Raw genomic sequence first — 57,671 nt, forward strand, 5'->3', positions numbered from 1 at the left:
CAAGCCTGAGATTGTGCCACTGATTGTATTGGCTCAGGTCAATCTTTCTATGAAACACGGTCATTCAGCATTAGCCGCTTATGCTTATGTTTTTTATGGCGTAATTGTGTGTGCGAGTGGCGACATACATACAGGGTATCATGCAAGTCAGCTAGCTTTAAACTTGTTGGATAAGTTTGATGCCAACTTTCTTAAATGTAAAATTTACAATTTATTTAATGGTTTAATTAGACCCTGGAAAGAGCATCTCAAAAACACATTAGAATCGTTGCAAGAGGCTACGCAAAGCGGATTGGAAACAGGAGATATAGAATATGCTGGTTATAGTGCTACTACTTATTGCTTTACCCCGTTTTTAATTGGCGAGCAATTAGACATTGTAGACCAACAACAAAAGCAATATCTTGATTTAGCACTTAAACTAAAACAAGACTATTCTATTTATTACATTAAAATGGTTCACCAACTAACTTTAAATCTTCAAAATGCAGCCAATAGTAAATGTCTATTAGTGGGCGATAGTTTTGATGAAACACAAATGCTGCCTGTTTTTATTGAAACTAAGAATAAAATGTTGCTGTTTATTGCATATCTTGCCAAGACGATTTTATTTTATATGTTTAAAGCATCTAATAGTGCCGTTGCCACCGCCATTTTAGGAGCAGAACACGCAGCAAGTGTGATGGGTATGGTAGTTTCTGCTGTTCACAATTTTTATTATTCGCTGGCTCTTCTTTCTGACTATGCCAAAGTTTCAGTGTCTGAACAACAACAATATCTGGTTATTGTAGAGGAAAATCAGCAAATAATGCGGCGGTGGGCTGATTCTGCTCCATCAAATTTCAAACATAAATATGAGCTTGTGGAGGCAGAAAAAGCTCGTGTTTCAGGACAAATTTTAGAAGCAATGGAAGATTATGACCGAGCTATAACGGGAGCTAAAGAACAAGGATATATTCAGGAAGAAGCACTAGCTTCTGAGTTGGCAGCAGAGTTTTATTTCTCCCTGGGAAGAGACAAATTTGCTCAAATCTATCTGACACAGGCTTACTATGGATATGTTCATTGGGGAGCAAAAGCTAAAGCTAAAGATTTGGAGTCAAGATATCCTGCGGTTTTTTCCGAGATGCTGAAGCGCGAACCCATCGCTATCGATATCGGTAGGAAAACGACCTTATCTACAACTGAAGGAAATTCTGCTATCTTGGATTTGTCCACGGTGAACAAAGCCTCTCTGGTCTTGGCTGAAGAAATAGTTCTTGATAAGTTGCTAGATAAGTTACTTACAATTGTGATGGAAAATGCTGGAGCTACAACAGGCTGCTTGATATTAGAAAAAGATGGAAAGTTATTGATAAAAGCTACAGGTGTTGTGGATAGAGATACGGTTGTGTTTTCTTCAGAATCACCAGTTGAAAACAGCGATAATCTGCCAATTACCATAATTAATTATGTGGGCATAGCTAAAGAAAATGTGGTTTTAAATGATGCAGCATTGTCACGAAGATTCATAAACGATCCTTACATCATAAAAAACCAACCGAAGTCAATATTATCTATGCCTATTCTTAATCAAGGCAAGCTCATTGCAATTATATATTTAGAGAATAATATCACAACTGCTGCCTTTACAACGCAGAGGGTAGAAGTATTAAAAATACTTTCTTCACAGATAGCTATTTCCCTTAAAAATGCGATGCTCTATGGGAAATTGGAAACCGCAACTCAAAACTTGAAAACAGCCAACGAGCAATTAGACGATTACAACCAAACCCTTGAACAGAAAGTCGAAGCCAGAACGCTGGAGTTACAAGAAAAAAATACGCTTTTGAGAGAACAATCAATTCAGATTGAACTTGCTCTCAAGGAATTGCAAACGACACAGACTCAGCTAATTCAAACTGAAAAAATGTCAAGTTTGGGTAAAATGGTTGCTGGTATAGCTCACGAAATTAATAACCCAATTAACTTTATCTATGGCAATCTTACCCACGCTAGTGAATATTTCCATGAATTGCTACGGTTGCTGAATCTTTACCAACAGGAATTGCCTCAGGCAACTTATGAGATTCAGACACTTGCAGAAAATATCGATATCGAATTCTTAATTTCTGATTTTCCTAGATTGATTGATTCAATGCAGGTAGGGGCAGAACGCATCCGCCAGATTGTCTTGTCGTTGCGGAATTTCTCGCGATTGGATGAGTCGGTAATGAAACCAGTAGATATCCATGAAGGGCTCGATAGCACTCTGTTACTGTTGCAAAATCAGCTAAAAGCTACATCTGAAAATATAGGTATTGAAATTGTTAAAAACTATGGAAATCTACCTAGGGTAGAATGTTACGCCGGTTTCCTGAACCAAGTATTTATGAATATACTCAGCAATGCGATCTATGCTATAGAAAAGTCATCAATCATTGCTCCATCCGCAAAACCAAAGACAAAAGGACTGATTAACATTCGCACCAGTCTCATAAACGGGAATAAAGTAGAAATCCGAATTATTGACAATGGATTGGGGATGACAGAGGAAATAAGTCGAAGAGTTTTTGAGCCTTTCTTTACCACCAAACCTGTGGGTTCTGGTACTGGTTTGGGGTTGGCGATTAGCTACCAAATTGTAGTGGAAAAACATCAAGGAAATCTGACTTGTATTTCAGCACCAGGACAGGGGGCGGAATTTGTGATTGAGATTCCTTTGAAGCAGATAAAGTCAGCGAAATGAATATAAATAAGTGGCTACGATTGCCCCCAGCCAACAAACAACCATCAACAACTAACACACATCCCATAACCTACTATGGATTTATCTAAAAAATCAGAAATATCTTCCGAACAAAATATGCCTGTATCGACTGATCGAGAATTGAATGCAAAAGAATTTAGTTGCTTTCTGATAGGAGAAACGAGCTTATTAATTCAATGTGGTGAAATTATTTTAAAGAGAAAGCATCAGATAGTGGGGATCGTATCACCAGATAGAGCGATAAGCCAATGGGCCAAGCAAAACGGCATACCTTATCTTGATCCCCAAGAAGATTGGAGAGCTTTTTTAAGTCAATATTCCTTCGATTACTTGTTTAGCATTGCTAACGCTTTAAGATTGCCTCCAGAAATTTTAGCTCTCCCCCGCCAACTGGCTATTAATTATCATGATTCTCCCTTACCAAAATATGCTGGTATCAATGCTACATCTTGGGCTTTAATGAATCGAGAGAAAACCTATGCTGTCACATGGCACCAGATGAGCGATCGATTTGATGAAGGAGATATTTTAAAGCAGTTTTCTGTCGATATTGCTGATAAAGATACTGTCTTTACCTTAGATACAAAGTGTTATGAAGCTGCCGTTGATTCATTTATGGAATTAGTAAACGAGCTATCTGAACAGACAGTTAAACCCATTAAACAAAACTTAGAAGAGCGCACCTACTTTTCGCGTTCCAAGACACCAATAGCAGGTTATATATTGTCTTGGAACCGTTGCGCTTTGGATATAGATGCCTTCGTTAGAGCTTTGGATTTTGGCCCTTATCGCAATCCACTTGGCACCCCTAAGTTTGCCATCGAGAGTGACTTATTTATAGTATCTAAGCTTGAAGTTCTTGATTCGCTCTCAGAATTTCCTCCCGGAACGATCGCAGCCATTGAGCCTAGTTTTATTAAAGTTTGTACAGCCAGTTATGATGTAGCGCTGCATCAGGTACTAACCATCGAGGCTCAAAACTTATCAATTGCTGAGTTGGTAGCCAAATTTGGATTACATGAAGGGTATCAGTTTAAAGACATTGCTCCAGAACTGGCAAAGGATATTGAGACGTTCGATCGCTTAATTAGCAAACACGAAACTTTTTGGGTAGATAGGCTAACGACATTACAGCCGATTACGGTTCCTTACGCCAAGTCCACTTCTTTGCAGAAACCAACGTCTTATGTGGAGGTGAACGTTCCTTTACCGCCTAATGCGATCGCTTTTGTCCAAGAATATCATCCAGAATGGAACCTGGGCGACTTTGTGTTGGCTGCAATTGTCGCGTATTTGGCTCGTATTGGTGGAACCGATTGTTTCGATATAGGTTTTAGAAGTATTAACCTGTCGCATCAGTTAAACGGAATCGAAAATTTCTTTGCCTCCTATATACCTTGCCGGATAGACATCAACTTAGAGCAGAATTTTGAGCAAGTTTTCGCCACCGTGCGGCAGCAAGTGGAATTAACTAAACGACGCCAGACTTATACTCGCGATATTGCAGTCAGGTATCCAGACCTGAAAAAAGCACTCTCTGGGCAGAGCCCACAACTGTTTCCAGCGATCGTAGAGCAGGTTGAAAATTTGGAGATTTGTGAGAAACCGCCGAGTAGTCCTTTAAGACTGGCGATTCCAGAAGATGGGAAACAATGCGGTTGGAGCTATGACCCAGAGATATTCGATCGGAGCAGCATTGAAACGATGTTGCACCAATTCGAGACTTTTGTACAAAGTATTGTCACTAATTTAGAGGGAATTGCAGCCAATCTTCAGCAGCCGATTTCAAAATTGTCCCTGCTAACAGAAACAGAGCGACATCAGCTATTAGTTGAATGGAATAATACTGGGGCTGAGTATCCGTTGGATCAGTGCATCCACCAGTTATTTGAGGCCCAGGTTGAGCGGACACCCGATGCTGTAGCAGTGGTGTTTGAAGGACAACAACTCACTTATAGGGAACTGAACGCAAGGGCAAATCAACTCGCTCATCATCTGCGATCGGTAGGCGTGGGGCCAGAAGTTTTGGTGGGGATTTGTGTAGAGCGCTCTTTGGAAATGGTAGTGGGATTACTGGGCAGCCTGAAAGCTGGCGGGGCTTATGTACCGCTAGATTCAACCTATCCATCGGAAAGGCTGGGGTATATGCTAGAACACGCCCAGGCAAAAGTGCTGCTAACTCAGGCGCGGTTAGTCAATTCCCTTCCCCAAAATCAAGCGCAAGTCTTCTACCTAGACGCAGATTGGGGAGCGATTTCTACGTTAAGCGACTGCAATCCTACCTGCAATTGCAAACCCGAGAATCTAGCCTATATAATCTACACTTCTGGTTCCACTGGCAAACCCAAGGGAGTAGCGATCGAGCATCGCGGTGTCGCCAACACCCTCCTCGACCTCAATCACCGCTTCGGAGTGGGAGTGAGCGATCGCATATTAGCCATCTCTTCCCTAAGTTTTGACCTCTCGGTTTATGACATTTTCGGACTGCTAGCGGCTGGAGGAACCATCATCATCCCCAAACCCTCCCTCACGCCCGATCCGGCTCATTGGCAAACTCTAGTAGCGCGGGAGCAAATAACGCTCTGGAACTCAGCACCAGCCTTGATGCAGCTATTCGCAGACTATGCGATCGCGAAGGGGGATGCTCTGCCATCTTCTCTGCGCTCAGTCATGATGAGCGGGGATTGGATACCAATGAACTTACCGGCACAAATCAAAACTTTATTCCCGATCGCAAAAGTAATTAGCCTGGGAGGTGCCACAGAAGCTTCCATCTGGTCTATCTTATACCCCATCGAAACCATTGACCCGAACTGGAAAAGCATCCCTTACGGTCAGCCCATGACCAACCAGCATTTCTACGTCCTGGACCAAGCACTCAATCCGTGTCCGGTGGGGATATCCGGACATCTCTACATCGGAGGAATGGGCCTGGCTAGAGGTTATTGGCGGGATGAAGAAAAGACCCGCGCCAGTTTCATCGCTCATCCTCTGACTGGGGAGCGTCTTTACCGTACAGGCGACCTGGGACGCTATATGCCCGATCGCAACATCGAGTTTCTCGGTCGCATCGACAACCAAGTAAAAATCCGAGGTTTCCGCATCGAATTGGGAGAAATTGAAACGGTACTCAGCCAGCATCCCGATGTCAGAGAGACTCTAGTCATTGCCACAGATGTGGTTGCAGGCAACAAACAATTAATAGCTTATATCGTCCCCCAACCACAAGCAGCAGCAAGAAGCAGTGACCTCCGCAGTTTCCTCAAACAAAAACTTGCCGACTACATGATACCGGGAGCATTCGTGGTGTTGGATGCGCTACCATTAACACCCAACGGTAAAGTAGACCGTCGCGCCTTACTCGCAACGGAGTTGCATCTCGAACTGGAAGAGACTTTTGTCGCCCCACGCACTCCTATTGAGGAAATGTTAGCCAGCATTTGGAGTAACATCCTCTCAATTGATTTTGTGGGCATTCGCGACAATTTCTTTGAACTGGGCGGAAATTCCTTATTAGCCACTCAAGTGATTTCGAGGATGCGCGACACCTTGGCTGTTGAATTACCGCTACGCAGTTTATTTGAAGCACCCACGATTGCCGAATTAGCCGAGCGGGTTGAGAATTCGCTCAAGAACAAACAATCCATACAAACTCTGCCTCTTGTACCAATTCCCCGGTCAGAGTCCATCCCATTATCCTTCGCTCAAGCTAGGTTGTGGTTCCTCGATCGCTTAGAGCCAAACAGTCCCTTTTACAATATCCCGCTTGCTTTGCGTCTGAGCGGTCAGCTTAATATAGCAGCTTTAGAGAATAGCATCAACGAAATTATCAGGCGGCATGAAGCGTTACGTACTAACTTTGCGACCGTAGAAAGTCAACCCGTTCAAGTCATCGCCTCAACTCTCAATTGTCAACTACAAGTGGTGAACTTGTTGCACCTAGAAAGTCACCAAGAAATCGAGGCGCAACGCTTGGCAAATGAAGAAGCAAATCGACCTTTTAACTTGGACCGAGAGCCTTTGCTTCGAGGGATGGTGCTACAGCTAGGTGAAACAGAGTACGTCTTGCTACTCACTATGCACCACATTATTTCTGATGGTTGGTCGCTGGGCTTATTCGTCCGGGAGTTAGCAGAAATTTACAAAGCCTTCTCCACTGGACAAGCTCTGCTTTTACCAGAATTACCTGTACAGTACGCCGATTTTAGTGTTTGGCAGCGACGGTGGTTAACTGGAGAGGTACTAGAAACCCAGCTTGACTACTGGAAGCAACAACTCAAAGATATTCCCACTGTATTAGAATTACCCGCAGACCGACCGCGAAAAGGTGTTCAATCCTTCCGAGGGGCGCATCAATCCTTTGCCATTTCCCAAGAATTGAGTGACGCACTTGTTGCTTATAGCAAGCGCACAGAAGTCACTCTGTTTATAACGCTTTTAACAGCATTTCAAACCTTGCTTTATCGTTATACAGGACAAGATGACATTGCAGTGGGTACGCCTTTTGCTAATCGGAACCGACAAGAAATAGAGGGATTAATTGGTTTTTTTGTCAATACATTAGTCCTGCGAACCGACCTCGGTGGCAACCCCAGTTTTGAGCAGTTACTCAATCGAGTCCGGGAAGTGGCGTTGCAGGCTTACGCCCATCAAGACGTGCCCTTCGATCAGCTAGTAGAGGCATTGCAACCAAAGCGAGACGTGAGCTATACGCCTTTGTTTCAGGTGGTGTTTGCCCTTGACGACGCTAGTGTGCCTTCTGTGGAACTGCCGGAATTAACGGTAAGCTCGTATTCGGTGGAAATCGGCACAGCCAAGTTTGATTTGACCCTATCAATGGAGAACAGTGCTGATGGATTGGTAGGAGTATGGGAATACAATACTGACTTATTTGACGAGACAACGATCGCTCGGATGGCCAGACATTTCCAAACTTTACTGGAAGCGATCGCAACCAATCCCAAGCAGCCGATTTCAGAATTGCCCTTACTAACCGAAACGGAACGACACCAACTATTAGTCGAATGGAATCATACTTGGACTGAGTATCCCCAGAATAAGTGCATCCACCAGTTGTTGGAGGAACAGGTTGAGAGAGATCCCGATGCTATTGCATTAGTCTTTGAACACAAGCAACTGACCTATAAAGAACTGAACCAACGAGCTAATCAGCTAGCACACCACCTGCGAAATCTGGGTGTGGGTGCAGAGGTAATGGTGGGCATCTGCGTCGAGCGTTCCTTGGAGATGGTGGTGGGAATTTTGGGCATTCTCAAAGCTGGTGGGGCTTATGTACCGCTAGACCCAGCGTATCCCCCCGAACGTTTAACTTTCATGCTAGAAGATACTTCTGTGTCTGTGCTGCTGACTCAAGCGGAGTTAGTCGAGTCTCTTCCCAAACACCAAGCGCGAGTCGTCTGTCTGGATAGAGACTGGGAAGCGATCAAGCTACAGAGCGAGGAAAATCCCTTAAATCAAGGTAAGTCTGACAACTTAGCCTATGTAATGTACACATCAGGCTCCACTGGAAGACCCAAAGGGGTTAGCGTTATCCATCAGGGTGTGGTGCGATTAGTCAAAGACACCAACTATGCCAACTTAAGTGCAGAAGAAGTCTTCCTACAGTTGGCTCCTATCTCGTTTGATGCCTCGACTTTGGAGATTTGGGGCAGCCTGCTCAATGGAGCACGGTTGGTAATCATGCCCCCTCATACACCATCTTTGCAGGAGTTAGGACAGGCTATTCGGGGATACCAGATCACGACGCTGTGGCTCACCGCTGGATTGTTTCACATCATGGTGGACGAACAGTTAGAGGACTTAAAACAGGTACGTCAACTACTAGCGGGGGGCGATGTATTATCTGTACCTCACGTACAAAAGGTGCTGCAAGAACTAAAAGGATGCCAGTTGATTAATGGTTATGGCCCGACGGAGAACACCACCTTCACCTGCTGCTACCGGATAACAGAGGTAAATCTGATAGAAAATTCTATTCCTATTGGTGGGCCCATTGCCAACACGCAGGTCTATATTCTAGATGCCCAAAAACAACCTGTCCCGATCGGCATTCCGGGAGAATTGTATATTGGTGGTGCTGGTTTAGCACGGGGCTACCTCAACCGACCCGACCTAACAGCCGATCGCTTTATCCTCAACCCCTTTAGCCATGAACAAGGCGCTCGCCTCTACAAAACCGGCGACTTAGCCCGCTACCTACCCAACGGCAATATCGAATTCCTCGGTCGCATCGACCAGCAGGTTAAAATTCGCGGCTTCCGCATCGAACTCGGCGAGATCGAAGCGGTATTGAGCCAACACCCGGATGTGCGAGAGTCTGTGGTTATCAAGCGGGAGGATGCGTCCGGCAACCAGCGCCTAGTAGCTTATATTGTTTCCAACCTCAGACCAGAACGTACTCCCTTCAACAGTGAATGTCTGGCAGAATTTGACGGGAATCCGGCGGTGAAACTTCGCACGGAAGACATCTCCATCGGTGGCGTCGGCATACTGGGCGTACCAGATACTTGTCAACCCGGTCAAACAGTCCGCCTGCGCTTGCGTATGCCCGGTTCCGGTGAAGAGCGGTGGTTGGAGGGAACTGTAGCTTGGTGTCGGAGAAACCAAGCTGGGATTGAATTGGCTCTGGGTGCGATCGAACAAGATCTTTTTCAAAAGAGCATAGAGTATCTTCTGGAAACTCAGGGTTTCTGGAAAGTTTTGCAACGCACAGCAGTCGGCAGTTTACGCAATGTTCTCAAGCAGAAGCTGCCCAACTATATGATGCCCTCCAACTTTGTGTTTTTGAATGCTTTGCCGCTGACACCCAACGGCAAAATAGACCGCAAAGCGCTGCCAGAGGGAGATACTTTTAACCTACAGTTGGATTGTGTCGCACCCCAGACTGAGAACGAAGATGCGATCGCTACAGATTGGGAACAAGTATTACACCCAGAAAAAGTTGGTGTCGATGATAATTTATTGGACATCGAACTGGGCGATATCGAGGCGATATTGAGCCAACACCCGGATGTACGAGAGTCTGTAGTTATGAAGCGGGAAGATGCGTCCGGCAATCAGCGCCTCGTAGCCTATATCGTTTCCAACCTCACACCAGAACGTACTGCCTTCAAGAGCGAGTGTCTGGCAGAATTTGACGGTCATCCAGCGGTGGAACTTCGCACAGAAGACATTTCCATCGGTGGCGTCGGCTTAGTGGATGTGCCAGATACTTGTGAGGCCGGTCAAACCGTCCGCCTGCGCTTGCGTATGCCCGGTTTCGGTGAAGAGCGGTGGTTGGCGGGAAAGGTGGCTTGGTGTCGGGGAAACCAAGCAGGGGTTGAGTTGGCTCTGGGTGCGATCGAACAAGATCTTTTTCAACAGAGCATAGCGTATCTTCTGGAAACTCAGGGTTTCTGGAAAGTTTTGCAACGCACAGCGGTGAGGAGTTTACGCAATGTTCTCAAGCAGAAGCTGCCCAACTATATGATGCCCTCCAGCTTTGTGTTCTTGAATGCCTTGCCGCTGATACCTAATGGCAAAGTAGACCCTCTGGCGCTACCAGTTCCAGATGCTCTTAACATAGAATTAGAAACAACTTATGTTGCACCGCAGACCGATATCGAGCAAGCGATCGCTACCGTTTGGCAACAGGTATTACACCTAGAGAAAGTCGGTGTCGATGATAATTTCTTCGATCTAGGCGGTCATTCATTACTGATGGCTCAGGCTCATAGTAAACTGAAAGAAGCGATCGACAGAGATGTTTCAATGATGGAGATGTTTAAATATCCAACCATCAGTTCTTTGGCAAAATATTTAAGTGAGGAACCCGAGGAAAAATCCTCGGTTGGGCAAAGCCGCGATCGCATCAATAAACAAAAAGACGCAATCAATCGCCAAAAGCAAAAACAGCGCTTGCAAGGAAAGAATAAAAATGGATAACTCTGAAACTTCCGAGTCTATAGAAGGTATCGCTATCATCGGCATGGCAGGTCGCTTTCCTGGCGCTAAAAATGTTGATGAGTTCTGGCAAAACCTACGGGACGGTGTGGAATCTATTTCTTTCTTCTCCGAACAAGAACTAGAATCTTTAGGCATTGACCAATCAGTGGTGCGTGACCCCCGCTATGTAAAAGCAAGAGGGGTACTAGAAGATATTGAGTTGTTTGATGCTTCATTCTTTGGGTTTAATCCTAGAGAAGCTGAAATTACAGATCCACAACACCGCTTTTTCTTGGAGTCGGCTTGGCAGGCTCTAGAAAGTTCTGGCTATAACTCGGAAACTTACGAAGGTTCGATTGGGGTTTACGCAGGCGCTGGGAGTTTCAATACTTATTTTTTGAATAACCTTTATCCTAATCATCAGCTTAGAGAATCAGTTGGAGATTTCCAACTTGCGCTCGCTAATGAGAAAGATTTCTTGTCAACTCGCGTTTCTTACAAATTAAACTTGAAGGGGCCGAGTGTTACTGTTCAAACAGCCTGTTCTACTTCATTGGTTGCGATTAGCATGGCTTGCCAAAGTTTGCTGAATTACCAATGCGATATGGCTTTGGCTGGTGGGGTTTCTATAGGCGTTACCCAAAAGGCAGGATATTTTTATAAAGAGGGAATGATTCTTTCGCCAGACGGACACTGTAGAGCCTTTGATGCTAAGGCACAGGGAACTGTTAGCGGTAGCGGTGTGGGAATTGTTGTTTTGAAAAGATTAGAGGAGGCGATCGCAAACGGAGATTATATTCATGCGGTGATTAAAGGTTCTGCGCTCAATAATGATGGTTCTTTCAAAATTGGCTACACAGCTCCCAGTATAGATGGTCAGGCGCAGGCGATCGCAGATGCTCTGGCGATCGCAGAAATTCCCCCAGAAACCGTTACCTATATAGAAGCTCACGGAACCGGAACACCTCTGGGCGATCCGATCGAAATCGCTGCGCTGACGCAAGCTTTCTCTCTTGAAACTAAGAAAAAAGGCTTTTGTGCGATCGGTTCGGCAAAAACCAATATCGGACATTTGGATACTGCTGCTGGTGTCACTGGCTTAATCAAAACTGTCCAAGCTCTCAAACACCAATTAATACCACCTAGCTTGCATTTTGAACAAGCCAATCCCAAGATAGATTTTGCCAACAGTCCCTTTTACGTTAATACTAAACTTTCCGAATGGAAAGCAGGTCAAACGCCGCGCCGTGCTGGAGTCAGTTCCTTTGGCATCGGTGGAACTAATGCTCATGTGGTGCTAGAAGAAGCGCCTAGTGTAGAAAAATCGGGAAAATCACGACGATCACAACTGTTGGTTTTATCTGCAAAAACTAGCTCTGCACTTGATTGTGCAACGGTAAATTTGAGCAAATATTTAAAGCAGCATCCCGAGAAAAATCTTGCTGATGTTGCTTATACGCTTCAAGTTGGTAGAAGAGCTTTCAGCCATCGACAGATAGTAGTTGTTAATGACATACAAGAAAGTGTTATTACCCTCGACACTCTCGATGCAAAACGAGTTTTTACTAGCTTCCAAGAATCTAAAGATCGACCTGTCGTATTTATGTTTTCAGGACAGGGTTCGCAGTACATCAATATGAGCTTGGAACTCTACCAAGTTGAAAAAACATTTGGGGAACATATCGATATCTGTTCGGAAATTCTTAAACCTCACTTGGGAATTGATCTGCGCCACGTACTTTATCCAAATGAAGCACAAGCACAAGCAGCTACAAACCAATTAAAACAGACTGCGATTACACAGCCAGCACTGTTTGCGATCGAGTATGCTTTAGCTAAATTATGGATGTCTTGGGGAGTGAATCCCAAAGCGATGATTGGTCATAGCATTGGTGAATATGTAGCAGCTTGTTTGGCAGGTGTTTTCTCCTTGGAAGAGGGCTTATCCTTGGTAGCGGCGCGAGGTAAATTAATGCAACAATTGCCGAGTGGTTCCATGCTTGCAGTTCCACTTCCAGAACAGCAAGTTCAACCCTTTTTGGGCAATAAACTCGATTTAGCTGTGATTAACGGAGCATCTATGAGCGTGGTTTCAGGTGCTACTGATGCCATAGATGAATTGGAAGAAAAACTACTTGAAAAAAGTGTAGAGTGTCGCCGATTGCACACTTCTCATGCCTTCCATTCACAGATGATGGAGCCAATTTTAGAACCCTTCACCGAACAGGTTAAAAAAGTTAAGCTGAACTCGCCTAAAATTCCCTACATCTCCAATGTCACAGGTAATTGGATTACAGCAACAGAGGCGACAAATCCCAGTTATTATGCTCAACATCTGCGGCAAACAGTACGCTTTGCAGACGGCTTACAACAGCTATTAAAAGACCAAAATCAAATATTGCTCGAAGTGGGGCCAGGACGGACTTTGAACACGCTAGCAAAACAGCATCCTAATAAGGGGGCTGAGCAGATTGTACTTTCTTCATTGCGCCATCCACAAGACCCAAATTCAGATGTAGCTTTCTTACTTACTACATTGGGTAAACTCTGGTTAGGAGGAGTACAAATAGATTGGCCTAAATTTTATGCTGATGAGCAGCGTTATCGTCTCCCATTGCCAACATATCCGTTTGAGCGCCAACGTTACTGGATTGAAGCACCAGGAATCGAGCAAACGATTAAAATTGCTTCTTTAGCAGATGAAATTTCCCCAAAATTAGATTCATCATCACTCTATTCTAGACCAAATTTACACAATACCTATGTTGATCCTAGAGATGAGATTGAGCAAACTATTGCTAGTATCTGGGAAGAATTTCTCGGTATTAAGCAAATAGGAATTAATGATGACTTTTTTGATTTAGGCGGAGACTCATTATTAGCCGTTCAACTAATAACTAAATTAAACGAAGCACTGCAAAAATCCTTGTCTCCCCATAGCCTATTGCAATCATCTACTATTGCAGCTTTGGCTGCATTAATTAAAGACAATTCCGAATTATCTGATAATCCTGACCAGCAACTCCAGACAGCTTCTGAATCTTTGTTAGTAGAAATTCAGCGTGGCAGTTTTAAGCAACCTTTGTTCTTAGTTCATCCGGTAGGTGGTCACGTTTACATTTATCGCGACTTAGCGCGTTATATAGGTTCCGAGCAACCTATTTTTGGAATACAAGCGCACGTCTCACATGGGGAAACAGAGTCTTTTACTAAAGTTGAGGAAATGGCTGCTCGCTATATTGAAGCAGTGCGAGTTCAACAACCAGAAGGCCCCTATTTTTTGGGTGGTTCTTCCTTTGGAGGAACTGTTGCTTTTGAGATGGCACAGCAACTCAATGCCCAAGGTGAAAAGATAGCGCTGCTAACTTTAATAGATACTCCTGGGCCCGGTCAAATGCCTGTTTTAGAAACGGAAGATGATACAGCAATTTTGGTATATTTGCTAGGTGTTGGGTTCAATCTGTCTCTTTCTATGGATGTCCTTCAAAAACTTGAGCCAGATGAGCAGCTTGTCTACTTTTTAGAGCAAGTAAAGATTGCTAATAGGGTAGTTCCTCCCGATTTTGGTTTACCTGAGATTCGCCAGTTTCTCCATCTGTTTAAAGTACACGCCCAAGCGATGCTAAATTACATCCCTCAAACTTATCCGGGTCGAATAATATTTTTCCGTGCTACAGAGCAAAATGAAGTTAATGCCAAAAATCCAGAATTGCCTTGGATTGAGGTTGCTACTGGAGGAGTAGAGGTTCGAGAAGTGCCGGGAAATCATATTACTATGAATTATCCCCCTAATGTTCAGGTTATGGCTGAACAACTCAGATCCTATCTTGATTAGGTACGCAGTTGGGCTTTAGCCCTCTTAGAGCACTAAGCCCAACTACGTACCTTTTAAAGAGGGCACTAAGCCCAGCTACGTACCTTTTAAAGAGGGCTGAAGCCCAACTACGTACCTTTTAAAGAGGGCACTAAGGCTAATTACGTACCTTTATGTATGAATATCGAAAATTGACACTAGAAGAACGGGTGCAACTTGTCAATCAAAGGTTGGCTAAGGGATATCCTGCTCATTCTCCACCTCATCCAGTGCAAGATTCTGAATTTTACCATCTTACAGTTAGTTGTTTTGAGCATAAATCTCGCATTAATACTCAGGAACGCCGTCAGCAACTTTTAGATATAATTTTTGATAGTTTTATTTCAAATGGTATAGAAATTAATGCTTGGGTAGTTTTACCAAACCATTATCATCTCTTAGTGCCTCATATTAATATGTCACAATTAAGTGTACTCTTTCGTTCCATTCACGGGCCGTTAGCTCGACAATGGAATCTTGAAGATAATCTTACAGGTAAAGTGTGGCATTCGTTTAGTGATCGCGCTATTCGTTCGGAAAGACATTATTATACAACCATTAATTATATCCATTACAATCCTGTCAAACATGGCTGGGCAAAATCTCCTTATGATTGGTCAGCGAGTAGCTTACATTCGTATTTAAAGTATCATGGAAGAGAGTGGCTAAGAAGTGCATGGGTAGAATATCCGATAAGAGATTATGGAAAAGGATGGGATGATTAAGGTACGTATTTACGCTTGGGCGTATTAAGAGGTAAGTAGTTGGGCTTCAGCCCTCTTAAAAAATAAGTAGTTGTGGTTCAGCCCTAAGAGGGCTAAAGCCCAACTACGTACCTAAAACTTATGCAGCGTAACAATTAGAAACTTTCACTCAAAGGACAACTCATGGCTTTATATTCAGATAATACCCAACGAAACAGCGAAAATTCATCGTCATTGCTACTAGAATTGATGTATGGGTTTAAAATATCCCAGGCTCTTTTTGTAGCGGCAAAACTAGAAATTGCAGATATTCTAGATGATGGTTCTAAGACTGCTGAGGAACTTGCGAAAGCTGCTGGTGTAAATTCTCATGGTATTTATCACCTGATGCGTATGCTAGTAAGCGTTGGTGTGTTTTCTCTGGAAGATAACGACAAGTTTTGCTTAAACTCTCTGGGAAAACATCTCCTGACTGGTACTTCTGATTCTTTACGAGGTACGGTTTTGGCAATGGGTGATGAACTATATCAGGGATGGGGCAATTTACTCTACGGTATAAAGACTGGACAAACTCCATTTGAATATACTTTTAAGACAAATTTTTATAGCTATTTCACGCAGAATACTGAGGCGGCAGTAAATTTTAATGAGTGGATGAAGGAGACGACAAGGGAGTGGCTGCTTCCGGTTCTTGAAGCTTATGATTTTTCAGACGTTAAGACACTTGTGGATGTGGGAGGCGGAATTGGAACTCTAACTGCTGTGATTCTGAAGGCGAATCCCAAGATGCAAGCGATTTTGTTCGATCGCGAAGATGTTGTTGTGGATGCGGATCAGGTTTTGGAAGAAGCTGGAGTTGCAGATAGGTGTCAAATAGTTGGAGGCAGCTTTTTCGAGGCGGTTCCCCCTAGTGGCGATCTTTACTTACTCTCTCGTGTCCTCCTCAATTGGGACGATGATCGGGCTATTACAATTCTTAAAAATTGCTCTCAAGCTATGACAGCTAAAGATCGGCTGGTGATTGTGGATTTTATGTTGCCTGAAGGCAAAATGTCGCCCTTTATTGGCATGGGTAGCCTAACTTTGTTCATTCTGGGGGGTACTTTCATGCGGACAAAAGATGAATTTTATAATTTACTTTCCTCCGCAGGGTTTAAAGTGACTAATATGATAGAAACGAAAGGGCCAGTAAGTGTGATAGAGTCGAAACCTGCTTGACCTTACTAATCTAAAAACACGGGAATTATTCTGGTGTAGGATTACTATGGCTCAATTAATCTCAATTTAATTATAGCAATTATGAAAAGTTTTGCAACAATCACAAACGTAGGTTGGGCTGCACTTCGTTCCATCCGACATCAGGACTCTAGCAATATTTTTCAGAATTGCTATTATCAAGACTTGAAGAAATTTCAAGTCCAAACAAAGCGCAAACCTGCTATGTGTTAGGCAAATACGTCATCATTATGTTGCAGCCAAGCGGAAAAACGATCGGACTTTGACTGTGCCATCGCATTGCTAGCGATTTCAATCGTCCGCTTTATGGTCGATATCCATCTATCCTACCGCTTCACCAGATTGTGTTCCCACTTCCAAACACAGCTAGAAATCAAATTCGTACAGATATGAGCCGTAATTGGCACTAACAAATTTCCAGTCGCTAAAACGCTGTAACCCAACAGCAATCCGACAGCCGTTGCCCAAACAGCATAAGGCCACTGATCCATGCCTCCCAAGTGCAGAATGCCGAAACAAAAACTCGATAAAACTAAACTGGTAACATTCAATCCCAAAGCAGACAGCATCACGCCTCGAAATAGCAATTCTTCGCTAAGTCCCGGCAGCAGTCCCAGCCAAATCAAATCCGGCCAAAACAAAGGTTTAAGCACTACTTCCAAGTAAACGTCTGCACTCCGGCGATAACCGGGCCAAAGGTGATAAACGATCGCACTACCGCCTGTAATGGCCAGCCCGAGCGCACATCCGTTGAGCAAGTCGATTCCTATCAATTTGACTGGCAAAAGCGATACCGATCCAAATAGCAACCACAATTTAGCTACGGCCAGCAACATAATTGCTGTCACGCCCATTGCTACTAAAATTTGGGTGCGCGTCAAGGGTTCAATTTCAGGATTTCCGGGAAGTTTTTCTGCCACTTAATCACTTTTAGATTTGATGTTTGAGATTTTAGATTTGTTTTGTTGAGTCAGACAAACAACGCAGGGAGGAGATGTCTGCACCCAAGGAAGCTGGACTGATGCCGGCTCGCAAAGCGACCAAAACTCCGATCGCCTCTAAATATGAGTTTACCTGCAAAGCTTTGATTCCGAGTTTTTCTGGAGTCGCCTGCATCTGGGTTTTGTTGTCGCCCACAGCGATGATTTGTACGGACGATCGCCCACTCAAACTCAGAATAGCACTGCCGCCGCAGGCTGTGGCGGGTATCACCACCGCATCGACTCGATCGGCGGTAATTGATAATTGATTGTGCTGCTGGCTTTCTGGCGCTACCAATTGGGGAGCTTTGCTGAGGCCGGCAAGCACGCAAGGTAGGAAAGTATAGCCGATTTCCTCAGCAGCCGATCGCGGGGACAGGTGCGGATCGAGGGGAAGCGCAGACAGCGCGGGGGCGTGGGCGCAGGGGATTTTAAACGTCCTGACGATGAGGTGGCTGATGACAGCTTCCGCGCCGGCGAGGGGGTCAACTCCTTTGCCGCGGCGGTAGTTTTCGAGGGCGAGGCTGCCTTCATCGTCGGGAAATCTTGCCACAACTGCGATCGCCTCTACTCTTGCTTGTTTGATCAATTTTTCCGCAGCGCGCAATAAACTGTCGGGATTGCCGATCGTCCCCCAAGATGCCCCTGATTCAGAAATACGCAATTCTACTTGCAGAGGGCGATCGGTTAAAACACAATCAGTTATATTCAAACCCAATGTAGCTCTCGCGGCATCAGCCGCTTGCAAGTGGCGCAACTGCAAGTCTGGTTCGATCGCGGAATCGAGGATTAAGCCGATGCGATTTTGATGTACCGGTTGCAGTCCCCAGCCTCCGGCAGCAAATTTGTCAAGTGCGTAACCTTCAACGTAGAGAGCGTTAGGTATCGGCCAATAAAGTTGAGCACCGTTGAGGACGTTGGGGTGAGTGATCAGGGTGTCTGAAATTTGGGCGATCGCCCTAGCCACCGGCAGCGCATCTCCTGCAAACCCACCAATCGAGGCTCCTACGCCTGTGGGGACTATCAAAACCACTGTCAAAGGGCGGGGGTTCACGGTGTTGCGGGGGATGCTTCCACGAGCACGTAGCCTTCTACCACAGCCTTTTGCCGATCGACATCCACGTCTGTGACGGCCCACCGCAGGGGTTCGCCGTGCTTTTGCAGTTCAATTTCAATAGCCGAGTGCAGTTGCTCGGCGGTATCGTGGAGGTCAACTTCTGCGGAAATGAAATGGGTGGTCATAGGGCGATCCATAGTGGTTTTACCGCTAACGGTACTTAGGTCAATTTTAGCTTAGTCCTAGGATTTACCGAATTGGCGATCGTACACAATGTCTTCTTTTTCTGTTTCTATCTTCAAGTTCGATCGGGGATAAGCAACGCACAGCAACACATAACCTTCTGCCTGAAGATCGGGACTAACGCCCATACCATCAGCTTGATCGACCTTCCCTTCAATAATTTTACCAGCGCAAGTAGTACAAACCCCCGCATTGCAAGAACTCGGCAACTCAATGCCGGCGTCGTTAGCGACGCGGAGAATTTGTTTATCTTCGGGTACTTCTACGGTATAGGTAGAGCCTTGGTGGATCAATTCAACAGTGTAAGTCTTAGACATATTTCAATTATTGGTTTTAATTCCCCAATTGGAATTTACGCTAGATTTGGAAACAAAGCAATCAGTATTTTACCGCTGTTTGTGCTTTTGTGCAAATTTCCAACTGCTGTTTTTATTGATAATTTTTTTTGTTAATTGGCTGGGGCGAGCGATCGGCATTTTGTCAATGACTTTTTCACAAATTATTACAAGCCTCACGGCGGAACTGTGCCACAAAGCACTTATACCTAATTAATTTTTTGCCTTCAAGCCAACAACTCATCAACCGCAACACTAAAACCCGGCAGCACTAGCTGAGTGCTGACTGTAGAACCCAGGTTAAAAGTTAACTTTTGAGTTTGAGTCATTATCAATATCCAGCGACTTTCTGGAAAAACAATCCAAGCTTCCAGACAACCTGAATCTAAATATTCTTGTGCTTTTATAAATATTTCTTCCGCAATATCACTAGGAGAAACTATTTCAGCAATTAACGGCGGACTTTGAGGCAAAGTAGGAACATCGCCATATTGAGCCACAAGTTCAGGAGTCAGATAAGCTACATCAGGACGGCGCACTCGCCTGTCAGTACGACAAGGAACTTCTGTATAAACTTCGCCGCCTTGTCCGCTAGATATCTTATAACTTCTCCAAGAATAATCTAGTTTGGATTGAATTATACTGTGTTTTGCTGTCCTACCATTTTTATCCACAATTTGCCCGTCCACCCATTCCATATCGTCGGGGGGATTAGCCATAACGTCTTCTAGAGAAACATTTTCTGATAAAGCGGCAGCCATTATCATAGCTATTTACCTCCTTATAACTTCTAATTAAATTCGGGGGGAAGGTGCGAATGACGCACCCTACATTTTATCTTTCTTTGTCAACCCAATTACTAATGCCCAATGCCCAATTACCAATTTACTCAATATTAATTTGATTGGGAGGTTTAGGTTGATCCGGCTTCTCATCCTTCAAAGTTTTACGCCCCGAACTAGCATAATCCTTGTACAAATCCACAAACATCTTTGTCAACTGCTGCAAAGAAAGTTGTTCCCCATTAATTTGAGCTTTCATATAAGCTTTAAGCACTTCAATGTAAGCCAAACCGAGGGCAAGCGTGAGAGTTGCTGCCGTTGCACCGGAGATAGCACCGCCGACAACAGTACCCGCACCAGGAATCATTTTAATCAAATTAGTAACAATACTTCTGCCAACAGCAGTAACCCCGCCTGTGCCGCTAATAGCAGACAGCATCGCCGAAATAAACCCCTTATCAAAGGGCATTCCAAAAATCACAGTAATATTAGCAATCATTGCCGTTTGCATCGTCATCAAAATCGGCGCATCAGCAAAGGGTACAGGAGTCGCGCCGACAATTGCAGAACCTGCAACATAAGCACTTAGATACTTAAATGCCATATCGGATTTGAGCGCAATATTTGCAATTTGTTCTTTAACAAAAGCTTTTTTAGCTACTTCCGGCAGCAGTTGAAAAGTTGCATCTACCAATTTGTCTAAACCGTGAGATTTTACTGTATAATCATCATCTATTTCTTCCGGCTCAGCCATGACGGGGATAATTTGACTGACTGGCAAATTCATGTGTTCCAGTTGCTTGAAAAACTCGCTGGGCTTTTTAGATGTAGTTTGAGTCAAAACTAAAATCACTGGTACATCTTTGACTTCCATTTCTTTTAGCCAGCTTTCTTCCACAGATTCTATTCTATTGGCGCTGTGATTGATGCAGTACCAGATGACGTGAATGTGTTCTTTGGGGTGCAGGAGTCTTTGGTCTTCAATTAGTTTAGCAACGTTTAATTGAATAACTTTAATTTGTTCGGCATTAAGTTCGAGTCCGGGAGTATCGTAGACTGTAATTGGGCAATTCGGTTTTGTATATTGGCGAATGCCTTGAGTTATGGGGCGGCCGACTCCGGTTTCTGCTAAGCGTTGGCGAAAAACGGAATTTATTAGGGTACTTTTGCCGACGCCGGTTTTGCCGATGACTAAAACATTGCACTGTCCCACTTGGTTTTCTGCCTCTTTGAAGGCGTAGTAACTTCTATTTAAAAGCTCGTCTAAGGAAAAGTCGTCTGACATGGCGGTTTGCTCCGATAAGGGTGGGAGATTAATTGAATACCACCGAATTGAATTCCGATGCTCTACAAACGAAGGAAGTCCGCAAAGGCGGACTGAGGATTCTTAAACATATTGTAGCAATTTGATTTCAGAACTGGTGCAACGGGTAGAGGAGAGTTTTGTGTCGCGTGCTGCTAAATGAAAGGTTGTAGAATTTAGTTTAAGCTACCAATCTATCGACATCTATGCTAAAACCTATGAGAATTTGTTGAGTCCGGGCATTATCGCCGGATATAAATGTCAATATTTGATTTTGAGTCATCACAAATATCAAACGACTTTCTGGAAAAACTAACCAGACTTCCTGACAGTTAGATTCTAAATATTCCTGTGCTTTGAGAAAGACATCTTCAGCGAGATCGGTGGGTGAAACTATTTCGTCCACTAAAGAAAAAATTTGAGATAAAGTGGCAAGATTGCCAAATTGTGCAACTAATTCGGGTGTGAGATAAGCGACATCGGGGCGGCGAATTTGTCGGTTAGTGCGGCAAGGAACCTCGACATAAGCCTCTCCACCTTGTCCGCTAGAATCTTTGTAATCTTCCCAAGAATTCCCCAGTATCAACTGAATTTTACCCGTCTTTAGTGTGAAGCCATTTTTCTCCACCAGTTGGCCGTCTACCAATTCCATGTTATCGGGCGGAGCGACCGTGAACTCTTCTAGAGCTAAAGTGTCTGATATTATGGTAGCAGTGACCATAGTTATTTCCTCGTTTTTACAAAATTCACTTGTTACTATTATGGCGGATACGATGAGAAGTTATTGCGCAATGAGTACCCGCACTTTTACGGTATTTTCTCCCGCACGGAAAGCCAAGTGTTGAGTTCTTTATCTAAACCATATTTATCTTTGTCAGCAAGTGCTGCGACAACTTTCAATTCATTTTTAAGTTGTCTTAGCTCGCAAATCTATGCAATGGTAGGATTTTCCGATTAGCCTCCTTTTTTTCCACATCTTCCGGCCACTCTTTGATGTTGTTCCAAAACCATTGTAGAATTAAGTTAACATCGAGAACAGGATGACCGGAAATTACTCCGTGTTTTTCTATCGCCCCAGCCTGCAGCATCATTGAAGAAGTCGTAAAAGACTCCCGGCTGCCGTTTTTTTGAGATCGGCATCATCGGCTAGGCGCTCGTAAATTGTGGTTGCTACTTCTGCCCATGTGCGCTCGGGCAAACCTGAACCCTTTTGACTTTTTGGAGCCGATTCGCAGCAAACATCGGCTAACAAAAGCCAGTTAAAGTCTTCCGGTGCGGTGGTTTTAGGCGACAATTTATTTTTCACCCAAGCCTGTACGGATTCAGCATCTTGTTCGCGCATCTAAGCAGGAAATGAGTTCGTAATTCTAGTTTAAAAAAACAGCAGTTAGAAATGTTCCAGCAGACATTTCTCTTGTGCGTAAACCTTTCGCAGCGACTCCACGGCTATTGATCGCAACATCAATTTAATCACGCCCACCAATTCCCCCCAGTCGAATAATTCAGAAACAGAAACAGCTTTGTGAAATCTATCCGCATAAAAATCCACCCAAAAATCCGGCGCGTGTCTCTGTTTCTGACTCGCTATCCGGCGCTTCCAATAACCAAAATCTAAACCAGAGGGCGATTCCACTCCCAAAACAGGCGGAAAGTCGGCATAACTCACAAACCGACTCATCCCTTTAGCGTGCACGTACAGGATATGCGCCCAGCACTCGAAGCGATATATTTGTTCTACCTTGATTTTCAGCAGCCGCGCGATCGCCTCTTTCGTCACAAACCGGCTCAATCTGTGTCTGGGGGTTGATTTTCGCGAAAATTTTGTTAACATGATGTTAAGCAAATCCTTTGTAAAAAGTACAAACTTTTGTAAAGGGATTGAATTTGGATAGGCGATCGCTTTTTAGTTTTCCAGACCTGGGGGCGATCGCTTTTTACGATATTTTTATTAAAAACTAAATCTAGTTTTTTGTCAATGGGTTTAATTAGATTGCGGGTTAAAGAATTTGCTGCTGAGAAAGGCTGGACGATCAAAGAGGTTTCTGAGCGATCGGGAGTCATTTACAGCACACTCACCACCTATTCACGTTCTCCGGGAATGGCAATGGTTGATTTTACTTGTCTGCTGAAGTTGGCACGTACTTTTGACGTGATGGTGGAAGATTTGGTTGAAGTGGTAAAAGAGTAGTCGATCGCTCCTCACTTCAGACTTCCCTTAAAGTTTAAAAACTAAATGTCTTGCCCTGTATGCGATCGCTCCACCACTGCACGCAGCAGCTATGTTTTGTTTTGGTTTTGACTTGCTTCTATTTTTGGTTGCTCAGCCTTGATGACATATTGCTCCATAAATTCCAGCAAAACATCCCTCATATTTTTACCGTCCCTAGCAACAGCAGACTTAAATCGGTTCCGCAATTCCGGCGGCATTTCTACTCTAATAGCCACAGTCTTGTTTTCATCCATACAGGCTCAAAGCTTTACAACATATACATTGTGACATTTTTATGTAGTTTGCCTAAAAACCAGCTTTTTGCATACAAGTGCATTATTTTAACTATATGCCTTAGTGCATACTAATGCAAGAGTGCAATAAATGCCGTTTTCCGCGAAAAACGCTACATAGCGTTAATTTAAGTCATTTAGGTATGATTGACGCTCATAAACCCGGTTTCTGCAAAAAATCTTGAGTTTGGCTTTGTTATTACATGGTGGTCAATTGTAACAACTTTATAAATAAAAAAAGCGCCTGAGCTCCCCCAGACGCATACCATAAAATCAACAAATTGTCAACTCTAACCTAACCGTTCAAAGCCTCAGCACCGCCGCAAACTTCCAGGATTTCCTGAGTAATTGCCGCTTGCCGCGCCTTGTTATAAGTCAGCGTCAAACTACCGATCAAATCGCTAGCATTCTCACTAGCATTGTTCATCGCCGTCATCCGCGCAGCCAACTCGCTAGCAGCAGACTCTTGCAAAGCCCGCAGCAATTGGTTGTTCAAATACAAGGGCAAAAGAGCCTCCAGAATTTGCGCCGGATCTTGCTCGAAAATCATGTCCCTGGGCAAACTCTTCGTAGGTGAAGCAACCTTCTCGCGCGATACTTGAAACTGTCCGCCTTGCGATGTCAAGCGGAAGATTTCATCATCGGGAGTTTCCAAACCTTGGGGGTCGAGGGGCAGCAAAGTTTGAATTACCGGGCGCGAACTAATTAGCGAGACAAACTTGGTATAAATTAACTCAATTCTGTCCACAGTTCCTGACAGGAATAGCGACAACAATTCGTCCGCAATCATGGCTGCTTCCGGTGCTGTTGGAATCTGTTCCAAGTTAGCGTAAGTAGCATCGATCGGCTGTTCGCGGCGCTGGAAATACTGAGTAGCTTTGCGTCCTACCAACACGTATTTGTAGTCTAAGCCTTCAGCTTTGATTTCCTTAGCGCGATTTTCGGCGTATCTGATGATGTTGCTGTTGTAGCCGCCGCACAAACCCCGATCGCCCGAAACTACCAACAGTCCCACCGATCGCACTTCGCGTTTTTTCAGCAGCGGCAAATCCAGGTTTTCAAACTGCAAGCGTTCCGCCAAACCATACAATACCTCTGCCAGTCTATCGGCAAAAGGCCGAGTAGCAGTCACCTGTTCTTGAGCGCGGCGCACCTTTGCAGCGGCCACCAAACGCATCGCTTCTGTAATCTTTTTAGTGTTCTTGACCGACTTAATGCGATCGCGAATAGTTTTCAGATTTGCCATAACTTTCTCCTTACATCCTTGCCCGCATCTTCTTAATTAAAACCGCAGATTAACGCAGAGTAACGCAGATTAACTTCAGATTATCTGCGTTAATCCGCGTTCATCTGCGGTTCAAAATTCCTACTTGTCTACGCAGAAACTAGAAAACTTTGCTTGTATTCAGTGATGCCTTCTTTCAGCAGCTTCTCAGCTTCATCAGTCAAGGCTTTTCCGCCTTGAACAATTTCGCCGTACTTTGGCTTGCTAGTCCGCAAATAGTCGCGCAAACCAACAGTAAACTTGCTGACTTTTTCCACAGGAATGTCATCCATATAACCGTTAATACCGGCATAGATTACAGCCACTTGTTCGTTCATCGGCAGAGGCGAGCTTTGGGGCTGTTTCAACAGTTCCCGCAAGCGCTGACCGCGCGACAATTGATTCTGAGTAGCTTTATCCAAGTCAGAAGCAAACTGAGAAAATGCTGCCAGTTCTTCAAACTGCGCCAATTCCAATTTCACCTTACCGGCTACTTTTTTCATCGCCTTAGTTTGAGCCGCCGAACCTACCCGCGATACCGAAATACCGGGGTTTACTGCGGGACGCAAACCAGCGTTAAACAAGTCAGAAGAAAGGAAGATTTGACCGTCGGTAATCGAAATTACGTTCGTCGGAATGTAAGCAGAAACGTCACCAGCTTGGGTTTCGATAATTGGCAAAGCAGTCATGCTGCCTTCGCCCAAATCGTCGCTCAATTTAGCAGCGCGTTCTAGCAAGCGAGAGTGCAGGTAAAACACGTCTCCGGGATAAGCTTCGCGACCGGGAGGACGGCGCAGCAACAGAGACATTTGGCGGTAAGCTTGTGCTTGTTTGGAAAGGTCATCGTAAATGACCAAAGTGTGCTTGCCTTTGTACATGAAATACTCGGCTAAGCTAGCACCTGTGTAGGGAGCCAAGTATTGCAGGGTTGCGGGGTCGCTAGCGTTTGCTGCTACTACGATCGTGTAGTCCATCGCGCCCTTTTCTTGCAGGACGTTGACGATGTTAGCTACTGTAGAAGCTTTTTGACCGATCGCTACGTAAACGCAGATCACGTTTTCCGATTTTTGGTTAATAATCGTGTCGATCGCGATCGCAGTTTTACCGGTTTGTCTGTCACCGATAATCAATTCCCGCTGTCCTCTTCCTACCGGAATCATCGCATCAATAGCGGTAATTCCTGTTTGCATGGGTTCGTAAACAGAACGGCGAGAAACAATCCCCGGTGCCGGAGATTCAATCAACCGAGATTCAGTAGTTTTAATTTCTCCTTTGCCGTCAATCGGACGGGCCAAAGCATCAACTACTCGTCCCAACATTGCTTCACCCACGGGGACTTCAGCAATTCTGCCAGTAGCAGTAACTGCCGAACCTTCTTGAATGCCGAGGCCTTGGCCCATCAACACTGCACCCACGTTATCTTGTTCGAGGTTCAGTGCAATGCCCACGGTGCCGTCGGCAAATTCTAGCAATTCCCCAGACATGGCTTTATCCAAGCCATAAATCCGAGCAATGCCGTCGCCTACTTGCAGAACAGTACCGACGTTAGAGACTTTTACGTCTTGGTCGTACTGCTCAATTTGCTGGCGAATAATGCTGCTAATTTCGTCAGGTCTGATTGCTGCCATGTTAGTTATTATTTGTCAGTTGTCAGTTGTTAGTTGTCTGTCGATGTTTTCCGCAAGAAAGAATAGGGATTTGGTAGTAAGAATTTGGGACTAACAACTCAAAAACAGAAATTAATTTATTCCTGCTTCCTGTTTGATTCTTCCTTCTTCCTTTTTCCTGCTTCCTTCTTCCTTCCTCCTGCTTCCTTAAATCAGGAATTCAAGCGAAGTCCCAGACGGCGCAATTGTCCCCGCAGGCTGGCATCAATTACTTGAGAGCCTACTTTGATTACCACACCGCCGATTAAATCTGCGTCTATTTTGGTTTCAATTTCTACTTGACTAGCGCTGGTCATCGCCTGCACTTTCTCGCGAACAGTCTGCTGTTGAGCGTCTGAAAGCGGGACTGCAGATGTAACTTCAGCCAATACTGTTTGGTTGAGTTCTCGGAGCCTTGCCAAGTATTGTTTGCCAATTCCTTCTAAAAAAAGAATTCTTCCTTTGTCTACTAATAGCTTCAGAAAGCTGTGCATCAAGGGGCTCATTTCTTCACCCGCTATTTGCTGAATCACGGCTTTTTTAGCATCCGGTTTTATCAGCGGATTGCCTAAAAATTGACGCAAGTCTTCCGAACCTTCTAGCAGGCTCAGTAAGGAACGAATATCTTCGCCAAACTTCTCTGAGAGATTGTTGGACTGAGCCAGTGACATCAAGGCAGATGCGTAAGGCTGTAAGACTTCTGTGCTGACTGTACTCACGTTTTAGCCTCCCAGTAACGCAATGCTGCGATCGATTAATTGGTGTTGAGCGCTGTCGTCCAAGCTAGTTTTTAGCTGGCTTTCCACCTTTGCTAATGCCAGAGATACAACCGCCGATCGCAGTTGGGCGATCGCTCTTTCCCGCTCTGCTTCCAACTCTTGACCTGCTGTTGCTCTCATTCTTTCAACGTCTTGCGCTGCCTGAGCTAGAATTGCTTCTTTTGCTTTCTTGGCAGTTTCTTCAGCCGCGGCCCGAATTCGTTCCGCTTCTGCTTGCGCTTGAGTCAATTTTTGCTGTTGCTCTGCTAGAGCTGCTGCTGCATCTTTTTGGCGTTTTTCTGCTTCTTGAATCGCCTCTTGGATGCCCGAACGCCTCTCAGTCAGGATTTTACCTACAAATCCGCGCCCGAAATAAAACAGCACTGCAATAATAATGACCAGGTTAATCAGGTTGGTTTCTAAAATATCGAAATTTAAACCGAAACCACCTTCGCCGCTAGCTTCTGTGGCTAGCAATAAAACAGTCCCCATGATACTCTTCCATAATTGCGCGTGCAGATTGGGTGAAGCGATTTTAGATTTAAGATTCCATCAAAAATCTAAAACTCTTCGGTCTCGCTATTTGGCCAGCGACTGCCCTAATAGCTTTTCGAGAATTTTGCCGCTGAGCGCGTCTACTTGTTGTTCTAGTGAGCGCATTGCTTCTTGCTTTTGCTGCTCTATTTCTTGCCCAGCCTTTTCTCGCGCGACTTGAGCTTCTTGTTGAGCCTCAGCTACTTTGGCTGCCCCAATTTTTTGGGCATCAGCTTGAGCAGCAGCAATTACTGATTGAGACTGTTTGCGAGTTTCTCCCAGTTTTTGCTCGTACTGCTGCGCTAGTTGCTGAGCTTTTGCCAAGCGTTCTTTGGCGGAGACTTGAGTGTTGCGAATGTAATCGGCGCGATCGTCAATTGACTTGCTGAGCGGCTTGTAAAAAATTACATTCAAGACTGCGACTAGAATTAAAAACTGCACCGCCATCAGAGGCAGCGTAGCATCTATATCAAACAGTCCCCCTTCCTTAGCCGCTTCTTCAACTGCTAGTAATACTGTCCAGTGCATCATGATTTTTTGACGGCTTCCATCTAATTCGCTTAATCGATTTTAGATTTGAGATTTTGGATTAGAATCGCCAAAACCTCAAATCTAAAATTTTCAATTATTATGCGAAGGGGTTGGCAAACAGCAGCACTAGGGCTACGACCAAACCGTAAATTGTGAGCGCTTCCATGAACGCCAAACTCAACAGCAAGGTGCCGCGAATTTTACCTTCTGCTTCCGGCTGACGGGCAATCCCTTCTACAGCCTGACCTGCTGCATTACCTTGACCGATGCCAGGGCCGATTGCAGCTAAACCTACTGCCAAAGCGGCGGCAATTACGGAAGCGGCAGCAACTGTTGGGTTCATGATGATTTTCCTTATCTAAAGTACAAAATTGAGAACAGAAAGTCTAGAGAATTGTCCGATTTAACGGGAGAAAGTTTGAGTTCAGAATTTTTCTTTTTCCTCCTTCATCCTTCGCCGTTTATCGTTAGTTAATCGTGGTGTTCTTCGCCGTGACCGCCTTCTAGAGCTTCACCTATGTAGGCTGCGGCTAAGGTTGCAAAAATCAAAGCTTGAATTGCACTGGTAAATAGTCCCAGAACCATTACTGGCAGAGGAACAAATAAAGGCACTAGCAACACTAGCACTCCGACCACCAATTCGTCCGCAAGAATGTTACCAAACAAACGGAAACTTAGGGACAGAGGCTTAGTGAAATCTTCTATGATTTTGAACGGCAACATGAAAGGCACCGGTTCAACATAGTGGGCGAAATACCCCAAGCCGCTTTTGCTGAGACCTGCATAAAAATATGCTAGAGAAGTCAGCAGTGCAAATGCTACCGTCGTATTGATGTCAGCGGTAGGAGCTCCCAATTCGCCTGATGGCAGCTTAATTAGCTTCCAAGGAATTAGAGCGCCAGACCAGTTTGACACAAAGATGAACAGAAATAATGTACCAATAAACGGTACCCAAGGGCGATATTCTTTTTCCCCAATTTGGTTTTTAGCCAAGTCCCGAATAAATTCCAGCGCATACTCCATAAAATTTTGCATTCCGCTGGGAATTCGCTGGATTTTGCGGGTTCCTAAAATCGAAACTACGACTAAAACAGCAATTACAAACCACGAGGTTAGAAAAACCTGCCCGTGCACTTTCAGATTGCCGAGTTGCCAGTACAACTGCTGGCCAACTTCCAATTCGGCGAGGGGGAAACGATTAAAGGTGTTTAGAACGTCAAGCATTGCCATTCAACGGGCTTCCCCATACAAATCGATGAGTTGAGTTGTGCTCTTCTTGCCTGACTTACCTGTAGTCTAGTGCTAATGCACTTCGGATCACGTAAACCATCAGCGCAGCTTTGTAAGTCAGAAATCCCAAAAATATCGGTAAAATCTGTAGCTGATTCCACTGTGTTCCTACTATCATCACCGCTAAAAACACACCGAGCCGTGTCTTGCTGATGCGTTGATTTTGGCTGCCGATTCGTTCAACGTCTCTAGCCAACATCTTTAAGTAAACCACACCTGTGCTCGCCCCAAGCAAATAATTCAGGGCAATGTTGAGGGAGTAAAAAATCCAAACGGAGATAAAAATAATCGCCGTAAAAGCAAGGGTGTACGCCAACAACTCTTGTTGGAGGCGATAAAAGTCTTGCATGGGATTGCTAGTCTCGGACGAAGCTGTCGAAACTGTCGAGACTGTGCCAGCTTGAGGAATATCCTCGTTTGCTGCTGCGGGTTCGGTGGGTGTGTTTTGCGTGTTCACGAAGCTCAGAAACTAATGCAGGTAGCAGGCGAGTGCTTTGCAAACTCAGAAAAATCATACCACGCTGCGGTAACAATACTTAAAATAAAATTAATCATATTTTCGGAATTTGGTTCCGGGCGGTTCGGAAACCTCAAGCCGTTAAATGTCCGATCGACCTCACCCTACCTCTCCCACCGCCAGACCGCACTTTTTTACACATTGTCCTCGTAATCTCACTTAGTGAGAATTATTTAGTGAGAAGTGAGAAAGGACGATCGCGCGAATCGATGAGGTAACTCTCCCTTGTCTGCCTCTGAGCGCTACAAGAGTTAATTCAAATTCGATCTCATTCAATAACCTTAAACTCTTGAAGCGCCGGAATGAAATTTTTATTCTCGTGGCTCGATCGACTAAGCTTAATCAAAGCAAATCGCTGTAGAGGCTGCAAACTCGCCCACTGGGCCAAAGAAATTGTCACGCCGAGCTCTTGCGCTTTTGCAGAAACAGACTCCGGTACAGTTGCAGCATCCATCCAGGGGGGATTTTCATCAACAGCCAAATCAGTTCCCGGTTTGCCTGTCTGTTGAATTAATACTTGGTTTAGCTTTTCTCGGTAATCAATTATTTCTGCTTCTGTCAAGCAAGGTAACTCTACAAGACTTTGCCGTTCTGCTTGGTTAAAATGATTCCAATCCTGCAACTTCAATTTAATGCCACAAGTATCTAACTTGAGACGTACTTGCATGGGGATGCAGCGCAAAGCTTCGACAAAATCAGCTTCAAATTCAAAGAATGTCATAGATGTATAGACTTGCAAACTAGATTTTTTTTATTAACCGCAGAGGACGCAGAGAACACAGAGTAAGAGAAAAGAGAGAACTCGATGCAGGTTTTTTGCTTTCTATCAATAATTGCAGAAAATGCGATCGCCCTTTATAATTAAATAATATTACAAACTATTGACATGGATGCCGTAGACTACCTTCGGATTAGCTTGATAGACCGCTGCAACTTCCGCTGTCTCTACTGTATGCCGGAAGGTAGCGAGTTGGACTATGTATTGCAGCAGCAGTTGTTAACTCACTCGGAATTGCTAACTCTGCTGCGGGAAGTTTTTATACCCGTGGGATTTACTAAGTTTCGGTTGACTGGTGGGGAACCGCTGCTGCGGCCTGGGGTGGTGGAATTGGTGAGGTCGATCGCATCTTTGCCGGAAACGCGAGATTTGTCAATGACAACTAACGGCTTTTTGCTGGCGGGAATGGCGGAAAATCTCTACAATGCTGGTTTGCGCCGGATTAATATTAGTTTGGATTCCTTGGAACCGGAAACTTTTGATAAGATAATTGGCAGTCGGGGACGATCGCGGTGGACGCAGGTTTGGGAGGGAATTCAAGCGGCTTATCAAGCTGGATTTGACCCGCTGAAACTGAATGTTGTGGTAATTCCCGGTGTGAATGACGGCGAAATATTGGATTTAGCGGCCTTAACTATTAACCGGAATTGGCACGTTCGTTTTATTGAGTTTATGCCGATCGGGAATGGGGATTTATTTGGCGATAAAGGTTGGGTAGCCTCAGCCGAATTGCGGCAACAAATTAACGACAAATACGGGTTAGCCGAGTCAGGAGTTCGCGGCAATGGGCCGGCGGATGTGTTTCAAATTCCGGGGGCGAAGGGTACTTTAGGATTTATCAGTCAAATGTCCGAGTGTTTTTGCGATCGCTGCAACCGGATGCGTTTGTCTGCTGACGGGTGGCTGCGGCCTTGTCTGCTGAACGAAACGGGGCAAATTGACTTAAAAACTGCTTTACGGAATGGGGTGTCTACAGGCGAATTGCGCGATCGAGTGCGGCACATATTAGAGATTAAACCGGAGATTAATTTCAAGCAGCGAGATTCGGGAACTACTCAAGGAAATTACAGCCGCACTATGTCTCAAATTGGCGGGTGAACTGCCCGAAATTGATCGCTCTTTTTGTTATGTGGGCCAGAGGGGCGATTCCCTACGGGATAGCTGCGCTTCAGGTACTTGGGCAAAAATGGGCGATCGATCTTTGTCAACTCTGTATCGATAATTTATTTGCTACACTTAAGACATCATCCAATTTTGTAAGTCAGATGAACACCATCTCGATCGCCCTTTCAGACGTGCTGATTCTGAAGCTACAAAAAGTTGCTGCCGAGATGAATGTATCGATCGAAGAATTAATCTTGATGAGCATTGAAAGCTCGATCGCGCAACGAGAAAATCCCGCAGCAAATACCGATCGAGATATCTTCAATAAAAATGCTGAAATTTCGAGCGAGATAATTGACAAATTTTATACTCTTGCTACGGAATGGGAAAGTGAAGTTGCGGGAATGTCTTCCACAGCTCAAATGTCTCAGCATCCTGCATATCAGGAAATTATTAATATGGGATCTAAAGTCGTGCCGCTGTTGCTATCGGAACTGCAAAAAAATCCCCTTTACTGGTTAGCTGCATTGAATGCAATTACGGGTGAAAATCCCATTAAACCGGAACAAAGGGGAAGGGTAAAACAGATGGCATCAGCTTGGATAGAGTGGGGTAGAGATCGAGGCTACGCGATTGAAGAGAATGTATAGAAGACCGGAACTTGAAATTAAATGGCCTAACTTGTCTCGCACTGATTATCGAGTTACTAGCCAAAAGTCACAGGAATATAATTGCTTTGCATGGGCTGCTGGTGAAGAAGATCGCTGGTGGCAACCGATACCGGGAGAGCAATTCTATTGGCCAGAAGGCGTGCCGCAAGAGGAGACTTTAGACGCATATATTCAGGCTTATCAAACACTGGGATATGAACTTTGTAATGGTGATATATTAGAAGCTGGATATCAGAAAATAGCAATATATGTTGACTCTAGCGGCATCCCAACTCATGCAGCTAGACAGTTACCTAATGGTAAGTGGACAAGTAAACTTGGATGGTTAGAAGATGTTGAACACGAATTGGATGGATTGACAGGCGACAGGTATGGAGTTGTCGGTCAAATTCTTAAACGTGCGATAAATTAGGGAAAGGCGATCACTTTAGATCAACCCCATTTACAAAAAATTATATTAAATGCGATCGAGTGCGGCACATATTAGAGATTAAACCGGAGATTAATTTCAAGCAGCGGGATTCGGGAACTACTCAAGGAAATTACAGTCGCACCATATGTTGTCTGTCTAACGAGGTAGATTCTAACGCGGTAGAGTTAGATTTTTGTGTTCACTTGTCACGTAAAGATTTGATGTAGTACAATAGAAGATATTCGATTTATAGGAAGAAACTTTATGCTTCGCAAAGTACGATATAACGACAGTTACGGTCTAGACCTTGAACAGGTCTTAGCTTGGAAACGTGTACCCACCCAATATGGAGAACTACTATTATCTATGGAAGAATGGGATTTAGAGGTCTATGTCCCTGGTAACAAAATCGTCTTTAAAAAAGATGATGACGGTTTTAAGGATCTTATTGATAGATTACGTGTGAAATTCATGTTTAATCTACCTACAGACGCACTTTAAAGTGTAGGTTCAACCTATCTGAAGGTACAATTTAGGGTTTAGGATTAGAAGGGAGAAGTAAAATTCTCCCTTCTAATTTTATTTTGAGATTACACTTTTACATACACGTATTGGTAGGGGTCTTAGCCTGTATCTCAAGAAATACTCCTATTCTGATTTAAGTGCAAGGGTTACAACCCTAAGCTGGGAAATGTGGTTTTCCAACAAGCTAAATTCTGCTCACAATAAAATAAATATTACTGAGAGGTAAATGACATGAGCCGAGAGGAAGCATTGCGACGAATTGAGCAGGCTGCCGATGAAGGATGGAGTGAATTAAATTTATCGGGGTTGCAGTTGCAAGAAGTGCCACCGGAAATTGCCAAGTGTAGGTATCTGAAATCGCTTTTTCTCACTTGCAATCAAATTACTTCCATCCCAGAGGTGCTAAGGCAACTGCCTAATTTGCTATTCCTTGACCTCAGTCAGAATCAGATTACCTCCATCCCAGAAGCGATCGGGCAAATGTCTGGTTTGAGAGAGCTTGACCTCAGTCAGAATCAGATTACCTCCATCCCAGAAGCGATCAGACAACTGTCCGGTTTGAGAGGGCTTGACCTCAGTCAGAATCAGATTACTTCCATCCCAGAAGCGATCGGACAACTGTCCGGTTTGAGAGGGCTTGACCTCAGTCAGAATCAGATTACTTCCATTCCAGAAGCGATCGGGCAACTGTCCAATCTGATAGGGCTTGACTTCGGTCAGAATCAGATTACTTCCATCCCAGAAGCGATTGGACAACTGTTCAATCTGGAATATCTTCTCCTTTATGAGAATCAGATTACTTCCATCCCAGAAGTGATTGGACAACTGTCCAATCTGAAATGGCTTCTCCTCGGTGAGAATCATATTACCTCCATCCCAGAAGTGATTGGGCAACTGTCCAATTTGGAATCGCTTAGCCTCCGTGAGAATCAGATTACCTCCCTTCCAGAAGTGATCGGGCAACTATCCAATCTGAAAGAGCTTTTCCTTTCTAATAATCAGATTACTGAAATCCCGGAGGTGATTCGCAACATGAAATATTTGGAAAAACTAGATTTGCGAGGTAATCCCGTGCCGATTTCCCCGCAGGTTCTGGGGCAGGGTCAAGACGATGAAAGTTTGGGTGATTTGCGAACAATTCTAGATTCTTACTTCAACACCCGAAATCTAGCGTTACCTGAGCTAGATGCTGAGCGTCAGAAAATCGAATCTGAGAGATATTTTGACGCTGAAACTCTTCAAGATGCCAGACAACGGATAACTGCTTCTATTGTGCAGCGACAGGGACAGGCAGGATTTAGACGTAAGTTGTTAATTGCTTACGGTGGTCGATGTCCAATAACTGATTGTGATGTAGAGTCAGCTATCGAAGCGGCACATATAATACCATATCAAGGTACTCAAACCAATCATCCAACAAACGGCTTACCACTCAGAGCCGACATACACACTCTCTTCGATTTGCATCTACTGTCTATTCGACCTGATACCAAGGAAGTTGTAATTGCCCCTGAACTCGTTGGCACTTGTTACCAAGATTTGGCTGATCGGAAACTGACTTTACCACAGGATCAAAAAACAGCACCAAATCAAAACGCTCTCAGCAAGCATTATGAAGCTTTTCTCAGCAAATGCAAAAGTGGTCAGCTAAAACGGTTATAAGGTCTAGATGGGGAAATTTGAGTTTCCCCGCCTAGCTTGATTTATAGATGTTTGAGGTTCTGAATCAGGATATGCTCTTATCCTGATAAAGTAACGTGCCTGATATTTGTTGGTCTTACAGCACTTCCGGATGTTATGAGGTACAGTAGCAGCAATTAGTAAACCAGTTTTTGAGATGTTTCGGATTAATTAAGTCAAGAGCCACAGCAATTATCGTATCAACCATTTTAGTGGTGGTTGGCGAAAACTGGATCAATAAAGATTTAAGTTGCGACCACCATAATTCAATCGGATTAAAATCAGGAGAGTATGGGGACAAACATAAAATAGAAGCACCCACACATTCAATCATCGATGTAATTGAATCTACTTTATGCGCGGGTAAATTATCCATCACTACTACTGCTCCCGACCACAATTGTGGCACTAAACATTGCTCAATAAATACCTCAAATGCTTTGCCATCCATTGAGTTATCCATTGTCATGAGTGCCACTACTCGCTTCAAACTAATTGCACCAATTACTGTGACTTTTTTTCCTCGGTAAAAAGGTTTAACCGCATAGGCTCTCGTTCCTCGTTGGGAACGTGCATGAGTTCTGGTTAAGCCGAGTAATACTCCAGTCTCATCTAAAAAAACTAGATTTTTTTGGTCGATCTGCTTGACTTTTTCCCCATACTCTAACCTTAACTTCATGACTCTTTCTGTTCCGGCTTGGCTGCTCCTGACTGTTTTTTTTTACGATTTAATCCCAACTTTTGTAAGGCGTTACACATGGCTGTTCTACCCACCCAATTTCCGGTCTTCTGGGCAAATAACTCACACAATTCTAGTAAGGTTGCATCGGGATGTGCTGTCACTATTTCTCCCAACTCTGCTGTGGAATTATTCAAATGACTGTATCTCGGTTTCCCCCGGGGTTTCGGCTGTAAATTCCCCTCAATTTTTTGTTGCTTGACCAGTTTTTGAATTAAGCTTTTACTGCAGGCAAATATTTCTGCTGTTTTTCTGATCGACAGCTTCTGCTCGATATGGGCTGCTACTATTTTGGACCGCAAATCTACTGAATATGCTTTCATTGGTGTATTTTTTTAATCTATTTTTATTGTACCTCATAACACCCGGAAGTGCTGTATTAACTGGTTCCCAGGCTAAGGCCTCGGAACCGAGAGCCAGAGGCTCTGCCTCGCTAACGGATAAAAACAAAAACAGGAGGTAGAGCCTCATGGAATGTGTTCCCAGGCCTTAGCCTGGGAACGAGCAAACACCTACGCTTTGCGCTTCCGACGGCGAATCAGCACACTCATTACTTGCTTCGGATTGGCTGCACGCTGTAGGGGACTCCAATCGCCCACTTCGGCAAATCCCAGGCGGTACAAGGTGAGTATGGTTTCCCTGACACCCTGGGGCGAACCTGTCAGCGTTACACAAACCACATCCTGTTCCGATTCTGCTGCTGAGTCGTCATTTGGCCGATCCTCTTCGAGGGCTGCGCTAACGAATTTGTTGTCGTCAGGCAAGAATTCCTGTGACATAATATGTTCTCCTGGTTTTGGGTTTTCTAGAAAAACCCAAAAACCCAGCCGCCCCGCATTTCAACGCATAGCAGGGCGGCTACAGAGAGTGTTATCATACTCCGTTAGCCTCCAGACTGCTGATACCAGTTTGGCGGTGAGCTGTCCATTGCTGCTCGCAACAGCTTTGGGCAGTGCAACTAGATTTTTGGGCGACGCGGGCTACTTCCTCTACAAGCAAAGCAACCTCTAACTTCAAAGCGTAGCCGCAGAGGGGGGCCTGTGTCAATCCATTTGGGATTTTACCGGGAGTCAGTAAACGAGTAAGATTAAATGAACCGCGAAGGCACGAAGGACGCGAATGAACAGAAAGAAAGAGATGCAGTTATTCCTTCGCGCTCTTGGCGGCTTTGCGGTTCGTTCAAATAATCAAAAAGCCCTATAATTTCGGTGTTAGCAAAATGAGCTGTTTTGATAAGATCGATCGCACTTCATCCAATCCCATCTCCACCTCCGCCAAAATCTCTCCCACAGTTTTGGTATTGCAACCTTGCAAAAACTCAAATTCGGCGCTTGACAAATTGAGCAATTGGTAATTGCAATCAAACACTTGTTGACTAGGCCAACCGTGCATACAACTACTCAACTCTGGAATTGCCGCCAAAAGTGCCTTATCGTCCGACCAATCTATTTTATTAACCGGCTTTTTGCCCAAGAAAAACTCGTAATGAGTGATTTCCGTATCCAACAATTCAATTAATCGATAAAGCTCTCTTTCCGTCAAACCCTGAGCTCTTTCTATCAATTCCGGCGCTTTCCCCAAAAGTCTTTCTAACTGCCAATATCCCGGATTTGAGAAACCAATAAATTCCAATCCCGAAGCGTCGATTAACTCGAACAAAGTCTCAATATTGTAGTCAATTTCCTGCGGGTGAACGTACATATCAGCAAAACATTCGTCTCGCTGATTTTCTCCTGCCCAACGCTGTTTTTCGTACTTGACAAGACGGTTGTTTTCTGGTAAAGAAGCAAAGATTTGACGACCGACTTTCACACCATCGGGATAGTCACCTTTTTTCGGGCCTTGGAGAAGCGCGATCACCCTTTGCATGAGTTGAATTTCCCAGCGTCCGAGCTCAGCATACACAAAAATGTGCATCAAACCGCCCTCCGCCAACTTCGCCGCCAGCGCTTGAATGCCCCGGATCGGATCGGGTAAGTGGTGCAGCACGCCCACGCAGTTGATCAAATCAAACTCGCCCTCTAACTCGGCGGCATCGTACAGGCTGAGGTGGCGAAAATCAGCTTCGCGCGCTCCCGATCGCCGACAGCGTTCTTGTGCTACTTTCAAAGCACCTTCACTCAGGTCGATCGCCGTCACCGAAGCTTCAGGATTGAGGTGAATCAGATAATCCGTGCTCGAACCAGTGCCGCAGCCAGCATCTAAAATCCGAATATCCAGTTTTGGCGGCTTTTGGCCGGTGCAAAAATTGTAAGCATCAGGCCAACTCCAGCGCCAGTTGTACCCTGGCGGCGGTTCATCTGACAAAGGATCGGGCGGGAAAGGGAAAGTATCGTAAAGCCGCCGCACGGCAGCACTGATATCAGGCGTAGTATCCATAGGTGAGGTAATAGTGCGTGGGTTTTGAGATTGGTTGTCAGTAGCTAGGGGGTAACGGCGCTAGGTCATGCACTTCTGTTGCTGCGTTACTCGCAACAAAAGTGTCGCTTCGCGATAGTTGGGCAAGCCTGAAACAGAGGGATCGGGCGATCGGCTAAACCCTGATAGCCAAGCCCTGACAGCTTCTGCGTAATAAAACTTATCATTTTTTCTCATATAAGCTCTCTTAAATCTATACAATAAATCTCGACAGGCTTTTTAACAAACAAGGACTGTCAATAACCCACCGCTGAACTGTCGGGTAAAGCGGAGGCGTCTTTCAAGAGAGCAAGAGGCCCCGAAACAGGCAGAAGAAAATTTTTGATTTTCTTTTCCCTTAATTGACGGCACTTGCTGCAATTCCCCAAAGGCAACTCTCCTGCCGAGTCTTTTTTTCCACGGGTATGCCGGCGGATCGCAGCGGAGGGAGTACCCCGTGCCTGCCTTCGGATCGGACATTTCCCCGCAGGCAGAAAGATGAAACCAAAACATTTTAATCTAAGAAAGTAAGCGCGCCCGAACCTCGTGACAGGTAAAGGCAAAAAGTAAACAAAGCAAAAATACCTACTTTGACCTGCATGAGAAGGCAGCGTTAGTCTGGGTAAATGCTACAACGATTTAGATAGGGAGCTAAGGAGTCTAATGACTGTAAAGGCAAGTGGTGGAAGCTCGGTTGCGCGTCCGCAACTATATCAAACTGTACCGGTCGCAACTATTTCGCAAGCAGAACAGCAAGACCGCTTCCTACAGCGGGGTGAACTCAGCGAACTGGCAAGTTATTTCAGTTCAGGGGCTCTTCGGATCGATATCTCTGCGACGCTGACCCAAAACTCGGAACTGATAGTATCCCGCGCAGCCAACCGGATTTTTACCGGCGGTTCCCCGCTGGCATTTTTGGAAAGACCACAAGAACCTGCGATGGCTGTAGCAGGCGCGGCTCGTGGCGGTTCAGCGAATGTCTCTGAAGGCATGAAACTGGGAAATGTCACCTACGTAGAAAGCCGCGCTGGTGGCAACGGCGGTGGCGGCGGATTCTTGGGGCTAGGAAATCTATTTTCTGGCAACGGTGGTGGCTACAGTGGCCCAATCCCAGCAGGATTTCAGCCGATCAATGTCTCGCGCTACGGCCCGGGCAACATGACAAAATCTCTGCGCGACTTGAGCTGGTTTTTGCGCTACATCACCTACGCGATCGTAGCTGGCGACCCGAACATTATTTCGGTGAACGTGCGTGGATTGCGGGAAATCATCGAAAATGCTTGCTCTTCGGCGGCCACAATTGTGGCAATGCAGGAAATGAAGGCAGCATCTTTGGGCTATTTCAGAAACAATGCAGAGGCAAGTGCGATCGTCGGACAGTATTTCGACGTAGCAATTACCGAATTCAAAGCCCCCACACCTTCAGACAAGGTGCGGCAGCGCGAAAGCAACGACCAGCAAGGGCTGCAACTGCCTCAAATCTACTTCAACGCAGCCGAGCGGCGATCGAAATTCGTCATGAAAACCGGTCTGTCTTCGGCCGAAAAGCTAGAAGTAATCAAAGCAGCTTACCGCCAAGTATTCGAGCGCGACATTAGCCGCGCATACAGCCAAAGCATTTCTGACTTGGAATCCAAGGTCAAAAATGGCGAAATCTCGATGAAAGAGTTTATTCGCCGCCTTGGCAAATCTCCTCTGTACCGTCAGCAATTCTACGAGCCGTTTGTCAACAGCCGCGCTGTAGAACTTGCCGCGCGCCACTTCCTCGGCCGCGGTTTGAGCTCGCGGGAGGAATTTAGCAAGTATTTTGCGATCGTCAGCAAAGGTGGCCTGCCAGCCCTCGTAGACGCGATGGTCTATTCGCAAGAATATTCCGATTACTTCGGCGAAGAAACAGTGCCTTACCTACGCGGTTTGGGCCAAGAAGCTCAGGAGTGTCGCAACTGGGGCCCCCAAATTGATTTGTTCAATTTCAGCGCTCCGTTCCGCAAGGTTCCTCAGTTCATCACCTTGTTTGCCGGCTACAACCAGCCTCTGCCAGACCAGCACGTTTACGGTGTTGGCAATGACCCCCTAGAAATTCAGTTCGGCGCGATTTTCCCGCAAGAAACTCGCAACCCCAAGAGCCGTCCGGCTCCCTTCGGCAAGGACACCCGCCGCATCCTGATCCGTCAAGGTGCAGGTATTGAAAATCAATTGAGCAACCCGCAAGCCCGCGGCAAGGCTCCCGGCTCTCTCGGCCCCAAGGTCTTTAAATTAGACCAGTTACCGAGCAACTATGTCGCTTCCAAGAAAACTGCCCGCGGTGTCTCTAGCAGCTACAGCAACAGTTCCAGTGTCAAATTTACCGAAAGTTCCACACAAGCTGTGATTCGGGCTGCTTACCTGCAAGTGTTCGGTCGCGACGTGTTCGACGGCCAGCGCCAAAAGGTAGCGGAAATTAAGCTGGAAAACGGCGAGATTCCGATGCGCGAGTTTATTCGGATGTTGGCGAAGTCGGACGTGTTCCGCAATATGTACTGGAGCAAGCTCTACGTTTGTAAGGCGATCGAGTACATTCACCGCCGACTCCTGGGACGCCCTACCTATGGCCGCCAGGAAATGAACGCTTACTTTGACATTTGCGCCAAGAAGGGTTTCTACGCGCTGGTCGATAGCATCATGGACAGCATGGAGTACAACGAAGCTTTCGGGGAAGATACAGTTCCCTACGAGCGCTATGTGACTCCCGGTGGTTTGTCGATGCGGACGATGCGATCGGGTTCCGTCGCTGAGCAAAATGTCCAAGCTCAGACGCCCGAAACTCCTCGGTTTATCGAATTGGGCGCTGCGGGCGATCGGGGCGATATCGAGTTGCAAAGTCGGATTGCTCAAGGTGTCAGCAAGCGGCGTGAACAAACTAAGATGTTCAAGCTGACGAATACTTCTGACAAAGTAGCTTTGAAAACTTTAATTCAAGCTGCTTACCGTCAAATTTTTGAACGCGACATCAACCCATATGTTGTGAAGAATGAATTCACGGCGCTGGAAAGCAAACTGGGCAACAATGAAATCAATCTCAAGGAGTTCATTGAGGCTTTGGGTTGCTCGTCGCTGTACATCAAACAGTTCTACGCACCTTATCCCAATACTAAGGTGATTGAGTTGGGAACCAAGCACTTCTTGGGCCGCGCTCCCCGCAATCAAGCGGAGATTCGGACGTACAACCAAATCTTGGCAAGTAAAGGGATTAAGGGCTTTATCAACGCAATGTTGAATAGCGTTGAATATGCCGAGGCGTTTGGCGAGGATACTGTTCCTTACCGTCGCTTCCCGACTCTGCCGGCTGCGAATTTCCCGAATACCGAAAGGCTGTACAATCAACTCACTAAACAGAATGATGAGTTGGTGATTCCAAGCTTTGAGCCAGTAGCTGCGATCGACAGAAGCTAGATTGATTTGAGGTTTGAGATGTTAAATTATTGCTAATTTAACATCTCAAATTAGTTGAAGGGCTGGCAATTACGCCAGCCCTTTTTTATGACAGGTTTGTGGTTGCACTGTCTAGATTAATTTTGAATTTTTAACCGCTGATGAAGGCTGATGAAGAGGATATTATACCAGTTTTCATTAGGATGATGTACAGGCTCAGAATGCCGAAAAGAAGAAGATCCTCGTTCGGGGTGTAATGCCTCCCATTGCCAACCGCTATAAGTTGAGATCATATCTCAACGAGAGAGTATCAACCTGCCGCCCGTAGAAATCTCTACAACCACTTGTACTATGAGCGTTCAGCTTGGTTTTCGCGTGACCGCATTTAGTCAATTTGATTATTTGCTTTGATAATGTAGAGGCAACTTATTTATATAGAGGTTGCTTACTACCACGGTTTTTCACCGTTCATCCGATCGGCTAAATTCATTCTACATGGCATAAAGACATCTTGTAAATCTAAGTGATTGTTAGCAAATGTCAGAAAAAGTCTTACAGTTAATCAACCCTTTCTTCCCTTCAAAATCTAGTTACTTCCTTGCTCAGTCGTCAAACTCAGGGCAGTAATATTTAGGAGCCAGAGCGTTAAGTGCATCAACTTCAGCATTGCCTTGAGGTTGCAGCAAGTCGATCGACATTCCGGCACTGAGCGCATTACATATCCGGCGCGCACGTTCGATAGTGGCTTGGGGATTTCGTTGAACGCTAGACAGGGCATCGGATGAGGATGAATTGAGCCGTTTGCTCAACGATCGTTGATAACTATTAAGAAAGGCCTGGTCATTTGGCTGTAAAGCGATCGGGCGGCCTCGGCCACTACTTCCACAAAGCTTACCTAAGTCGATCGTTCGACCATCACTCCTCTGTATATAGCAAACGTAATCAACGGGTATTTGAGCGACTGAATCACTAGATTGAGATAAATCAACGCCAAAGGCGATCGACACCATTACCAAAGAATAAAACACTCGTTTCGACTGTCTGACGTATTGCACGACTCTTCAAACTCCCACAAACCGTTAAACTTTCATAGGCTTATAGAGAACCCACACCGGATGTTGCCACAATCCGGCGTGATTCACGATATTCTGCATAGTGCGAACATTAAGCGTTTTACACGCAAATAAATGCCCGCATTACAAGACAATAATGTTATGCTCCTCGTTGAGACTTCCAAGGGCCCCAAATGGCAAACGTGATGCCTGGGGTTTGCATATTAACGAACATAGTTTGACCATCCGGCGAGAAGCAGGCTCCGCAAAACTCCCGATCGTTGATAGCATTTTTTGCCAGATGATACAGTTCCCCCTTGGGAGTTACGCCCACCACGAACTGCTCATCATCGCCATCTTCGCAAATGATCAGATCACCATGAGGTGCCACAACAATGTTGTCAGGGCCATCGAGTTCGTCAGCCGATTTAGCCTCAACAAAAAGTTCGATCGCATCTTGATCGGGAAGATACCGCCAAACCTGACCAAATCCGTTCGGTCTGCCATTGGCGTCCACAGAGCCACCGTCTGAACAACAGAAGTAAACTTCACGATTGCCGTACCAGATGCCTTCCCCACGAGTAAACTGGGCAGCACCTTTACCGAAACCTTCGACCCGTACCGTATCCGTAGCAGGGTCAGGATTGTCAATTGTCACCCATTCCACCGGCATCGGTTTGCCCTTGGGAAAGCCGGCAAAAGTTTTTGCTTGAGGCATATTCTTAATCTTCAGCGCTTGCAGAGTACCCCCGGCGCTTAAATTGTTCCGTTGAGATGGGATAAAGCGATATAAAAGGCCATCTCCTCGGTCTTCAGTCTCGTAGACAATTCCGGTTTTGGGGTCGATCGCCACCGCTTCATGGTTAAACCGTCCCATCGCAACTAAAGGTACGGGATTCACAGGAGTTGTTGCTTGAGCCGGCACTTCAAAGTTGTAGCCGTGAAATTTCGATACATTTCTCGCATTGCCAGCTTGATTAGTCGCCGGCGTCGAGATATCCTCCTCGCAAGTAATCCAAGAGTTCCAAGGAGTCGGGCCGCCCGCACAATTTCGATAGGTGCCGCTAAGCGAAGCGTAGTGCTTGATGAGCTGACGATTTGGTCCAACCTGTAGTGTGGTTGTCCCTCCTTTGCAAAGAGGATCGTAAGGATTTGGACCCACAACTTGTGTTGTAGAATTCGGACTCAGTTCGTGATTGCGAACCAGAATCACCGTGTTTTGGGGACCTGGGAAAGCCGCCATGCCATCGTGACCACCGGGCACAGGGGAACCGTCGCTCATCATTTCGCCCGTTCGTGAAAAAGCCCGATACTGAAACCCACGGGGTAAATCTAACAACTTATTCGGATCGGGTACGAGGGGCCCATATCCTCCTCCAAATACTGATTCACCATTCGCCTTTTTGGTATACAGCGCTTGTAGAGGAGACATCATCAAAGTGCCAGCAGCACTCGCTCCTGCTAAGGTAAAAAACTTTCTTCGTGATAGTTGCATGAGCTTTTCTGGTGAATTAAACAAAGCATACTAAACCTGCATCAAGACCAAGATAAGGTTGGTTTAACTTCTGATTAAGGTGGTCACATAGCTGTTTAAAGTCAATCCAGCGGCTCGTAATTGGGCGACCACCTGATTCCAAATAAGACTGTAGCTGCTTTTACTAATGAATAGGAATGCGCTGTGGTACTGACTGAAATAGTGTCGTTTTTGCGGGAGCCACAATTAATTGAGCCCGGGGATAATTTTACGAAAATTCCTAATTTTTAAGTTGGCGTTCTGGCGAGCTACAGGATCGTCACAGGCGACAACCCCGCTTCGGCAGCAGGTGTCGGTCACAAAATGGTAGAATTGATAAAAAATAAGTAGAAAAAAAAATCACGCCTAGAAACCCGGTTTCTTAAACAACACCTTCACATCTATAGCAATCCTAAATCATTTGTGAATTTCTTACTCCCTCCCCTTAGTAAGGGGAGGGTTGGGGTGGGGTAAAAAATTTACGACTCCTGCAAAGATTGCTATAAGTCACAAGGCTCTAAGAAAGTGGTTGGTTGAGGCACTCGTACCCAACGCCATCAATTTGAGATTGGAGATTTTAAATGTTTGCTCCCATCTAAAATCTAAAATCGCCAATCTAAAATCTGTTGTTGGTTTCGCTTCACAAGATCCCAACCTACTGGGAAAATGGCGAAGGTATTATTAAAAAAACCTGGTTTCTAGATACCTAATTACTACCTGGTTTTTTCGGTTAACCGTACTCCAAGATCCACTTTGAGCCGAGAACATTACTGCCACATTTTCGTCGGTGATGTAAATGAAGTCGCGCTCGCTGTACAACGATAAATTACTTAGTTGTGAGAGGTATTAGTGAATTCCATTCATTCCAAATACGCACAAATTAAGTATAATCTTTGAGTGCTGGTTTAGGGATGTACTAAAATATTGATTGCCCCGTCAAACAGCCGAATAAACGGGCAACTTGTTCGGATTAGTAAAATAGCTAAATGAATAAGCTATTAGGGCATAATGTTGTGAAAGATGGAACAGGGTATGGAACTAAATTTACAGAAATTTTATAGCGCCTGCAATCCCAGCTACACCCTGGCAGTAGCAAATCAACAAGACCGACAATACTATATCGATTTCTCTTCAGTGCGAGGCGGCACAATCGTAGAACAATTGGAGCGCACCATCAGCCGTCTGTCCCCCGATGCACCTACCTGTCAATTATTCACCGGTCACATCGGCTCTGGTAAATCAACAGAATTGCTGCGGCTGCAAGCTCAATTGCAGCAACAAGGATTTCATGTTGTTTACTTTGAGTCGAGTAAAGATTTAGACATGGCAGATGTAGATATCACTGACATTTTGTTGAGCGTTGCTCGTCAGGTGAGCGAAAGCATCGAGAAAATGAAAATCAAGCTGCAACCGACGGGTTTTAAAGCTTTGCTCAAAGGGGTTGCTGATGTTTTTCAAACTCAAATAGACTTGAGCGCTGAAGCTAATGTCCCTGGTTTTGGGGAAATAAATGCCAGTACGGAGGGAGAATTTTCTCTGGCCCTGGGAATTGGCAAAATTACTGCTAAGGCGAAAGATGCTCCGAATCTGCGATCGGAGTTGAGGCAATATTTGGAGCCGCGAACTAACGTAATTTTAGATGCGCTTAATAAGGAGTTGCTGGAGCCGGCTAATCAAGAACTCAAACGCCAAGGGAAACAAGGACTTGTAGTAATTATCGACAATCTCGATCGCATACACCTGTGCGCGAAACCGACGGGGCGGCTTCAGCCGGAATACCTGTTTGTCGATCGGGGCGAACAGTTGGCAAGACTAAATTGCCACGTCGTGTATACAATTCCTTTGGTGCTAATTTTCTCTAACGATTTGGGCCAGTTGACCAATCGATTTGGGGTAGATCCGAAGGTTTTGCCGATGGTGCCGGTGCAGTTGAGTGACGGTTCAGAGTGCTCTGAGGGTGTGGAATTGCTGCGACAGATGGTTCTGGCGCGGGCCTTTCCGACGGTGCATCCTTCGCAGCGCTATGCTTTGGTAGGCAAAGTTTTCGACTCTGCGGAAACTCTCGATCGCCTGTGTCGAGTCAGCGGTGGTCATGTCCGCAATTTGCTGCAACTACTGTATGGCTGTCTGCAGAAACAAGACCCTCCTCTGTCGCGGGAAACTTTGGAAAATGTGATCATCCAGCGTCGCCACCAGCTTACTTTGGCGATCGAACCGGATGAGTGGCAATTGCTGCGCCAAGTATCCGCTACCAAAACTGTGAACGGGGAAACTAAATACCAAATCTTGCTGCGGAGTCTCTGGGTATTTGAATACCGTTACGGCGAGGATTACTGGTTTGATGTCAATCCGATTTTGGCTGACGCCAAAGAGTTTCGGCAAACAGTTGAGAGTTGAGAGTTGACCGTTAACAGTTGACGGTTTACAGTCGTCACTCGGCGAGGAAAATCGCTTTTGAACCAACGAAGTTCACTGCTAGCCGACGAAAGAATCAGGGCCCAACTGTAGCAGGATCTGGTATGAAATAACAAAACTCAACCGTTAACAGTCAACAGTCAACAGTCAACTAACAAAAATGATTAAAGGCACTACTAAACTGTTAGGAGTAATTGGTCATCCAGTCGAACATTCTCTGTCGCCGGCGATGCACAATGCTGCTATTTCCCACTTGGGAGTCGATTTTGTTTACTTGCCGTTTCCGGTAAAACCAGGGGATTTAAAAGCTGCTCTTGCAGGATTTGCGGCGATCGGCGTTCGGGGATTTAGCATTACGATTCCGCACAAACAAGCAATCTTACCGCTGCTGTCGGAAGTTTCCCCGATCGCCCGATCGATCGGCGCAGTCAATACCGTATACCTAACTGACAAAGGTTGGTGCGGCACCAATACTGACGTTGAAGGCTTTCTCGCGCCGCTGCAAACCCCCCCAACCCCCCCTTACCAAGGGGGGGCTAAAGACGCGACCTCTGGCTTAGAAAGAGGCAATACGGTTGTTGAATCTGATTCGCCTCCTTACGAAACACGGGCTGTTGAATCCTGTCCCCCCCCTTACCAAGGGGGGGCTAGGGGGGGTTCCGATTGGAGTCAGAAAGTAGCGGTAATTTTGGGAAATGGCGGGGCGGCGAGAGCTGTTGTGGCTGGATGCGCTCAATTGGGATGTGCAGAGATTCACGTTGTCGGCCGCAGCGAACAAAATTTAGCGGAATTTCAGCAGAGTTGGGTCAATTCTCCGATGCCCGTGCAGAATTTGCAGGTTCATACTTGGGATAATTTGTCAATGTTAATCTCGCAGGCAGATTTGCTGGTGAACACGACGCCTGTGGGGATGTATCCGCAGGGGGAAAAGTCGCCGGTTGGGGAGGGTGCGCTCGATCGAATTTCAGCAGGTGCGATCGTCTATGATTTAATTTATACCCCTAATCCTACCCAGTTTCTCAAAGATGCACAGCTTAGGGGAGCGCGAGCTATTGACGGACTGGAAATGCTAGTTCAACAAGGAGCAGCCGCCTTAAAAATTTGGCTCAACAAAGAATCCGTCCCAGTCGATGTGATGCGCCAAGCCTTGCGACAGCATTTAGGTCTAGATTAATGCCATTTCTTAAAAAAGTAGCTGTAGTTTTCCGAATTCCTATAAGTAGGAATTTGAGGCTGAATTCGCGCTAAGCTGAGAATTAAAATATACTTGCCCCGCAATTTATGAAATTTCGAGCTATCAGCCTTTTTTTTGCTACTTGCCTAATCGGAATTTTTAGTTTGGTATTCACTCCACCTGCTTGGGCTCTGACGCAGATTAAACTTTCCGACCTTTCTTATCGCGAATGTCCGGCAGAGATGGGAGAAGGAACAGTCACCAGTGGCAGTTCTATGGAAGCTACCTGCTTTTTGATTACTGGGAAAGCTGAAAATACCACGGGCAAACCAGTTGTCAATGCCGATATTTTCGGCCGCATTTATGATGCTGACGACAATCCGGTGATGCAAAACCGGACTCGCTTGGGTTCTATAGAAGAAGTTCCTCCTGGAGTTAGCGATTTTCAGCTCAGAATTTCGGTTGCCGCCAATCAACGAACACCTTTGAAGCTCAAGCAATTTAAAGCTACAGGTTTTACTGGCGTGGTTCGCCGCTAACGAAACTATTTGAGATTTTAGATTGCTGAGAAAGAGATTTTTGGTTGGCTGCCCGTGAAACCGCAATGCAGTTTTGGATTGTAGATTTTAGATTTGAGATTGTTGAGTGGCTGGCAATTTCTCATTTCTCATGTACGATAAACTCCCCAGCTTTTCAACCGGGGAGTTCATCTAAAAATCTCAAATCTAAAATTTAGTTGCCTGCAGCTACGTCTGCCAAACAATTTACGCTCGATGCTTAAAAACTTAAGCTTTTCAAACTACAAGGATGTTTGCAAGCTGGTCAAAAGATTGATCAAGAATTCCGAGCCGAACTGAAGTACAAAAAAAGCAATCAGTGGCGAAAAGTCAATCCCTCCCAAGGGGGGGATAATCGATCGGAATAGATTCAGGTAAGGATCTGTTAACTGACTCAAAATCGAAAACGGGGGGTCGTACCAATTGATATTCGGGAACCAGCTTAATAGCACCCGAAAAATCATTAGGGCTACATAGATTTGCAGAAAGGTGGACAGCGTGGTTGCCAAAAGGCCTATGGAATAACTCATATATTCTCGTTGAAGTTTGAGTAAAGTTTACAGACACTTTAACTTAAATTTTAGCATAGGTGGGGGAGATGGGTAGCATGAGGCTGTTTACGGGCGGGCTAGAAGAGTAACGGCCCCCAATAAAATTCACTCTTGGCTTAACAGGCCCGAAAGGCCTGTTAAGCGAGAATGGTGCAAGATGTCAGTAGCGCGCATTGATCTGCCCGACTAATCTAAAATCTTAAATGGAGTTAGGAGTCTTGAGGGATCGAACCCTCGCTGCCCGCCGCCGGCGCGTTGCCGTTTACGTCGCCGAGTTGCAGCCGCACGTCATCTATTGCCTGATTAAGCTGGGCAATTTTATCTTCTAAACTCAGCCTTGCTACTTCCATGCTGTCGGCTTCGAGTTGGCTGGCTTTCCTCTGGCGGATTTTTCTGGTTTTTGCCTCTGAAGGTTCATTCAGCAAAGCTTCAGCAGCGCGCCGCGACAGCACCGCGCCCAAAACTGCACCCACCAAGCCGCCAACTGCGGCTCCGGCAATAAATCCCCCTGTAAAACCCTCTCGATTACTCATAGCTCAACTCAACTGCGCGATATTTCCTTGATTTGTTTATTTTGACACTCTACCGGTGAGAAACTGGGAGATTGTTAGTGGTGAGGTAGGCGTTGCGCCATTTGAGGAGGATGGTTGTGGGGTGTCCCGCCTGCTGTGAAAATACACGCCTTCGGGATCAGGGGCCCATCCCCCAAAAAAAGCAAAATTATCCCGCAATTACGAAACACCGTCAGGTAAGGCGAGAATTCCGACTTCAGAGGTAAAGCGGATCATTTCCAAAGATCGATCGCCATAAAGATCTTCAATGTGCTCCAAGCAGCACTCGATCGCGAAATCGTTCAATTGGGCCGACTCAACGCCGTACATTTCCTGAAACACCTCTGAGTCTACCCGACAAAAGCGCGGTCGATCGGCGTAAATTCCGCATTCTCGCGTCGCTCTGTCAAAATTGATACACCAACCGTCCTCTCCGACTAAGCTCAAATAGAGCGCTAATTCGTCTTCAGATAAATACTCGTCTAAGTCTGGGCGCTCTGTTGGGTCGAGGTAACAACAAGCACCGCACTGCTTTACGCAACGCCAAGTAGCCATAGTTTGATTTTAGATTTTAGATTTTAGATTTTAGATTTTAGATTCGGAGCATAATCGGGTAAATGCCAAACTTTAGGAGATTGGGGCTCTTAAAGTATATCAATTGCCAGCGCCGGAGACGGAGATTCCGAAGGGGCGGTTCGATTTTAGATTTTAGATTTTAGATTGGGGGGAGTTTCCGGGAAGGGGCATCAAGTCCCTGGTTTCCTGTGACTGAGAGGTTGATCGTAGTTTACATTTTGTTGAATTTTGTAAAGTTCCTTAAAAAATATGGTCGATCGCCCGGTAAAATCAGAAGCGGATTTTCTAATTCAACAATCTAGACTTAATCACTACAGTCAGGAGGACAAATGGACTTTATAACCGATCTTTTCAGTGGTCTGGGTGGTGTAGACTACCAACTCATTGTTCAGGTAGCTTTACTCGCAGCCGTCGTGCTTTCTGGCCCGATCGTGATTTTTCTCTTGGCAGCTAAAGGCGGCGACCTGTAATTATAGCACGCTCCGGGGCGATCGAGAGTTGGGAGTTTTGAGTTTTAAATGATGCAAAATTCACAAGGCTCGATCGCCAATTTTCCCTGCTGCACGAGCTTTCCGATCAAATACCGAGTTATCAAATACCCAGGGCGTGTTTAGCAGTTTGAATCAAATTCTCAAAAAAAGGTAGAGATACATCGACTTCTCTAGCATCTTTGCGGGAGTTACCTAACAAACCGATGTTTTGTCCGGGTGCAACAGCCAGAACTTGCCCTTGAGAGTTGCGAATTCTCAATTCCTCGATCGATCCGGCGGGAGACAGACTGCAAGAATAAGTGCGATCGCAATAATCAAACTCAACTTTTCCGAACCTCGGTGGCCTGGAAGTAGCAGCATTTGCCGGTAGCCGAACGCCAAACAATTCTAACTCAACCGATGTCTTGCCATTAAAACTATTTTCCCGCAATCGGTAAGCAATATCAACCCGCCGAGGCAAAGGAAAATATTCGCCCCAACGCCAAGCAATTGCCTTCACACTAGCCGATACATTTCCATCTTGAGTTGCAGTTAGTTTAACGTGACCTCCTTTACCAACAATTTTCTGTTCAGTTATGCAAACATTAGGCGTCCAAAAGACAGGAGCCTTATTTTCAATCCCGCAAGGTTCCAGAGCATCAATTTGTCGGTAAAGGTCGAGATTAATCTCAGCCAAATCTGCTCGCACGTCAACTGAAACCAGCGGTTTTAGGTGTTCTGGCTGCAAGCATTGATTGGCAAAAATTGACAGTTGATTGCGAAATTGTTCGAGATTCTGGGCCGGCATAGAAAAACCGCCAGCCGCTTTGTGTCCGCCAAATTTAGTTAATAAATCAGCGCAAAAATTCAGCCCGTCAAATACATTAAACTCAGGAATTCCCCTCGCCGAACCCCTGATAATTTTATGGGCCACCGCCCCTACAGCCTCATCCTCAAAAGTACCGATAAACACAGGTACGCCGTAGCGTTCCACCAACCGAGAAGCTACAATCCCGATCACCCCGTGATGCCAACCCGGTTGCACGACAACTAAAACTCGTTCTTGCTGCAAGTCGAGATTACTTTCCTCGCACCAAGCAATGGCTTCCTGCTCAATTTCCTGGCACAACTCCTGCCTGCGCTGATTGATTTGTTCGCACTGCATCGCGTTTTTAAGAGCCAATTCGCGATCGTCCGTAGTCAGCAACTCTATCACAATTTGAGGGTCAGCCAGCCGCCCCACAGCATTAATCCGGGGCCCCAGCCTAAAACCAATATCTTCAGGCTTTAAGGAATTATTAGTTTTATTTTGCGAGTTAAGAATTGAGGGAATTTCCGCACTTCCCGGCTGCACTCCAGCCACCTGAATCAAAGCCTGAATACCCGCCAATTGCGAGTGAGGCAACAGCCGCAAACCTCGCTTCACCCAGCGCCGATTAACTCCCGTCAAAGGTGCTAAATCCGCAATAGTTCCTAAAGTAAATAACTCCAGCAGGGGATTCACCAAACCCCCAACTTTTTTCATATCAATCGCCAAAGTAATCGCCAAAACATAAGCAACGCCTACGCCAGCCAAACCGCGATAAGGTGAAGATTCCGCGATTAATTTCGGGTTGAGAATAGCATCGGCCGGCGGCAGTTTTGGCGGCAAATCGTGGTGGTCTGTAATAATAACTTTGACACCGAGTTCTCGCGCTCTAGCAACCGGGCCGTAAGCTGTAATTCCGTTGTCAACCGTGAGAATGAGAGCGACACCTTCCGAGTGAAATTCTTCTACAATGCGATCGTTAATCCCATAACCTTCTCGCATCCGGCTGGGAATAGCATAATCGACATTCGCGCCCAGAGCCCTGAGAGCTCGCAGCAACAAAGCCGTGCTCGTCATCCCGTCAGCATCGTAGTCGCCGCAAATCGCAATTTTTTGCCCTCCGGAAATCGCCTCCCGCAACAATTTGACACTCGCAGCCAAATCTGGAAACTCATCGGTTGGCGCGGGCAAAACCAGAGATTCCGGTTCGATAAACTCTTGCACTTCATTGAGAGAATCGATGCCCCTGTTAATCAGTACCTGTGCCAGCAAGGGCGACAAACCGATTTCGGCGGCAAACTGTTCGGCTTGCTGTGTTTGAGGCGAATAAATTTGCCACCGTTGGTTTGGCAATCGGTGAAAATGCGGAGGCACAGATGTCGGTATCTCTTGCACGGAAGCTGAGGTTTAAATATACATAGTTAATCTTACCGAATTAAGTCACTGCGTCAATCAATTGTAGATTTTAGATTTTAAATTGAGCCTAAAGATGAGTTTTTTGGGTAAAATCCAAAGGTTGTTTGTAGGAAAGCTTTTTTTGGAAGCTCTCACCCCACCCAAATAGGGATATAAGCCCTGCTAGCAGTCGTGGAGACCAAAAAATTTTAGACCCTAGTTCCAACGCCCCAGATTTATCTGTGGAGTCAATCTAAAATCTCGAATCTCAAATCGACTGGCGGGAGCAGAAGAACTAAGTTTACCAGGCATTTGCCGCCCGTGCTAGGGCGGGGCTAATTTAATTTAATGAGGAGACTTGCATGAGTGGCGATCGACCACGTTGGTTTAAAATTGCATTACAGGTTCGGGGGTCTGTCATTCCCTCAATTTTGCCCCGCGTTTTGCTGTGCGGCGGCTTTGGAGTTTTTATTTCCCTGCTGCACTTTTTAAAGTTGCCGGTGTCCATGCCCATTTTGTCGAGTATTGTACCGAGTATTGTCCTGGGTTTACTGTTAGTTTTTCGGACAAATACAGCCTACGAACGATTTTGGGAAGGTCGAAAAATGTGGGGAACTTTAGTCAACAACGTCCGCAATTTGGCGCGCCAAATCTGGGTAGCAATTGAGGAAAAAGACCCGCAGGATATAGACTTAAAAAAGTCAGCCCTGCGCCTGTTACCTGCCTTTGCAGTGGCGATGAAACTGCACTTGCGGCAACAATCAGTCAATCCAGAGTTGGAGCCGTTAATGTCCCCAGCGCAGTACCACAAGCTCAAATCGATGAACAATCCGCCCCTAGAAATTGCCTTTTGGATTGAGGATTATATGCACGAGCAGTATGAGCGCAATTGCCTCGATGTCTATCAGTTAACAGGTATGAATCAATTGCTCAACTCTATGATTGATGTATTAGGCGGCTGCGAGCGGATTTTGAAGACGCCTATCCCTTTGGCTTACGCGATTCACTTGAAACAACTATTGTTGCTTTACTGTTTGGCACTGCCCTTTCAAATGGTAAACGATTTGACTTGGGGAACCGGCCCTATTGTGGCTTTAATTAGTTTTACTTTGTTCGGCATCGAAGAAATCGGCATTGAAATAGAAAATCCCTTCGGACACGATGCTAATGATTTGCCTTTGGACAATATTTGTGCTGCCATGCAGCGCAATATCGACGATTTAATTTCTTTATCTCCTAGCGTTCACGAACAGGTGAAAGATAAGTAAAGTCATTCGATTTTAGATTTTAGATTTTAGATTTTAGATGGGTAGATAAAATCTAAAATCTAAAAGCTTGGGGTTAATCTTTAACAATAAACCGCATTAACCCAGCCAATACTAACAATACAGGTGTCAGCCAATCTCCCCACCGCACGTACAAAGTTTGAGTTTGTCGGCGATAAATAGTAGCATCTCGGACTTCATAGGTATTAATTCTCGACTTCCAAACCGTCTCGCCGCGAGGATTTACAAAAGCAGAGTAACCCGTATTAGTTGCGATAGCTGCCCATCTATCAGTTTCAATTGCTCGCATTACATCGAGAGCATGATGTTGATCCAACATGGGCGGTTTGTAATGGGCATTGTTGGAAGCGGTGATCATAAATTCGCCTCCATTCGCCGCCTGATATCGGAAAATTTCCGCAAACGCCGAATCGTAACAAATTCCGACAATGGCGCGGCCAAATGGCGTATCAAACAATTGTTTAGAATTGCCGGGTACTAAATGAGCATCTAAGGGAGAAAGCCGATTAATAATCCCGCCTAAGATGTTGTAAAAAGGGATATATTCCCCTAAAGGTACGAGCTTTAGTTTATCGTAGCGGCCGACAATTTCTCCAGTGCGAGCGATCGCCAATAAGCTGTTAGTGATACTATTGTCTTGCTGGGCGAAGCCTCCCACCCAAGCCACAACGCCACGTTCGAGAATAGCTTGGTAAAAGGAAAGAATAGAACGTTGATACTCGTTTGTCCAGATAAAAGGCAAAGCCGTTTCTGGAATTAACACAGCATCGACTTTCTTGTCTGCTAACTGTTTGTATCCAGTGGTGTAACCTTCCAAAGCGCGGCGCCAGCCCCCTGATTCAAACTTAATCTCGTTAGGAATATTGCCTTGAATAATGCCAATTTTTAAAGCGGTTGCAGCTTCTGGATTCAAAGGGCGGTTGTATAAGCTCCATCCTGCAATATGCAAAACTAAACACAAACTCGCAGGCACAATATAAGCAATCCAATTCTTCCTTCTTCCTTCTTCCTTCTTCTTTCTTCCTTCAATAAAAGCTTCGGCGATTAAGCCATTTACTGCTACAATAGCGGCTGTTACTGCGCTAGGTCCGGAGAGTTGACCGAGGTGCAATATTGCTAAATTGTGCGGGCTTTGCGTATATGATAGGGATGTCCACCACAGGGAACCTGTACTCCAAATACTTTCTAAGGCGCACCACAAAGCTGTGCCAATTAAAACGCGAGTTAATGCTAAAAATTGAGCTTTACCCCCCCCAGCCCCCCCTTGTAAAGGGGAGGAGTTAAGAATAACAATAGGATTTTTACCTTGTAAAGTGAGGGAGTTGAAAATTACAAATAGCCACGCCCAAACGGCGACTAAGGCGGCTCCCCAGAGGGCAATGAATGCCCAGCAAAAAAGTGCGATCGCCAAACTCGGCCACCAAGGAACTCCCAACCAAGTCATCGGGTGAATTCCCATAATCCAAGATAAAGCTAATCCGTGATAGCCAATTCCCCAGAGTGAAGGAAGAAGGAAGAATGAAGCAGGAAGAAGGAAAAATTTTGGTTGTTTTACTTCTTGAACAGGCCTTTCATAACTAACAACCAAAATCCACAGGGGAGCTAATGCTACCCAAGCCAATAGCCAAGCATTTACTGGTGCGGTTGTCAATGCCATCAAAATGCCGCTCAAAAATGCGATCGCCCAGGCTAATGTTTTGGATTTATGAACCACGAGTTTTTCAAATTTGTGCCTGTTAAATATCGCCACTTTGATGATTGCCACAAATAATAATTCTTAATCAATATATCAGATAGATCGGGAAGTTCGGCAAGGCGCAGTGTATGGGATTTAACGGATTTAACGGATTTAACAGAAAAAAATCTCTCCAATTCTACTTGCCAAAACAAAAAGCGCCCCTATTTCTAGGAGCGCTTTTTGTTAAATCAAAAGCTAAATTTAGCCGTTGATCGAAGGAGCAACCATTGCTACTGGGGTGACTTCACCAGCAGCCAAGTCGAGAGGGAAGTTGTGAGCATTGCGCTCGTGCATTACTTCCATACCCAAGTTAGCGCGGTTGATGACATCAGCCCAAGTATTGATCACGCGACCTTGCGAGTCGATAACCGATTGGTTGAAGTTGAAACCGTTCAAGTTAAACGCCATCGTGGAAATACCCAAAGAGGTAAACCAGATACCGACAACTGGCCATGCACCTAACAAGAAGTGCAAAGAACGGCTGTTGTTAAAGCTCGCGTATTGGAAGATTAACCGACCGAAGTAGCCGTGGGCTGCGACGATGTTGTAGGTTTCTTCTTCTTGACCGAATTTGTAACCGTAGTTCAAAGATTCAGTTTCGGTTGTTTCCCGAACCAAAGAAGATGTTACCAAGGAACCGTGCATGGCGGAGAACAGAGCACCGCCGAAGACACCAGCAACTCCCAACATATGGAAGGGGTGCATCAGGATGTTGTGCTCGGCTTGGAACACGATCATGAAGTTGAATGTGCCGGAGATACCCAAGGGCATACCGTCAGAAAAGCTGCCTTGTCCGATCGGGTAAATCAAGAATACTGCGGTGGCTGCTGCAACTGGTGCAGAGTAAGCGACGCAGATCCAAGGACGCATACCTAAGCGGTAGGACAGTTCCCATTCACGACCCATGTAGCAGAAAACGCCAATGAGGAAGTGAAATACTACCAATTGGTAAGGGCCGCCGTTGTACAACCATTCATCGAGGGAAGCTGCTTCCCAGATGGGATAGAAGTGCAAGCCAATGGCATTCGATGAAGGAACAACAGCACCTGTGATGATGTTGTTGCCGTACATCAAGGAACCTGCTACTGGTTCGCGGATGCCGTCGATGTCTACTGGAGGAGCAGCGATGAAGGCGATGATGTAGCAAATGGTGGCACTCAGCAAGGTGGGAATCATCAAGACGCCGAACCAACCGATGTAAATCCGGTTGTCAGTGCTAGTTACCCACTCGCAGAACCGTTCCCAAACGTTGCCGCTTTCGCGACGCTGTACGGTTGTTGTCATTTGGTTTATGATGGCTTAATTGAATTTTCAAGGTTCGTTGTGGGAATGCCCCACGCTTATATTAGTAACACTATTCACTAAAGTTTGCCAAGGGATTACTGCTGACAATTTAAACATTTTACAAACTTTTACAAAAGCTTGATTATTAGTAAATATTTGTATTTTTTTACAAAGAAAAATTACACATTAAACGGGTTAAATACAGCGGCCAGAAGAACTGAATCTATTGTCTGTAGGTTGTTTCAGCAGTTCTAGCAAATTATTTTGGTTCAGGTCGATTCTCTTTTAATTTAAATATCTGTTAATTAGGTCGTGCAGAGATGATTCGTAATATTTATTTACATATCATCGGTAGA

51 protein-coding genes (1 of these 51 only partly in view) are annotated in these 57,671 nt (G+C 45.4%); 17 read left to right on the forward strand and 34 right to left on the reverse strand.

Annotated features, from left to right (window positions below):
- The 5 genes from QUA42_RS09425 to QUA42_RS09445 form a co-directional block, all read left to right on the forward strand.
- Positions 1-2,728: the final stretch of an AAA family ATPase gene (locus tag QUA42_RS09425; RefSeq protein WP_333137059.1), read on the forward strand. It extends 2,933 nt beyond the left edge of the window; the window shows 2,728 of its 5,661 coding nt (coding positions 2,934-5,661); the start codon falls outside the window, past its left edge; the stop codon is at positions 2,726-2,728.
- Positions 2,729-2,803: 75 nt separating this feature from the next.
- Positions 2,804-10,693 carry an amino acid adenylation domain-containing protein gene (locus QUA42_RS09430; RefSeq protein WP_333137060.1) on the forward strand — a complete coding sequence of 2,630 codons (7,890 nt, stop codon included), beginning with the start codon at positions 2,804-2,806 and terminating at the stop codon, positions 10,691-10,693.
- On the forward strand, positions 10,686-14,528 hold the full coding sequence (locus QUA42_RS09435) for a beta-ketoacyl synthase N-terminal-like domain-containing protein (protein ID WP_333137061.1): 3,843 nt from the start codon (positions 10,686-10,688) through the stop codon (positions 14,526-14,528). The genes QUA42_RS09430 and QUA42_RS09435 overlap by 8 nt, the downstream gene beginning before the upstream one ends.
- Before the next feature lie 170 nt (positions 14,529-14,698).
- Positions 14,699-15,271, forward strand: coding sequence for an REP-associated tyrosine transposase (locus QUA42_RS09440; protein ID WP_333137062.1), 573 nt, complete (start codon positions 14,699-14,701; stop codon positions 15,269-15,271).
- 162 nt (positions 15,272-15,433) lie between these two features.
- Entirely contained in the window at positions 15,434-16,468 is a 1,035-nt protein-coding gene (locus tag QUA42_RS09445; protein ID WP_333137063.1) for a methyltransferase, read from the forward strand.
- Between the two features lie 344 nt (positions 16,469-16,812).
- Here the strand turns inward: QUA42_RS09445 and QUA42_RS09450 are convergent, their stop codons facing one another.
- The 10 genes from QUA42_RS09450 to QUA42_RS09495 form a co-directional block, all read right to left on the reverse strand.
- Positions 16,813-17,406, reverse strand: a complete 594-nt coding sequence (locus tag QUA42_RS09450; RefSeq protein WP_333059897.1) for a CPBP family intramembrane glutamic endopeptidase — start codon at positions 17,404-17,406, stop codon at positions 16,813-16,815.
- A 31-nt stretch (positions 17,407-17,437) separates the two neighbouring features.
- A complete protein-coding gene (locus QUA42_RS09455) occupies positions 17,438-18,520 on the reverse strand; it encodes a DUF3326 domain-containing protein (protein ID WP_333137064.1) in 1,083 nt (360 codons plus the stop codon).
- Complete coding sequence (locus tag QUA42_RS09460) at positions 18,517-18,708, reverse strand: hypothetical protein (RefSeq protein ID WP_333054545.1); 192 nt, start codon at positions 18,706-18,708, stop codon at positions 18,517-18,519. Before QUA42_RS09460 ends, QUA42_RS09455 begins: the two co-directional genes overlap by 4 nt.
- A 57-nt stretch (positions 18,709-18,765) precedes the next feature.
- Complete coding sequence (locus QUA42_RS09465) at positions 18,766-19,083, reverse strand: 2Fe-2S iron-sulfur cluster-binding protein (protein WP_333059899.1); 318 nt, start codon at positions 19,081-19,083, stop codon at positions 18,766-18,768.
- A gap of 245 nt (positions 19,084-19,328) precedes the next feature.
- Positions 19,329-19,868, reverse strand: coding sequence for a Uma2 family endonuclease (locus QUA42_RS09470; RefSeq protein WP_333137065.1), 540 nt, complete (start codon positions 19,866-19,868; stop codon positions 19,329-19,331).
- A gap of 118 nt (positions 19,869-19,986) precedes the next feature.
- The gene (locus tag QUA42_RS09475; protein WP_333137066.1) at positions 19,987-21,168 is read right to left on the reverse strand and encodes a GTPase; all 1,182 of its coding nucleotides are present in this window, start codon (positions 21,166-21,168) and stop codon (positions 19,987-19,989) included.
- Between the two features lie 199 nt (positions 21,169-21,367).
- Positions 21,368-21,907, reverse strand: a complete 540-nt coding sequence (locus QUA42_RS09480; RefSeq protein WP_333137067.1) for a Uma2 family endonuclease — start codon at positions 21,905-21,907, stop codon at positions 21,368-21,370.
- A gap of 196 nt (positions 21,908-22,103) precedes the next feature.
- Positions 22,104-22,277 (reverse strand): hypothetical protein, encoded by a 174-nt coding sequence (locus tag QUA42_RS09485; RefSeq protein ID WP_333137068.1) that lies wholly within the window; start codon positions 22,275-22,277, stop codon positions 22,104-22,106.
- Positions 22,274-22,528, reverse strand: coding sequence for a hypothetical protein (locus QUA42_RS09490; protein WP_333137069.1), 255 nt, complete (start codon positions 22,526-22,528; stop codon positions 22,274-22,276). Before QUA42_RS09490 ends, QUA42_RS09485 begins: the two co-directional genes overlap by 4 nt.
- A gap of 45 nt (positions 22,529-22,573) precedes the next feature.
- Positions 22,574-23,017, reverse strand: coding sequence for a hypothetical protein (locus QUA42_RS09495; RefSeq protein WP_333137070.1), 444 nt, complete (start codon positions 23,015-23,017; stop codon positions 22,574-22,576).
- 144 nt (positions 23,018-23,161) lie between these two features.
- On the opposite strand from QUA42_RS09495, the gene QUA42_RS09500 reads away from it, so the two are divergent.
- A complete protein-coding gene (locus QUA42_RS09500; RefSeq protein WP_006631112.1) occupies positions 23,162-23,374 on the forward strand; it encodes a helix-turn-helix domain-containing protein in 213 nt (70 codons plus the stop codon).
- Positions 23,375-23,463: 89 nt separating this feature from the next.
- Here the strand turns inward: QUA42_RS09500 and QUA42_RS09505 are convergent, their stop codons facing one another.
- The 10 genes from QUA42_RS09505 to QUA42_RS09550 form a co-directional block, all read right to left on the reverse strand.
- The gene (locus QUA42_RS09505) at positions 23,464-23,649 is read right to left on the reverse strand and encodes a hypothetical protein (RefSeq protein WP_333137071.1); all 186 of its coding nucleotides are present in this window, start codon (positions 23,647-23,649) and stop codon (positions 23,464-23,466) included.
- A gap of 334 nt (positions 23,650-23,983) precedes the next feature.
- Positions 23,984-24,934: a F0F1 ATP synthase subunit gamma gene (locus QUA42_RS09510; RefSeq protein ID WP_333137072.1), complete on the reverse strand. Its 951-nt coding sequence runs from the start codon at positions 24,932-24,934 to the stop codon at positions 23,984-23,986.
- A 128-nt stretch (positions 24,935-25,062) separates the two neighbouring features.
- The gene (gene atpA / locus QUA42_RS09515) at positions 25,063-26,580 is read right to left on the reverse strand and encodes a F0F1 ATP synthase subunit alpha (protein ID WP_333037344.1); all 1,518 of its coding nucleotides are present in this window, start codon (positions 26,578-26,580) and stop codon (positions 25,063-25,065) included.
- A 191-nt stretch (positions 26,581-26,771) separates the two neighbouring features.
- A complete protein-coding gene (atpH, locus tag QUA42_RS09520) occupies positions 26,772-27,317 on the reverse strand; it encodes an ATP synthase F1 subunit delta (protein WP_333137073.1) in 546 nt (181 codons plus the stop codon).
- 3 nt (positions 27,318-27,320) lie between these two features.
- Entirely contained in the window at positions 27,321-27,848 is a 528-nt protein-coding gene (locus QUA42_RS09525) for a F0F1 ATP synthase subunit B (protein WP_006631107.1), read from the reverse strand.
- Between the two features lie 87 nt (positions 27,849-27,935).
- Entirely contained in the window at positions 27,936-28,421 is a 486-nt protein-coding gene (locus tag QUA42_RS09530) for a F0F1 ATP synthase subunit B' (protein ID WP_333137074.1), read from the reverse strand.
- 97 nt (positions 28,422-28,518) lie between these two features.
- Positions 28,519-28,764 (reverse strand): ATP synthase F0 subunit C, encoded by a 246-nt coding sequence (gene atpE, locus QUA42_RS09535; RefSeq protein WP_006631105.1) that lies wholly within the window; start codon positions 28,762-28,764, stop codon positions 28,519-28,521.
- 128 nt (positions 28,765-28,892) lie between these two features.
- Positions 28,893-29,651: a F0F1 ATP synthase subunit A gene (gene atpB, locus QUA42_RS09540; protein ID WP_333071398.1), complete on the reverse strand. Its 759-nt coding sequence runs from the start codon at positions 29,649-29,651 to the stop codon at positions 28,893-28,895.
- 55 nt (positions 29,652-29,706) lie between these two features.
- On the reverse strand, positions 29,707-30,168 hold the full coding sequence (locus QUA42_RS09545) for an ATP synthase subunit I (protein WP_333071399.1): 462 nt from the start codon (positions 30,166-30,168) through the stop codon (positions 29,707-29,709).
- A gap of 328 nt (positions 30,169-30,496) precedes the next feature.
- Positions 30,497-30,949 (reverse strand): nitrate reductase associated protein, encoded by a 453-nt coding sequence (locus QUA42_RS09550; RefSeq protein ID WP_333137075.1) that lies wholly within the window; start codon positions 30,947-30,949, stop codon positions 30,497-30,499.
- 165 nt (positions 30,950-31,114) lie between these two features.
- Here QUA42_RS09550 and moaA point away from each other — a divergent pair, with 165 nt between their 5' ends.
- The 5 genes from moaA (at position 31,115) to QUA42_RS09575 (ending at position 35,380) form a co-directional block, all read left to right on the forward strand.
- Positions 31,115-32,104, forward strand: a complete 990-nt coding sequence (gene moaA / locus QUA42_RS09555; RefSeq protein WP_333137076.1) for a GTP 3',8-cyclase MoaA — start codon at positions 31,115-31,117, stop codon at positions 32,102-32,104.
- The gene (locus tag QUA42_RS09560; protein WP_333137077.1) at positions 32,101-32,760 is read left to right on the forward strand and encodes a hypothetical protein; all 660 of its coding nucleotides are present in this window, start codon (positions 32,101-32,103) and stop codon (positions 32,758-32,760) included. Before moaA ends, QUA42_RS09560 begins: the two co-directional genes overlap by 4 nt.
- Positions 32,753-33,193 carry a DUF7689 domain-containing protein gene (locus QUA42_RS09565; RefSeq protein WP_333137078.1) on the forward strand — a complete coding sequence of 147 codons (441 nt, stop codon included), beginning with the start codon at positions 32,753-32,755 and terminating at the stop codon, positions 33,191-33,193. The genes QUA42_RS09560 and QUA42_RS09565 overlap by 8 nt, the downstream gene beginning before the upstream one ends.
- Positions 33,194-33,457: 264 nt before the next feature.
- Positions 33,458-33,694, forward strand: a complete 237-nt coding sequence (locus tag QUA42_RS09570) for a hypothetical protein (RefSeq protein WP_333137079.1) — start codon at positions 33,458-33,460, stop codon at positions 33,692-33,694.
- A gap of 255 nt (positions 33,695-33,949) precedes the next feature.
- Positions 33,950-35,380: a leucine-rich repeat domain-containing protein gene (locus QUA42_RS09575; protein WP_333137080.1), complete on the forward strand. Its 1,431-nt coding sequence runs from the start codon at positions 33,950-33,952 to the stop codon at positions 35,378-35,380.
- A gap of 133 nt (positions 35,381-35,513) precedes the next feature.
- Here the strand turns inward: QUA42_RS09575 and QUA42_RS09580 are convergent, their stop codons facing one another.
- From QUA42_RS09580 to QUA42_RS09605, 6 genes are all read right to left on the reverse strand, one after another.
- Positions 35,514-36,077, reverse strand: coding sequence for an IS630 family transposase (locus tag QUA42_RS09580; protein WP_333137081.1), 564 nt, complete (start codon positions 36,075-36,077; stop codon positions 35,514-35,516).
- A complete protein-coding gene (locus QUA42_RS09585) occupies positions 36,074-36,460 on the reverse strand; it encodes an IS630 transposase-related protein (protein WP_333137082.1) in 387 nt (128 codons plus the stop codon). Before QUA42_RS09585 ends, QUA42_RS09580 begins: the two co-directional genes overlap by 4 nt.
- A gap of 189 nt (positions 36,461-36,649) precedes the next feature.
- Positions 36,650-36,916, reverse strand: coding sequence for a hypothetical protein (locus QUA42_RS09590; protein ID WP_333137083.1), 267 nt, complete (start codon positions 36,914-36,916; stop codon positions 36,650-36,652).
- 94 nt (positions 36,917-37,010) lie between these two features.
- Positions 37,011-37,184: a hypothetical protein gene (locus tag QUA42_RS09595; protein WP_333137084.1), complete on the reverse strand. Its 174-nt coding sequence runs from the start codon at positions 37,182-37,184 to the stop codon at positions 37,011-37,013.
- A gap of 150 nt (positions 37,185-37,334) precedes the next feature.
- Positions 37,335-38,516: a class I SAM-dependent methyltransferase gene (locus tag QUA42_RS09600; RefSeq protein WP_333137085.1), complete on the reverse strand. Its 1,182-nt coding sequence runs from the start codon at positions 38,514-38,516 to the stop codon at positions 37,335-37,337.
- A 60-nt stretch (positions 38,517-38,576) separates the two neighbouring features.
- Positions 38,577-38,732 (reverse strand): hypothetical protein, encoded by a 156-nt coding sequence (locus QUA42_RS09605; RefSeq protein WP_333137086.1) that lies wholly within the window; start codon positions 38,730-38,732, stop codon positions 38,577-38,579.
- A gap of 465 nt (positions 38,733-39,197) precedes the next feature.
- On the opposite strand from QUA42_RS09605, the gene QUA42_RS09610 reads away from it, so the two are divergent.
- Complete coding sequence (locus QUA42_RS09610) at positions 39,198-41,966, forward strand: phycobilisome rod-core linker polypeptide (RefSeq protein WP_333137087.1); 2,769 nt, start codon at positions 39,198-39,200, stop codon at positions 41,964-41,966.
- A 581-nt stretch (positions 41,967-42,547) separates the two neighbouring features.
- Here QUA42_RS09610 and QUA42_RS09615 read toward each other — a convergent pair.
- Positions 42,548-43,000 (reverse strand): DUF732 domain-containing protein, encoded by a 453-nt coding sequence (locus tag QUA42_RS09615; protein ID WP_333137088.1) that lies wholly within the window; start codon positions 42,998-43,000, stop codon positions 42,548-42,550.
- A 157-nt stretch (positions 43,001-43,157) separates the two neighbouring features.
- On the reverse strand, positions 43,158-44,492 hold the full coding sequence (locus tag QUA42_RS09620; RefSeq protein ID WP_333137089.1) for an alkaline phosphatase PhoX: 1,335 nt from the start codon (positions 44,490-44,492) through the stop codon (positions 43,158-43,160).
- A gap of 1,050 nt (positions 44,493-45,542) precedes the next feature.
- Here QUA42_RS09620 and QUA42_RS09625 point away from each other — a divergent pair.
- The 3 genes from QUA42_RS09625 (at position 45,543) to QUA42_RS09635 (ending at position 48,638) form a co-directional block, all read left to right on the forward strand.
- Entirely contained in the window at positions 45,543-46,907 is a 1,365-nt protein-coding gene (locus QUA42_RS09625) for a P-loop NTPase fold protein (protein WP_333137090.1), read from the forward strand.
- A 178-nt stretch (positions 46,908-47,085) separates the two neighbouring features.
- Positions 47,086-48,099 carry a shikimate dehydrogenase gene (locus tag QUA42_RS09630; protein ID WP_333137091.1) on the forward strand — a complete coding sequence of 338 codons (1,014 nt, stop codon included), beginning with the start codon at positions 47,086-47,088 and terminating at the stop codon, positions 48,097-48,099.
- A gap of 107 nt (positions 48,100-48,206) precedes the next feature.
- Positions 48,207-48,638: a hypothetical protein gene (locus QUA42_RS09635; protein ID WP_333137092.1), complete on the forward strand. Its 432-nt coding sequence runs from the start codon at positions 48,207-48,209 to the stop codon at positions 48,636-48,638.
- 260 nt (positions 48,639-48,898) lie between these two features.
- Here QUA42_RS09635 and QUA42_RS09640 read toward each other — a convergent pair whose 3' ends face one another.
- The 3 genes from QUA42_RS09640 to QUA42_RS09650 all read right to left on the reverse strand — a co-directional run bounded on the left by QUA42_RS09640 (position 48,899) and on the right by QUA42_RS09650 (position 50,313).
- Positions 48,899-49,186: a YggT family protein gene (locus QUA42_RS09640; RefSeq protein WP_333042371.1), complete on the reverse strand. Its 288-nt coding sequence runs from the start codon at positions 49,184-49,186 to the stop codon at positions 48,899-48,901.
- Positions 49,187-49,416: 230 nt separating this feature from the next.
- Positions 49,417-49,740 carry a hypothetical protein gene (locus tag QUA42_RS09645; protein ID WP_333137093.1) on the reverse strand — a complete coding sequence of 108 codons (324 nt, stop codon included), beginning with the start codon at positions 49,738-49,740 and terminating at the stop codon, positions 49,417-49,419.
- Positions 49,741-49,938: 198 nt separating this feature from the next.
- Entirely contained in the window at positions 49,939-50,313 is a 375-nt protein-coding gene (locus QUA42_RS09650; RefSeq protein WP_333137094.1) for a YkgJ family cysteine cluster protein, read from the reverse strand.
- A gap of 350 nt (positions 50,314-50,663) precedes the next feature.
- Here QUA42_RS09650 and psb30 point away from each other — a divergent pair, with 350 nt between their 5' ends.
- On the forward strand, positions 50,664-50,804 hold the full coding sequence (gene psb30 / locus QUA42_RS09655; protein ID WP_015175616.1) for a photosystem II reaction center protein Ycf12/Psb30: 141 nt from the start codon (positions 50,664-50,666) through the stop codon (positions 50,802-50,804).
- Positions 50,805-50,925: 121 nt separating this feature from the next.
- Here psb30 and recJ read toward each other — a convergent pair whose 3' ends face one another.
- Positions 50,926-53,007 carry a single-stranded-DNA-specific exonuclease RecJ gene (gene recJ, locus QUA42_RS09660; RefSeq protein ID WP_333137095.1) on the reverse strand — a complete coding sequence of 694 codons (2,082 nt, stop codon included), beginning with the start codon at positions 53,005-53,007 and terminating at the stop codon, positions 50,926-50,928.
- 362 nt (positions 53,008-53,369) lie between these two features.
- Between recJ and QUA42_RS09665 the strand changes: the two genes are divergently transcribed.
- Positions 53,370-54,275: a bestrophin family ion channel gene (locus QUA42_RS09665; protein ID WP_333137096.1), complete on the forward strand. Its 906-nt coding sequence runs from the start codon at positions 53,370-53,372 to the stop codon at positions 54,273-54,275.
- A 73-nt stretch (positions 54,276-54,348) separates the two neighbouring features.
- On the opposite strand, the gene lnt is transcribed toward QUA42_RS09665, so the two are convergent.
- Positions 54,349-56,043, reverse strand: coding sequence for an apolipoprotein N-acyltransferase (gene lnt / locus QUA42_RS09670; protein WP_445301301.1), 1,695 nt, complete (start codon positions 56,041-56,043; stop codon positions 54,349-54,351).
- Positions 56,044-56,232: 189 nt separating this feature from the next.
- Positions 56,233-57,315: a photosystem II q(b) protein gene (psbA, locus tag QUA42_RS09675; RefSeq protein ID WP_333063797.1), complete on the reverse strand. Its 1,083-nt coding sequence runs from the start codon at positions 57,313-57,315 to the stop codon at positions 56,233-56,235.
- Positions 57,316-57,671 lie beyond the last annotated feature (356 nt).

Source organism: Microcoleus sp. Pol11C2 (assembly GCF_036701505.1).
Taxonomy (GTDB): Bacteria; Cyanobacteriota; Cyanobacteriia; order Cyanobacteriales; family Microcoleaceae; genus Microcoleus.

What these genes read in the sequence shown, in the direction of transcription:
- QUA42_RS09470 (WP_333137065.1), bottom strand. Translation starts at nt 19,868, where the DNA reads ATGATAATGGCTGCCGCTTTATCAGAAAATGTTTCTCTAGAAGACGTT.
- atpB (WP_333071398.1), bottom strand. Translation starts at nt 29,651, where the DNA reads ATGGCAATGCTTGACGTTCTAAACACCTTTAATCGTTTCCCCCTCGCC.
- QUA42_RS09505 (WP_333137071.1), bottom strand. Translation starts at nt 23,649, where the DNA reads ATGGATGAAAACAAGACTGTGGCTATTAGAGTAGAAATGCCGCCGGAA.
- QUA42_RS09575 (WP_333137080.1), top strand. Translation starts at nt 33,950, where the DNA reads ATGAGCCGAGAGGAAGCATTGCGACGAATTGAGCAGGCTGCCGATGAA.
- QUA42_RS09605 (WP_333137086.1), bottom strand. Translation starts at nt 38,732, where the DNA reads ATGAGAAAAAATGATAAGTTTTATTACGCAGAAGCTGTCAGGGCTTGG.
- QUA42_RS09490 (WP_333137069.1), bottom strand. Translation starts at nt 22,528, where the DNA reads ATGCGCGAACAAGATGCTGAATCCGTACAGGCTTGGGTGAAAAATAAA.
- atpE (WP_006631105.1), bottom strand. Translation starts at nt 28,764, where the DNA reads ATGAACCCAACAGTTGCTGCCGCTTCCGTAATTGCCGCCGCTTTGGCA.
- QUA42_RS09635 (WP_333137092.1), top strand. Translation starts at nt 48,207, where the DNA reads ATGAAATTTCGAGCTATCAGCCTTTTTTTTGCTACTTGCCTAATCGGA.
- atpA (WP_333037344.1), bottom strand. Translation starts at nt 26,580, where the DNA reads ATGGCAGCAATCAGACCTGACGAAATTAGCAGCATTATTCGCCAGCAA.
- QUA42_RS09630 (WP_333137091.1), top strand. Translation starts at nt 47,086, where the DNA reads ATGATTAAAGGCACTACTAAACTGTTAGGAGTAATTGGTCATCCAGTC.
- QUA42_RS09530 (WP_333137074.1), bottom strand. Translation starts at nt 28,421, where the DNA reads ATGATGCACTGGACAGTATTACTAGCAGTTGAAGAAGCGGCTAAGGAA.
- QUA42_RS09460 (WP_333054545.1), bottom strand. Translation starts at nt 18,708, where the DNA reads ATGACCACCCATTTCATTTCCGCAGAAGTTGACCTCCACGATACCGCC.
- QUA42_RS09600 (WP_333137085.1), bottom strand. Translation starts at nt 38,516, where the DNA reads ATGGATACTACGCCTGATATCAGTGCTGCCGTGCGGCGGCTTTACGAT.
- QUA42_RS09570 (WP_333137079.1), top strand. Translation starts at nt 33,458, where the DNA reads ATGCTTCGCAAAGTACGATATAACGACAGTTACGGTCTAGACCTTGAA.
- QUA42_RS09645 (WP_333137093.1), bottom strand. Translation starts at nt 49,740, where the DNA reads ATGAGTAATCGAGAGGGTTTTACAGGGGGATTTATTGCCGGAGCCGCA.
- QUA42_RS09590 (WP_333137083.1), bottom strand. Translation starts at nt 36,916, where the DNA reads ATGTCACAGGAATTCTTGCCTGACGACAACAAATTCGTTAGCGCAGCC.
- QUA42_RS09495 (WP_333137070.1), bottom strand. Translation starts at nt 23,017, where the DNA reads ATGTTAACAAAATTTTCGCGAAAATCAACCCCCAGACACAGATTGAGC.
- QUA42_RS09510 (WP_333137072.1), bottom strand. Translation starts at nt 24,934, where the DNA reads ATGGCAAATCTGAAAACTATTCGCGATCGCATTAAGTCGGTCAAGAAC.
- QUA42_RS09480 (WP_333137067.1), bottom strand. Translation starts at nt 21,907, where the DNA reads ATGGTCACTGCTACCATAATATCAGACACTTTAGCTCTAGAAGAGTTC.
- QUA42_RS09625 (WP_333137090.1), top strand. Translation starts at nt 45,543, where the DNA reads ATGGAACTAAATTTACAGAAATTTTATAGCGCCTGCAATCCCAGCTAC.
- QUA42_RS09475 (WP_333137066.1), bottom strand. Translation starts at nt 21,168, where the DNA reads ATGTCAGACGACTTTTCCTTAGACGAGCTTTTAAATAGAAGTTACTAC.
- QUA42_RS09620 (WP_333137089.1), bottom strand. Translation starts at nt 44,492, where the DNA reads ATGCAACTATCACGAAGAAAGTTTTTTACCTTAGCAGGAGCGAGTGCT.
- QUA42_RS09585 (WP_333137082.1), bottom strand. Translation starts at nt 36,460, where the DNA reads ATGAAAGCATATTCAGTAGATTTGCGGTCCAAAATAGTAGCAGCCCAT.
- QUA42_RS09550 (WP_333137075.1), bottom strand. Translation starts at nt 30,949, where the DNA reads ATGACATTCTTTGAATTTGAAGCTGATTTTGTCGAAGCTTTGCGCTGC.
- QUA42_RS09465 (WP_333059899.1), bottom strand. Translation starts at nt 19,083, where the DNA reads ATGTCTAAGACTTACACTGTTGAATTGATCCACCAAGGCTCTACCTAT.
- QUA42_RS09665 (WP_333137096.1), top strand. Translation starts at nt 53,370, where the DNA reads ATGAGTGGCGATCGACCACGTTGGTTTAAAATTGCATTACAGGTTCGG.
- QUA42_RS09485 (WP_333137068.1), bottom strand. Translation starts at nt 22,277, where the DNA reads ATGATGCTGCAGGCTGGGGCGATAGAAAAACACGGAGTAATTTCCGGT.
- psb30 (WP_015175616.1), top strand. Translation starts at nt 50,664, where the DNA reads ATGGACTTTATAACCGATCTTTTCAGTGGTCTGGGTGGTGTAGACTAC.
- QUA42_RS09580 (WP_333137081.1), bottom strand. Translation starts at nt 36,077, where the DNA reads ATGAAGTTAAGGTTAGAGTATGGGGAAAAAGTCAAGCAGATCGACCAA.
- QUA42_RS09500 (WP_006631112.1), top strand. Translation starts at nt 23,162, where the DNA reads ATGGGTTTAATTAGATTGCGGGTTAAAGAATTTGCTGCTGAGAAAGGC.
- QUA42_RS09435 (WP_333137061.1), top strand. Translation starts at nt 10,686, where the DNA reads ATGGATAACTCTGAAACTTCCGAGTCTATAGAAGGTATCGCTATCATC.
- psbA (WP_333063797.1), bottom strand. Translation starts at nt 57,315, where the DNA reads ATGACAACAACCGTACAGCGTCGCGAAAGCGGCAACGTTTGGGAACGG.
- QUA42_RS09565 (WP_333137078.1), top strand. Translation starts at nt 32,753, where the DNA reads ATGTATAGAAGACCGGAACTTGAAATTAAATGGCCTAACTTGTCTCGC.
- QUA42_RS09650 (WP_333137094.1), bottom strand. Translation starts at nt 50,313, where the DNA reads ATGGCTACTTGGCGTTGCGTAAAGCAGTGCGGTGCTTGTTGTTACCTC.
- moaA (WP_333137076.1), top strand. Translation starts at nt 31,115, where the DNA reads ATGGATGCCGTAGACTACCTTCGGATTAGCTTGATAGACCGCTGCAAC.
- QUA42_RS09430 (WP_333137060.1), top strand. Translation starts at nt 2,804, where the DNA reads ATGGATTTATCTAAAAAATCAGAAATATCTTCCGAACAAAATATGCCT.
- QUA42_RS09445 (WP_333137063.1), top strand. Translation starts at nt 15,434, where the DNA reads ATGGCTTTATATTCAGATAATACCCAACGAAACAGCGAAAATTCATCG.
- QUA42_RS09525 (WP_006631107.1), bottom strand. Translation starts at nt 27,848, where the DNA reads ATGGGGACTGTTTTATTGCTAGCCACAGAAGCTAGCGGCGAAGGTGGT.
- QUA42_RS09640 (WP_333042371.1), bottom strand. Translation starts at nt 49,186, where the DNA reads ATGAGTTATTCCATAGGCCTTTTGGCAACCACGCTGTCCACCTTTCTG.
- QUA42_RS09610 (WP_333137087.1), top strand. Translation starts at nt 39,198, where the DNA reads ATGACTGTAAAGGCAAGTGGTGGAAGCTCGGTTGCGCGTCCGCAACTA.